The sequence below is a fragment of the Paracoccus niistensis genome (assembly GCF_042432925.1).
GTDB classification, from domain to species: Bacteria; Pseudomonadota; Alphaproteobacteria; order Rhodobacterales; family Rhodobacteraceae; genus Paracoccus; species Paracoccus niistensis.
This window is the reverse complement of sequence record NZ_JBHLWE010000017.1, coordinates 162,888-217,304: the sequence shown is the minus strand read 5'-3', so window position 1 is coordinate 217,304 and position 54,417 is coordinate 162,888. Positions and strand designations below refer to the sequence as shown.

Sequence of the window (54,417 nt, the reverse complement as noted above, 5' to 3'; positions counted from 1 at the left end):
GGTGTCGAGATGGCCGACTGGCTGCGCGAGCGTTACCCCGAGGAGATGACCATCGTCATCCAGCACTGGTTCGACAACCTGAAGGTCACGCACGAAGGCTTCTGGATCACGCTGAACTTCGGCAACTCGCCCGAGCCGCTGTATATCCCCTTCGATTCGGTCCGCACCTTCGTGGACCCCTCGGTCGAGTTCGGCCTGCGCTTTGAGACGCAGGACAACGAGGACGAGGCCGAGGACACTGGAGAGGCCCCCGTCGCCATCGAGCAGGCGCCCGCGCCCGCCGGCGGCGCCGAGGTCGTCAGCCTGGACAAGTGGCGCAAATAGGCAGGCCTCAGCCCAGGGCGTCCTCCAGCCAGCGTTGCACCATGCGGTGCGCGCGGGCCGGCTCGGGCCCGCGCTGGTCCAGCACGGCGCGCAGGTAGACCCCGTCGATCAGCGCCCCCAGCGTTTCCGCAAGCCGCGGCGCCTGGTCGCCCGCGCGAGGGCGCAAGGCATGGATCAGGTTCGACCGAAGCCTGCGGTGATAGATGGACAGAAGCCGCCCCGCCTCGGGCTCGGTCAACGCCAGGGCATAGAAGTTCAGCCAGGCAGCCACGGTGTCGCGGTCGAAATGCGTGCCGTCCAGGCTGGCCGCGATGATCGCCTCGGCCCTCTGGCCCGGCGCCGCCCCGGCCAGCGCGACCCGCACGCCGGCGCCATAGACGGCCAGGATGTGCCGCATGGCGGCCACCAGCATCTGCGACTTGGACCCGAAGTAATGATGCGCCAGCGCGGGCGACATTCCCGCCTCGCGCGCGATTCCGGCCACGGTGACATCCTGGGTACCGGACCGCCCGACAACGGCAATGGCGGCATCGACCAGCGCAGCCTTTCGGCTGGCTTCGGCCCCTGTTTTGGGCATAACTGACCCCTCGGCAGAATCACCCAAGTAGCCGCACCAATAACGCCGGTTGATTGACTCGTCAATCAAGGAAAGCCGGTCCCAAAGCAAGGAGACGCCCATGACGATCCGCACGACGCTTCTGGTGGCGGTTGCCGCCACGCTGCCTGCCCTGACCGCCGCAGCGGCCGAACCGGACGGCTGTCGCACGGTGCGCTTTTCGGACGTGGGCTGGACCGACATCTCGGCGACGACCGGCCTTGCGACCACGGTGCTGGAGGCGCTGGGATACGAGACCGAGGTCAAGGTGCTGTCCGTGCCCGTGACCTATTCGGCGCTATCCACCGACGACGTGGACGTGTTCCTGGGCTACTGGCACCCATCCATGGCCGCCGACCTGCGCCCCTATGCCGAGGCGGGGACCGTGGACACCGTCCGCACCAACCTGACGGGCGCGAAATACACGCTGGCCACCAACAAGGCGGGGGCAGAGGCAGGGATCACCGACTTCGCCTCGATCGCGACCCATCGCGACGCGCTGGACGGCAGGATCTACGGGATCGAGCCGGGTAACGACGGCAACCGCCTGCTGCTGGACATGGTGGCGCAGGACAAGTTCGGCCTTGGCACCTTCGAGATCGTGGAATCGAGCGAACAGGGGATGCTGGCCCAGGTCGCCCGCGCCGATGCCGAGGGCGAGCCCATCGTCTTCCTGGGGTGGGAACCCCATCCCATGAACGCGCGCTTCCAGATGACCTACCTGCCGGGCGGCGACGAGATCTTCGGGCCCGACCTGGGCGGGGCGGAGGTGCGCACCAATACCCGCGCGGGCTATGTCGCGGAATGCCCGAACGTGGGGCGCTTCCTGCAGAACCTCGCCTTCACGCTGGACATGGAAAACCAGATCATGTCCGCCATCCTGGATGAGGGGAAGGAACCCGGCCCCGCCGCGAAGGATTGGCTGGTGGCGAACCCCGAGGCCGCGACCCCGTGGCTGGAAGGTGTCACCACCTTCGACGGCGGCGACGCGCAGGCGGCATTGAACGAGGCGCTGGACGACTGAAATGGACTGGCTGACCGACCTGCTGACCGACACCAAGCTGCCGGTCGGCCAGACCGCGCGCCGCGCCTTCGACTGGCTCAAGGTGAACGCCGCGCCGCTGTTCGACGCCGTGGCGGTGGTGCTTGATCGCCTGATCGCGGCGATCGAGACCGTGCTTGAGCTGCCCCATCCCCTGGTCTTCACGGCGTTGGCCGTGGTGCTGGCCTGGGTCCTGCGGCGCAGCTGGCGGGTCTGCCTGTGGGTCGCGGTCGGCTTCCTGTTCATCCTGAACCAGGGTTACTGGGACGCCACCATGCAGTCGCTGACGCTGGTGCTGGCGGCGGGCGTCGTCTGCATGGCGCTGGGCGTGCCCATCGGCATCGCACTGGCGCACCGGCCGCGGCTGTACCGCTATGTCCAGCCGCTGCTGGACCTGATGCAGACGCTGCCGACCTTCGTCTACCTGATCCCGGCCATCGTCTTCTTCGGCATCGGCACGGTGCCGGGCCTGATCGCCACGGTGATCTTCGTGCTGCCCGCGCCGATCCGGCTGACGCGGCTGGGGATCGCCTCGACCCCCAAGGCGCTGGTCGAGGCTGCCCGCGCCTTCGGCGCCACCCCGCGCCAGCTTCTGTGGAAGGTGGAACTGCCCAGCGCGCTGCCGCAGATCATGGCGGGGCTGAACCAGACGATCATGCTGTCGCTGTCGATGGTGGTGATCGCGGCCCTGGTCGGCGCGGCGGGCCTTGGCGTTCCGGTCGTGCGCGCATTGAACAGCGTGAACACGGCGCTGGGCTTCGAGTCGGGCTTCGTGATCGTGGTCGTCGCCATCATCCTCGACCGGGTGCTCGCCGCCCCCCGGCGGGAGAAGGAGAAATGAGCCAGGCCCCCTGCATGGCGGTCGAGTTCGACCGCGTGTCCATCGTCTTCGGTGACAAGCCCGAACGTGCGCTGCCCCTGGCCGACGAGGGGCTGGACCGCGGCGCCATCCGCGAGGCCACGGGCCAGGTTCTGGGTGTCCACGACTGTTCGCTGAGCGTGGCCGAAGGCGAGATCCTGGTGCTGATGGGCCTGTCGGGATCGGGCAAGTCCACGCTGCTGCGGGCGGTGAACGGGCTTGCGCCGGTGGTGCGGGGCGATGTCCGCATCCGCATGGGGCAGGGCATGACCAGCGTCACGCGCGCCAGCAAGGACACCCTGCAGACGATCCGGCTGTGCCATGTCTCGATGGTCTTCCAGCAGTTCGGCCTGCTGCCCTGGCGAACCGTGCGCGAGAACGTGGGGCTCGGCCTTGAACTTGCCGGCCGGTCCCGCGCCCAGCGCCGCGCACGGGTGGACGAGGAACTGGAAACCGTGGGCCTGTCCGAATGGGCCGACCGCCGCGTGGGCGACCTGTCCGGGGGAATGCAGCAGCGCGTGGGACTGGCCCGCGCCTTCGCGACCCATGCGCCGATCCTCCTGATGGACGAGCCCTTCTCGGCGCTCGACCCGCTGATCCGCACCCGGCTGCAGGACGACCTGCTGGAGATGCAGGCCCGGACGCGGCGCACGATCATCTTCGTCAGCCACGATCTCGACGAGGCCTTCAAGCTCGGCAACCGCATCTCGCTGATGGAAGGCGGGCGCATCGTCCAGACCGGCACGGCGCGAGAGATCGTGCGCCATCCGGCCAGCCCCTATGTGGCCGAGTTCGTGGCCCACATGGACCCGCTGGCGGTCCTGACCGCTGCCGACCTGTCCGAACCCGGCGAGGCGACAGGCGTGCCGCTTCCCTCCGACCTTTCGGCACGCGAGGTGATGTCGGCGCTCGCGCTGGCCGAGGCGTTGCCGGTCATGGGCGGGGGCAGGGTGACGCGCGCGGGCGTGCTGCACCGGCTGGCCAATCCGCGGAACGGCTCGGGCTGAGGCCCGCGCCGCCGCGTGGGGCGGCGTCTCAGCCCCCGAGGATCAGCGTCGCCGCGATGGTCCACATGACCAGCGCCACGCCTGCATCCAGGATGCGCCAGGCAAGGGGGCGCACGAAAAGCGGCGCCAGCAGCCGCGCGCCGTAGCCCAGCGAGAAGAAGAACAGGAACGACCCGCTCATCGCACCAAGCGCGAAGGCCAGCCGGTCGGGCTGCAGGGCCGAAACCGAGCCGAGCAGGACGACCGTGTCCAGCCAGACATGCGGGTTCAGCCATGTCAGCGCCGCGATGGTAGCCAGCGTCGCCGCCACCGTCGGCGCAGCCGTGCCTTCCGCGCGCAAGCTTTCGCCCCCGCGCCAGGCAGCGCGGGCCGAGCGGAAGCCGTACCAGATCAGGAAGGCCGCGCCGCCCCAGCGCATCGCGGACAGGAACCAGGACGCGTTGCGCGCGATGGCGCCTGCGCCGGCCACCCCGGCCGCGATCAGCGCGGCGTCCGACGCCGCGCAGAACAGGCAGACGGCAAAGACATGCTGCCGCAGCAGCCCCTGCTTCAGGACGAAGGCGTTCTGCGCGCCGATGGCGACGATCAGCGACAGACCGATCCCGAGGCCGGAAAGGAAGGAGGCAGCTTCTGCGCCCTGAAACATCGCCGGTTGCCTTCGCATGAAAAGGGCGGCGCACCCTGCGCCGCCCTTGAAGCTTCAGTGCCGAGGCTCAGCCGAGCTGCGCCGCGACATCCTCGGTCAGGTCGAAGTTGGCCGTGACGTTCTGGACGTCGTCGTCCTCTTCCAGCGTGTCGATCAGCTTCATCAGCTTCTGGGCGTGGTCGAGGTCGGTCACCTCGGTCGGCGCCTGCGGCTTCCAGATCAGCTTGGCGGATTCGGATTCGCCCAGGGTCGTTTCCAGCGCGGCCGAGACCTCGGCCAGGTCGGTGTCCGACGTGTAGATCCAGTGGCCCTCGTCGTCGCTTTCCACGTCCGAGGCGCCCGCCTCCAGCGCGGCCATCATCACCGTGTCGGCGTCACCGGCCGAGGCGGGATACATGATCTCGCCCACCCGGTCGAACATGAAGCTGACCGAGCCCGTCTGGCCCAGGTCGCCGCCGTTCTTGGTGAAATAGGACCGGACGTTCGAGGCGGTGCGGTTGCGGTTGTCCGTCATCGCCTCGACGATGATGGCGATGCCGTTCGGGCCATAGCCCTCGTAGCGGATTTCCTCGTAGTTCTCGGCGTCACCGCCCTGCGACTTCTTGATCGCGCGGTCGATCACGTCCTTGGGGACCGAGTTCGACTTGGCTTCCTTCACGGCAAGCCGCAGGCGGGGGTTCTTGTCGGGATCGGGGTCGCCCATCTTGGCGGCGACGGTGATTTCCTTGGCCAGCTTGGAAAACAGCTTGGACCGCAGCTTGTCCTGCTTGCCCTTGCGATGCTGGATGTTGGCCCATTTGGAATGGCCTGCCATGAGATCCTCTCATTTCGCTGTGGCGCGGTTCTAGTCAGCTTCCGCAGGCCGATCAAGCCGCCCGCCCCGTGCCTCGGCCAGCAGGAACAGGCGGATCGCGGTGGCAAGGCCCACCTCGGCAGGGCGGGCATGGTCCACGGCGGCGATCAGTTGCGCCCGGCTCATCCCCCGCGCGGCGGCGGCCTCGGCGGCGGCGCGCCAGAAGGCGTCTTCCAGGCTGACGCTGGTCGCGTGCCCGTCGATGGAGAGCGACCGCTTGGCGGGCGCTGTCAGCGGTGGCAGGTCAATTGTCATCGCGACGGTGCTGGTCCAGCGTCCGGGCGGCGCGCTCGGCATCGGCCTGCTCGGCGGCCTTCTGCGCCTTGGTCCGGCCGTGCTTCGCTGCGTTCTCGTCGCCCAGGCGGCGCTTTTCGGCGCGGGCCTTGTCCTTGCGGTAACGGTTGAGGTTGGTGATCTGCGCCATGGGCCCGATCATAGCAGAGGGGCGAGGCGGAAAAAGGGGCGCGCCGTGGCACGCCCCCTCGGGGCCGGCCTCAGTCCTCGGGACCGACCATCTGCTCGGGCCGCACGATGCGGTCGAATTCCTCGGCCGTGACATAGCCGAGGCCCACGGCTTCCTCGCGCAGGGTAGTGCCGTTCTTGTGGGCGGTCTTGGCGACCTTGGTGGCGTTGTCATAGCCGATGGTCGGCGCCAGCGCCGTCACCAGCATGAGGCTTTCCTTCATCAGCTTCTCGATGCGCGGGATGTTGGCCTGCGTGCCCACGACCATGTTGTCGGTGAAGCTGACCGCCGCGTCGCCCAGAAGCTGCATCGACTGCAGCACGTTGTAGGACATCATCGGGTTGTAGACGTTCAGCTCGAAATGGCCCTGCGACCCGGCGAAGCCCACGGCGGCGTCGTTGCCCATGACATGGGCGCAAACCATGGTCAGCGCCTCGGCCTGGGTCGGGTTCACCTTGCCCGGCATGATGGACGACCCGGGCTCGTTTTCCGGCAGGATCAGCTCGCCCAGGCCCGAGCGGGGCCCCGAGCCCAGCAGCCGCAGGTCGTTGGCGATCTTGAACAGCGACCCCGCCACCGTCTTCAGCGCGCCGTGGAAGAAGACCATGGCGTCATGGGCTGCCAGCGCCTCGAACTTGTTGGGCGCGGTGACGAAGGGGAGGCCGGTGATCTTGGCGATCTCGGCCGCGATGGCGGTATCCCAGCCCTTCTTCGTGTTCAGCCCGGTGCCGACCGCCGTGCCGCCCTGCGCGAGTTCATAGATGTGGGGCAGGGCGAGCTTGACCCGCTCGATCCCCATGCGGACCTGGTGGGCATAGCCGGAAAACTCCTGCCCCAGCGTCAGGGGGGTGGCGTCCTGCGTGTGGGTGCGGCCGATCTTGATGATGTCCTTGAACTCGTCACGCTTGGCTTCCAGCGCGCGGGCGAGATGTTCCAGACCAGGCAGCAGCACGTCGCGGGCGACCATGCCGATGGCGACATGCATCGCGGTCGGGAAGGTGTCATTCGACGACTGCCCCATGTTGACGTGGTCGTTCGGGTGGACCGGCTTCTTCGAGCCCATCTCGCCGCCCAGGATCTCGATCGCGCGGTTCGAGATGACCTCGTTCGCGTTCATGTTCGACTGGGTGCCGGACCCCGTCTGCCAGACAACCAGCGGGAAGTGGTCGTCCAGCTTGCCCGCGACGACTTCCTGCGCGGCCTGCACCATGGCCTCGCCGATCTTGGGGTCGAGGTTGCCGGTCGTCATGTTGACCTGGGCGGCCGCCTGCTTGACCACGCCCAGCGCGCGGACGATGGCGACGGGCTGCTTTTCCCAACCGATCCTGAAGTTGCCCAGGGACCGCTGCGTCTGCGCGCCCCAGTAGCGGTCGGACGGAACTTCCAGCGGGCCGAAGCTGTCGGTCTCGGTGCGGGTGGTCGTCATGGGCAGATCCTCTGCGACGTGGCAATGGTTGGCGGCCTTCTAGGACCATCCCCCCGGCTCCGCAATCGGTATGCCGTCGCATACCGCCTTGGCGCTGGACGCGGCGGTCCCAAGCCCCCATCTGCAACCGGGCCGGTTTGCGCGGGCGCGGGCGGCGTGGCAGAACGGCAATCGCGGAAAAGGGGACAGCGATGAACGACGAAGGCTTCGGCAAGGGCAGCCACCTGCATCTGATCGACGGGTCGGCCTTCATCTTCCGCGCCTATCACGCGCTGCCACCCTTGACGCGCAAGTCCGACGGGCTGCCGGTCGGCGCGGTCGCGGGCTTCTGCAACATGATCTGGAAGTATATCGACGACGCCAAGGGCTCGGACGCGCCGACCCATGCCGCCGTGATCTTCGACCATTCCTCCAAGACCTTCCGCAACGAGATCTACGGCGACTACAAGGCCAACCGCCCCGAGCCGCCCGAGGAACTGCGCCCCCAGTTCCCCCTGACGCGCGAGGCGACCCGCGCCTTCAACCTCGCCTGCATCGAGATCAAGGACTTCGAGGCCGACGACATCATCGCCACGCTCGCCTGCCAGGCGCGGGAACTGGGCGGGCGCGTCACCATCATCAGCTCGGACAAGGACCTGATGCAGCTGGTGGGCGAGGGGGTCGAGATGCTGGACCCGATCAAGGGCAAGTCCATCACCCGCGACGAGGTGTTCGAGAAATTCGGCGTCTACCCCGAGCGGGTCGTCGACGTGCAGGCGCTGGCGGGGGACGCCGTGGACAACGTGCCGGGCGCGCCGGGCATCGGCATCAAGACCGCCGCGCAACTGATCAACGAATACGGCGACCTCGAGTCGCTGCTGGAACGCGCGGGCGAGATCAAGCAGCCCAAGCGCCGCCAGACCCTGATCGACCATGCCGAGCAGATCCGCATCTCGAAGCGGCTGGTGGAACTGGACTGCAAGACCCCCATCGACTTCGCCATGGCGACGCTTGAGGTGAAGGATCCCGATCCGGCCGTGCTGATGGACTTCCTCAACCAGATGGAGTTCCGCACGCTCACCAACCGCGTGGCCGAGCGCTTCAAGGCCGCGCCGCCCGAGCCGGTCGCAGCCGCGCCCGCCGAAAGCTCCGCCCCCGCCGCGCCGCAGTTTCCGCCGCTGAACTGCGACAGCTACGTCACCATCCGCGACATGGACACGCTGCGCCAATGGCTCGACGCCATTGCGCAGAAGGGCATGGTCGCGGTGGATACGGAAACCACCAGCCTCGACGAGATGCAGGCGGAACTGGTCGGCGTGTCGCTCTGCCCCGAGGTCGGCATGGCCGCCTATATCCCCTTGGGCCATGTCGAGGGCACGGCTGACCTGTTTGGCGGCGGCGCGAAGTCCGAAGGCCAGATCCCGATGGAGGAGGCGCTGGCCGCCCTGAAGCCGGTGCTGGAGGATCCCGCGATCCTCAAGATCGGGCACAATGCCAAGTACGACTGGAAGATCTTGGCCCGCCACGGCATCCGCATGAGCCCGGTCGATGACACCATGCTGCTCAGCTATGCGCTCAACGCGGCGCTGCACAACCACGGCATGGACGAACTGGCGCAGACCTACATCGGCCACCGCTGCCAGCCCATCAAGGAGCTGATCGGCACCGGCAAGAACCAGATCACCTTCGCCCAAGTGCCGATCGACAAGGCCACCCGCTATGCCGCCGAGGATGCCGAGGTCACCTGGCGCCTGTGGCAGCATTTCAAGCCGCAGCTTCCCGCAGCCCAGGTCACGACCGTCTACGAGACGCTGGAACGCCCGATGATCGAGGTGCTGGCGGGGATGGAGATGGCGGGCGTCCGGATCGATTCCGACCACCTGCGCGCCATGTCCGGCGCCTTCGCCCAGAAGATGGCGCAGCTTGAGGACGAGGCCCACACGCTGGCGGGCTGCAAGTTCAACCTCGGCTCGACCAAGCAGCTGGGGGACATCCTGTTCAACCAGATGGGTCTGGCGGGGACCAAGGCCGGCAAGTCGGGGGCGCTGTCCACCAGCGCCGACGTACTCGAGGATTTCGCGGCCGAAGGGCACGAGCTGCCCGCCCGCATCCTCGACTGGCGGGGGATTTCCAAGCTGAAATCGACCTATACCGACGCGCTGCCGACCTTCGTGAACCCGGAAACCGGGCGGGTCCATACCAGCTATTCCATCGCCGGGGCCGCGACGGGGCGGCTCGCCTCGACCGACCCGAACCTGCAGAACATCCCCGTGAGGACCGAGGAAGGCCGCCGCATCCGCGAGGCCTTCATCGCGCCGGAAGGGCGCAAGCTGGTCAGCCTCGACTACAGCCAGATCGAGCTGCGCATCCTGGCGCACATGGCCGACATCCCGGCGCTGAAGCAGGCGTTTTCCGAAGGCATCGACATCCATGCGATGACGGCCAGCCAGATGTTCGGCGTGCCGGTGGAAGGGATGGACCCGATGATCCGCCGCCGCGCCAAGGCCATCAACTTCGGCGTGATCTACGGCATCTCCTCCTTCGGGCTGTCGCGCAACCTGCGCATCCCGCGCGCCGAGGCGCAGGAGTTCATCGACACCTACTTCAAGCGCTTCCCCGAAATCCGCGCCTACATGGACCGCACCACGCGCGAGGCGAAGACCCAAGGGTTCGTCCGTACCCTGTTCGGGCGGCGCATCCACACGCCGGGGATTTCCTCGTCCGGCCCTGCCGCCGGGGGCGCGCGGCGCGCGGCGATCAACGCGCCGATCCAGGGGACGGCCGCCGACATCATCCGCCGCGCCATGATCCGGATGCCCCGCGCCATCGAACACCTGCCCGCGAAGATGCTGCTGCAGGTCCACGACGAACTTGTCTTCGAGGCTGAGGACTCCGCCGTCGAGCCCCTGGTCGCCATCGCCCGCGAGATCATGGAGAACGCCCACCTTCCTGCCGTGCACCTGTCGGTGCCGCTGGTCGTGGACGCTGGCGCGGGCCGCAGCTGGGCCGAGGCGCATTGACACGGGGACCACGTGCTCCGGCCCCCATCTTCTGTCTTCAAGTATCCCGGGGTCCGGGGCAGCGCCCCGGTCGCAACCTTACGGTAGGCGCACATGCCGCATGATCATTCCCATGCCCACCATGCAGGCCACGCCCATTCGCACGGCGAGGGCCTGGGCGACCGCGCGCTGCTGTGGGCGGTCGTCATCAACCTCTGCCTGACGGCGGCGCAGATCATCGGGGGCTTGGCAGCGGATTCTGTCGCGCTGGTGGCGGACGGGGTGCATAACCTCTCGGACGCGCTGGCACTGGTGCTGGCCTTCGGCGCGCGCAAGCTCGCCGCACGGTCGGCCAGCCCGGCGATGAGCTTCGGCTGGGGACGGGCCGAGATCATCGCCGCCTTTGTCAACTACCTCGCGCTGATCGCCGTGTCGGTCTGGCTGATGGTCGAGGCGCTGGGCCGGCTGGCCGACCCGCCGCAGGTCGCGGGCGGGCTGGTGATGGCGCTGGCGGGGCTGGCGCTGGTCGTGGACCTCGGCACGGCCTGGCTGACGGCGCGGCTGGCCCGCGAAAGCGTCAACATCCGCGCGGCCTGGCTGCACAACCTGGCCGATGCGGGCGTGTCGGTGGCGGTGCTGCTGGGTGGCGCGCTGATCCTCGCCTTCGGCTGGCGCATCGCAGACCCGATCCTGACGATCATGATTTCCGCCGTGATCCTGTGGCACATCCGGGGCGACATCGGCCCGGTCCTGCGGATGCTGATGCTGGGCGCGCCCGCCCAGGTGGACGATTCTGCCCTGCGAGAGGCCATAAGAGCGGTGCCGGGCGTCGAGGACCTGCACCACCTGCACCTGTGGCAGATCGACGAGCGGCGCCTGTCAGCCGAGATGCATCTTGTCGTGGCCGAGGGTGCCGATCCCCATGAAACGCGGCTGGCGGTCAAATCCGTGCTGCGCGAGCATGGCATCGGGCATTCGACCATCGAAACGGAAAGCCCCTCGTCAGGCTGCGCCGACGAGGTCGGGGCGCACGCGCACGCCCATCACTGAGGCGCGGCGACTGCGGCACCCTTGCAGGCGGGGCGCGGTCCCGCGCCACGGGGTATTTCAGTCAGAAAGAAGAACTGGCCCTCGGGGCAGGGGGCCCTCAGTGATCGCCGTGCGCGTGGTCGCGATCGATGATGAAGCGCTTGTCGCAATAGCCGCATTCGACCCAACCGGTGTCGGGCGAGATCGCCAGCCACACCCGGGGATGGCCGAAGCCCCGCGTCTCGTCGCCCGAGCATGCGACCTTCCAGGTCGTCACCACCTCGGTTTCCGGGGCGGGCAGCGCCTCGGCGGCCGGGTCCTGGTTGGTGGACAGGGGGGTCTCGGTCACGGGATGGCGCATCGGGGCTCTCTTGTGCTGGCGGGGTAAGGCCGGTTTAACAGGGGGCCATTCTAGCCAGCCCCCGCCCCGCCGCAAGCCGGGCTGCCCCGAGGTGCGCCATGCCCAAAGCCTTCACCCCTCCTGACGCCGCGATCCGCCTGACCGGCTTGCGCAAGACCTATGCGGCCTCGGGCGAGGCGCCCGCGAAGGAGGCGCTGAAGGGCGTGGACCTGGTGGTGCCGCGCGGGTCGATCTTTGGTCTGCTGGGCCCGAACGGGGCGGGCAAGTCCACGCTGATCAACATCCTTGCGGGGCTGGTCAACAAGACGGCGGGCCGGGTCGAGATCTGGGGCTTCGACCAGGACGTGAACCCGCGCCAGTCCCGCGCCGCCATCGGCGTCATGCCGCAGGAACTGGTGATCGACCCCTTCCTGACCCCGCGCGCGAGCCTCGAGGTGCAGGCGGGGCTTTACGCCGTCCCCAAGGCCGACCGCTGGACGGACGAGATCCTGGAACTCGTGGGCCTGTCGGATCAGGCCAACAGCTATTCACGCCACCTGTCGGGCGGCATGAAACGCCGGCTTCTGCTGGCCAAGGCGCTGGTCCACCGCCCGCGCATCCTGGTGCTGGACGAACCGACCGCGGGCGTGGACATCGGCTTGCGCGACATGCTGTGGACCAACGTCCGCAAGCTGAATGCGCAGGGCATGACCGTGATCCTGACGACCCATTACCTGCAGGAAGCCGAGGAAATGTGCGACGAGATCGCCATCATCAACTACGGCGCCAAGATCGTGCAGGAGCCGACGGGACATCTGCTGGCGCGCGCAGGGTCCAAGACGCTGCTGATCGACCCCGGCCCATGGACGGGTGGGCTGCCGCCCCTGCCGCCGGGGGTCGAGGCGCAGCGGCGCGACGGCCGCATCGCCCTGACCTGGCCCATGGGGGGGATCGAGGCGCACCAGGTCATCGACGCGCTGCGGCAGGGAGGCGTGCCGATGATCGACGTGGCGACCGAGGAACCCGACCTCGAGGACGTGTTCCTGACGCTGACGCGGGCGCCTCAGCCCGCCTGAAGCATCCGGCCCAGCGGGCGGCCGCCCAGCAGGTGCAGGTGGAAATGCGGCACCTCCTGCACGCCATGGGTGCCTGCGTTGGTGATGGCGCGGAAGCCCTGGCTGCCCTCGGCCAGCGACAGCCCCTCGGACTGCGCGACCTGCGCCACCAGCCGGTGAAAGCCCACGATCTCGGCGTCCGAGGCATTGGCCGCGAAGTCGTCGTAGCTGACATAAGGACCCTTCGGGATCACCAGCACATGGACCGGCGCCTGCGGGCGGATGTCGCGGAAGGCCAGCGCGTGTTCGTTCTCGGCCACGGTGTCGTTGGGGATCTCGCCGCGCAGGATGCGGGCGAAGATGTTGCTGGTGTCATAGCTCATGGCGGGCTCCTCAGTCGTCGAACAGATTCGGGGTGCGTGCCAGTTCTGCCGCAACTTCAGGGGTGACGCCCAGCAGCTGTTGCAGGGCGGCGGCATTCGCCCGCTCGCCCTTGTTCCGCGAGATCGTCTCGAACCCCTCGATCTCGAGGTCGCGGATGCGCTCGGCCTCGTGTTCGAGGTCGCTGCGCACGGCGGGGATCAGGCGGTTCAGGTGATCGGGCGCGCTGTGCCGGCCGGCGAGGCCCACGCGCTCGATATGGCCGCGCACATAGTCCTCGTCGAATTCCGAGTCGATCAGCAGGACGCGGGTGTCGGCCTTGTCTTCCAGGAAGTCCTGGATCAGCCCCAAGGCCGAGGTGTCAAGGCAGATGGCGATGCAGGGCTTGTCGAACAGCACGAACAGCATCTTGACCAGCGCGCGCCTGTGGCGTTCGCGCTTGGCCAGCGTCGTCTCGATCCCGCCCATGTCGGGCAGCTCGGCGTCGAGTTCGTTGAACAGGTAGTTCACCGCCGGGATGTCCGTGTGCCAGCGGATGGCGGCGGTCAGGCGCTTGGCCACGTGCCATTTCTTCGCGACGATCAGGATCAGCGTCCGGCCGCGCCCCAGCGAGCCCTCGGCCTCCCAGAAGCGCTGGCCGAAGCGGCGGCCGATCCGACCCCGCTGGGTCAGGAAGCGGTAAAGCCCCGCCGCCTCGTTCGAGATGGCGAACTGCGTGTCGTCGGCCTTCCACAGGGCGCCCAGGCGCTCGCGCAGCTCGATCGCCTCGCCGCTGATCTTGCGGGCGAACAGATAGTCCTGGCCCCGCAGCAGGTCGTAATGGTCGTTGTAGAAGGTCACCGGCATCCCGTAGTCGGTGAACATCAGGAAGGTCAGGGTGCGCGGCCGGATCTCGCGCCGGGGCACGACATGGGGGACGATGGTCTGGAAGAAGGTCTCGTCCGGGATCCAGGTCGTCTGAAAGAAGCGCACCACGTCGGGCCGCGCGTCGCAGAAGGCCAGCACCTTTTCCATCGTCTGGCGGCGCAGGCACCACCATTGCGAGCCGATCATGACCTGGATGTCGGCGGGCACCTGCCGGGTCAGGCCCAGCCGCTTCTGCAATTCGTAGCTGCCGTAGAACAGCTTCTTCTGGGTGCGCTCGTTGAACCAGTGGCGATAGATCAGCCGTTCTTCCTTGAAGCCGGTCTTGATCCAGTCGCTTTCGAAGAAGTCGAAGTTCTCGATGTAATCGAGGTCGTGGGCGTCCAAGAACTCATGCGTATAGGCAGCCGACTTGATCGGCATGCAATCGCCCGACAGCATGTAGAAATGCGTGGCCGAGGGAAACGCCCTGACCGCGGCGCGCACGGCTTCCAGCGTGGCGCCGACCAGCGACCATTCGCCCCAGCCGCATTTCAGGCGGCGGGCGGCGAAGGTCACCCCAAGGTTGTCCGCAAGTGCATGGCGGACCATGTCGAAATCGGCCGGGTTCGCGCGCGCGTCGAAGTGGATCGAGACGAAGTCTCCCGATCCCGTCAGTCGCTGGGCCTGAGCGATGATCCCCTTGGGATCCTTGTGGCACAGCAGGATGAAGGCGATGCGGGCCATGTTCCGGGTCCACTTCGTCCAGGGCGAGCACCGGCGCAGCGCATGCCTGATCGTGACAATTCAACCGTAGCGAGTTGCCTTGGGTGCATAACGATTTTATGGGCAGGAACAAGCCGCCGCTCAACTGACAGAGGATGCCCGTCATGGCCTTTCCCGGCACCTGGATGACCGAAAGCGAAAGCATGGCCTACCGGGTGGTGCCGAAATGCGCCTGCTCGACCATCGGGCAGATCATGTTCTTCTCGGACCATGGGCGCTATTTCGACGGCGACATCCACGATTCGACCTCCGGCCTGCACAAGTGGAACCAGGAGGCGAGCCAGGGGGCGATCGAGGGGGCGGTAAAGGCGCGCAAGCCCGTGTCCTTCACCTGCGTGCGCAACCCTTACGCGCGCATCCTGTCGTCCTTCTTCGACAAGATCGCGGGCATCCAGCGCAACGGCAAGCGCTATCGCGGCAACCTGATCCCGCAGATCATGCAGCGCTACGGCGTCGAGGTGGGCAGCCCCGAGGACAACTTCGACTTCGACCAGGTGACCAGCTTCCGCCGCTTCCTTCTGTTCGCGCGCGACACCATCCGCTGGCGCCGCCCGATGGAGCCGGACATCCACTGGTCGGCCATGTCGGGCCATATCGCCACCTTCATCGTGAACGGGGGCCGCTACGACCAGATCTTCTTCACCGAGAAGTTCAACGAAGGGATGCAGAAGGTCTTGGACGCCGCCGAGACCCCGGTGAAGCTGGACGTGAACGAGGTGCCGCGCTTCAACGAATCCGAGGGCCACGGCCCCAAGCGCCTGCACAAGGTCAGCGACTATTTCGACGACCTGTCGCGCCACCTGGTCTGGGAAATCTACAAGAAGGATTTCCAGCTGTTCCGCTATGACTTCGACAACCCCGACAACAAGCTGCCCAAGGGCGAGGTCGATCTGGACGAGGTTCACGCCAAGCTAGGCCGCTGATCCTTCGTCATCGCGGCAGGGGGGCTGTCTGCCCCCCCGTCGCCTGCGGCGACTCCCCCCGAGGATACTTCCACAAAGAAGAACATGCCCCAGGAGGCGGGAGTTCTTCTTTGTCCAAATATCCCGGGGGTCCGGGGGCTGGCCCCCGGTCCGGCAGGTGTCAGATGGCCGGGCTGTGGCCCTTGGCCTCCATCTCGTAGCCGTCGAACATCCGCGCGATCATGCGCGTCAGCGGGCGGCCGCGTTCGGGGATCGACAGACCGGTCTCGTCCACCGTCACCATGTCGCCGAACTGCGCCCTGACCGGTGCGAACAGGTCGGCCAGCGCCGCGGGGGTGAAGCCGTGGTTGCGGGTGAACTCCTCGGCCGAGATGCGGAAGTCGCACATCAGCGCCTCGATCATGCGGGCGCGCCAGATGTCCTCGGGGGTGAAGACATGGCCCTTGGTGGTCGAGAAGCGCCCTTCGCGGATCGCCTTGACATGGGCGCCGGTGGCGGGGGCGTTCTGCGCATAGCCTTGGGGGAAGCGCGAGATGGACGAGGCACCCATGCCGACCAGCACCTGCGCCTGGTCGTCCGTGTAGCCCTGGAAGTTCCGGCGCAGCAGCCCGGCCTTCTGGGCCACCGCCAGCCCGTCGCCGGGACGGGCGAAGTGGTCGATGCCGATCTCGTCATAGCCGTCCGCGACCAGCAGATCGCGGGCGACCTCGAAGAGCCGCAGCCGGGCCGGGGCGTCGGGCAGGGCCTCGTCGGGGATCATCACTTGCCGCTTGGCCATCCAAGGGACATGAGCATAGCCGTAAAGCGCGATCCGGTCGGGCGACAGCGCCATCAGCTTCTGGATCGAATCCGAAATCCTGTGCGGCGTCTGGTGCGGCAGGCCGTAAAGGATGTCGGTGTTGAGGCTTCGGATCCCGCGGTCGCGGATCATGCGCACGGCCTCGGCCGTCACCTCGAAGCTCTGGTCGCGGCCGATGGTCTTCTGGATCTCGGGGTCGAAGTCCTGCACCCCGATCGAGGCGCGGGTCAGTCCCGCCTCGGCCAAGGCGTCCATCCGCGCCTCGTCGATTTCGTTGGGGTCGATCTCGACCGAGAACTCGGCCCCTTCCGCCAGCGGGAAGGCGTCGAAGACCGCGCCCGCCACGCGCCGCATCATGTCAGGCGGCATCAGCGTGGGCGTGCCGCCGCCCCAGTGCAGGCGCGACAGCCTGACGCCGGGGGCGAGGTTCGCCTTCAGCAGCTCCAGTTCCGCCAGCAGGATGTCGGCATAGGCGCGCACGGGGGCGTCGGACTGGGTGCCCTGCGTCCGGCAGGCGCAGAACCAGCAGAGCCTGCGGCAGAAGGGCACATGCATATAAAGCGAGATCGATCCGCCCGCCGGGATCGCGTGGATCCAGTCGGTGAAATCGGCCGGTCCCACGGTGGGCTTGAAGTGCGGGGCGGTGGGGTAGGACGTATAGCGCGGCACGCGCGCGTCAAACAGCCCCAGCCGGGTCAGTTGCGATTCCTGTTCCATGGGCCTAGGTATTTCACTCAAAGCGGGAAAGAACATTGACGCAGGTCAAACTGAAATCGCAGGACTCCTGCCAGGGCCTGCAGGTCCCGTGCGAGGACTGCCCCATCCGGTACCGGGCCGTCTGCGCCAGCTGCGAGGCGCCCGAGCTGAGCCGGCTGGACGCCACCAAGTACTATCGCCGCTACGAGGCCGGGCAGGTCGTGGCCCTTGCAGGCGAACGGATGGAGTTCGTGGCCTCGGTCGTCCAGGGCGTCGCGGGCCTGTCCCAGACGATGGAGGACGGGCGCACCCAGATGGTCGGGCTGCTGCTGCCCTCGGACTTCCTGGGGCGGCCGGGGCGCTCGGCCTCGGCCTATACGGTCACGGCGCTGTCGGACCTGACGCTCTGCTGCTTCCGCCGCAAGCCTTTCGAGGAGTTGCTGCGGTCCAGCCCCCGTATCGCCGCCCGGCTTCTGGACATGACGCTGGACGACCTGGACGCGGCGCGGGAATGGCTGCTGCTTCTGGGCCGCAAGTCGGCGCGGGAAAAGATCGCCTCGTTCATCGCCTTTCTGGCGCGCCGCGAGGCGGGTCTGCACGAGACGCGCCCCCAGGGTCGTGTCCGCATCGACCTGCCGCTGACGCGCGAAACGATGGCCGACTACCTGGGCCTGACGCTGGAAACGGTCAGCCGCCAGATCTCGGCACTGAAGCGCGACGGGGTCATCACGCTGGAAGGCAACCGCCGCGTGATCGTGCCCGACTTCCACCGGCTGGTGCTGGAAAGCGGCGACGATTCCGACGGCGGGCTGCCCGCCTGACGCCGCACCGGCGGCGGACGCCGGCGCGCGGGTCCGTGCTCAGCGTGCCATCAGGACGGGCAGGGTGGCGCGTTCCAGCATGTGGCGCGTGGCGCCGCCCATGATCGCCTCGCGCAGGCGCGACTTGCTGTAGGCACCCATGACCAGCATGTCGGCCCCGGTTTCCGCCGCGCGGCGGTTCAGCACCTCGGTCACGGTGGGCAGGGTCTTGGCCAGCACCGCGATCTCGGCCTTGACGCCGTGGCGCGTCAGCATCTGGCAGAGCTTCCCGCCGGGGTCCGAGCCTTCGGGCGAATAGGGCGAAGGGTCCACGACCGCGATCTCGACCGCCTCGGCCGCCTTCAGGACGGGCAGGGCGCGGCGGATGGCGTGCAGCGCCTCGTCCGACTGGTTCCAGGCCACCAGGACGCGCTTGCCCAAGGTCTCGACGGCGACATTCTCGTGCGGAAGGACCAGCACCGGGGCGCCGCCCTCGAAAAGCGAGGCTTCCAGCACCGCCTCGGCATCGGGCGCGGCCTTTGGCCCATAGGGCTTTGCCAGCACGACCAGGTCGGCGAAGCGTGCGCGCATGGCGATCAGGGTCGAGACGCCGCCCATCTGGGCGACCGCGCTTTCGACCGACCAGCGGATGTCCTCGGGGGCAAGCTCGGCGCGGACCCCGGTTTCCAGCGCCTCGGCCGCAGCCATGGCGCGGTCGATCGCCTCCTGGAAGACATAGGCGGAGGCGCCCGCGTAATAGTAGCCGGTCTGGGTGTGGTCCACGCCCACGGCGAAGACCTCGAGATGGGCGTCCTCGCGCCGCGCCAGCGCCACCGCCGCCTCAAGCTGCGCGGTCTGTCCGGCCTGGGTGATGACGGTAAGGATGGTCTTGTAGCCCATTGGCTTGGCTCCTGCTGTGACGGCCCCTGCGGATCGCGGTGTGACAGTATGATGCAGGGGTGCCCCGTTTTGTTGACCCAGATCAAGGTTTGCACCACATTCCGCCCATAAAGGTCACGGCCAAGACGGCCCACCCGGATCGCCCTTCGGCGATTCGGACCTGCGCTGTTTCCAGACAAAGGACACCGAACACGATGTGGGATAGCTTCAAGCTGATCGTGCTTGGCGTGATCGCGGTCTTTGCCGCGATCGCCGCCAACTATGCGCGCGATCTGGCATATCAGGTCAACGCCCTCACAGTGATGCTGGCCGCCGGGCTGGCGTTCCTGTGGGTGCTGCGGGCCATGGACAACCCGGACCGCAAGCTGGCGCTGGCCGGCGCGCCGTCCGAATACCTCGACGGCCCGATCCGCGCCGGGGTGATCGCCACCGCCTTCTGGGGCGTGGTGGGCTTCCTCGTGGGCGTGGTGATCGCCGCGCAGCTGGCTTGGCCGTCGCTGAACTTCTCGGACGCGCTGGAGGGCTTTGCCAACTTCGGCAAGCTGCGCCCGCTGCACACCTCGGCCGTGATCTTCGCCTTCGGCGGCAACGCCCTGATCGCCACCTCGTTCTACGTGGTCCAGCGGTCCTGCGCGACGCGGCTGTGGGGCGGCAACGCCGGCTGGTTCGTCTTCTGGGGCTACAACCTGTTCATCGTCCTGGCGGCGACGGGCTATATCCTGGGCGCGACCCATTCCAAGGAATACGCCGAACCCGAGTGGTACGTGGACCTGTGGCTGACGATCGTCTGGGTCGTCTACCTGCTGATCTACCTCGGCACGATCATGAAGCGGCGCGAGCCGCACATCTACGTGGCCAACTGGTTCTACCTGGCCTTCATCGTGACCATCGCGATGCTGCACATCGTCAACAACCTGGCGATGCCCGTCAGCCTGTTCGGGTCCAAGTCGGTGCCTCTGTTCGCGGGCGTGCAGGACGCCATGACCCAGTGGTGGTACGGCCACAACGCGGTGGGCTTCTTCCTGACCGCCGGCTTCCTGGGCATGATGTACTACTTCATCCCCAAGCAGGCCGAGCGCCCGGTCTACAGCTACAAGCTGTCGATCATCCACTTCTGGGCCCTGATCTTCATGTACATATGGGCGGGCCCCCACCACCTGCACTATACCGCGCTGCCCGAATGGGCCTCGACGCTGGGCATGGTCTTCTCGATCATGCTGTGGATGCCTTCGTGGGGCGGCATGATCAACGGCCTGATGACGCTGTCGGGCGCCTGGGACAAGCTGCGGACGGACCCCATCCTGCGGATGATGGTCGTGGCCGTCGGCTTCTACGGCATGGCGACCTTCGAAGGCCCGATGATGTCGATCAAGGCCGTCAACTCGCTGTCGCACTATACCGACTGGACCATTGGCCACGTCCATTCCGGCGCGCTGGGCTGGAACGGCATGATCACCTTCGGCGCGCTCTATTACCTGACGCCGCGTCTCTGGGGCCGTGAGCGGCTGTATTCGACCGCCGCCGTCAGCTGGCACTTCTGGCTCGCGACCATCGGCCTCGTGCTCTACGCCTCGTCCATGTGGGTGTCGGGCATCATGGAAGGCCTGATGTGGCGCGAAGTGGACAGCCAGGGCTTCCTGGTCAACGCCTTCGCCGACACCGTCATCGCCAAGTATCCGATGCTGGTCGTCCGCACGCTGGGTGGCGTCTTCTACCTGGCCGGCGGGATCATCATGGCCTGGAACCTCTGGGCCACGGTCGCCAGGCAGCCGCGCATCGCGTCGAACCGCGTTGCCGTTCCGGCCGAATAAGGAAGGGGATCTTTCATGGCCATTCTCGACCACCACAAGATCCTCGAGAAGAACGCGACACTGCTTCTGGTGTTCTCGTTCCTCGTGGTGACCATCGGCGGCATCGTCCAGATCGCCCCCCTGTTCTACCTGGAAAACACCATCGAGAAGGTGGAGGGGATGCGCCCCTACACCCCGCTCGAGCTGACCGGCCGCGACATCTATGTCCGCGAGGGCTGCTATGTCTGCCACAGCCAGATGATCCGGCCCATGCGGGACGAGGTCGAGCGCTATGGCCATTACAGCCTTGCCGCGGAATCGATGTACGACCACCCCTTCCAGTGGGGGTCCAAGCGCACCGGGCCGGACCTGGCCCGTGTGGGCGGGCGCTATTCGGACGAATGGCACATCGACCATCTGAACGACCCGCGCTCGGTCGTGCCGGAATCGATCATGCCGGGCTATTCCTTCCTGCGTCACCGCCCCATCGACCCGGCCTATATCGAGGACCGGCTGGTCGCCGACCGCCGCGTGGGCGTGCCTTACAGCGACGACATGGTGACCGAGGCCCGCGCCGACTTCCTGGCGCAGGCCGACCCCGACCTCGACGCCTCGGGGCTGCAGGAACGCTATCCCGGCGCGCAGGCGCGCAACTTCGACCGCCAGGCGGGCGTGACCGAGATGGACGCGCTGATCGCCTATCTGCAGGTTCTGGGGACGATGGTCGATTTCTCGACCTTCCAGCCGGACGAGCATCGCTGAGGGTGCCGGGGGAATGGACCGCTATTCCTTCCTGCGCCAGCTTGCCGACAGCTGGGTGCTGCTGGCGCTGACCCTGGTGTTCATCGGCGTGGTCCTGTTCGTGTGGCGGCCCGGCTCGCGCCGGCTGCACCGCGACGCCGCCGAAAGCATCTTCCGCAACGAGACAAGACCCGCCCCCGAGCCCACCGAGGCCGAGACCGGGGCGAACCGCAAGGAGGTCGAGTGATGGCCGATCCGAAAGACGAGAACCCGCCCCCGACCCCGCGCGAGCGCGAGGTGGCCGAGAACATCGGCGCCGACCTGAACGACCCGCACGAGTCCCCTGCCAACCCGGAAAACCGCATCTCGGTGGACCGGCGCAAGGCCGACCGGGAAAACGCCGAGCAGATCGTCGAGAACATGCCCGAGGTGCTGACGGGCGTGAAGCCGCGGGGCGGCCGCGCCGGGCGCCGCAAGGTCACCCGCCGCCCGGGCAAGATGATCGCCGAGGTGAAGTCCACCGGCCACAGCTGGGACGGGATCGAGGAATACGACAACCCGCTGCCGCGCTGGTGGCTGTGGACCTTCTACGCCACCATTGTCTGGGCGCTGGGATACGTGATCGCCTATCCGGCGATACCGCTGATCCGGGACAACACCTCGGGCCTGCTGGGCACCACCCAGCGCGAGGTCGTCGCCCAGGAGATCCGGCAGTTCGACGAGGCGAACGCCCCGATCGAGACGCAGCTGGTCGCGGCAAACCTTTCGGACATCCCGTCCAGTCCCGATCTGCTGAACTACGCCAACAACGCGGGCGCCTCGATCTTCCGCACCTATTGCGCGCAGTGCCACGGGGCGGGCGCGGCCGGAAACCCCGGCTATCCCAACCTGCTGGACAACGACTGGCTGTGGGGCGGCACGATCGAGGATATCCACCTGACCCTGCTGCACGGCATCCGCAGCCCGGAAGACGCCGACACGCGCTATTCGGAAATGCCCAAGTTCGGCGTGGACGGCATCCTGGACGACGCGCAGATCCAGCAGGTCACCCAGCACGTTCTGGCCCTGGGGAACCTGCCCCATGACGAGGCGCAGGCCGCCGAGGGCGCGACGGTCTTCCAGGACAACTGCTCGGCCTGCCACATGGAGGACGGGACCGGCGACCGCAGCCAGGGCGCGCCGAACCTGACGGACGCCGTGTGGCTTTACAACAAGGACGGCCAGCCGGACGAGGCGACGATCCACCGGATCATCCATGACGGCCCCTTCGGCGTCATGCCCGCCTGGTCGGACCGCCTCAGCGAGGCCGAGATCCGCGCCGTGGCGACCTATGTCCACGGCCTGGGCGGCGGCGAGTAGCGCCTTCGTCCCACCGGACGCCCCTGCCGCAAGGCAGGGGCTGCCGGCCCCCCGATCCATTCGCGCGTTTCCGGGGGGCCGGTCCTTAACAGCAACGATCCCGGCGGCGACGCGGTTGCCGCCGGGGGGTGCGACAAACGGTCCCTGAAATCGGCCGGGTTCCGTCCTATATGTCGGGCTCGCGGCGCGTTGCAGGTCAACCGCCGGTCCGGCAGGGCGGCGCCTCCGTTCCCTGCCCATCAGGAGTCGAGCATGTCCACGATCGAGCAGGAACCCCCCCGCCTTTATGCGGCGCGCGAGCCGATCTTCCCACGCCGTGTCCGGGGCCAGTTCCGCAACCTCAAATGGGTGCTCATGGCGGTCACGCTGGGCATCTACTACATCACCCCCTGGATCCGCTGGGACCGGGGACCGGGGATGCCCGATCAGGCCGTCCTGGTCGATCTGGCGAACCGCCGCTTCTTCTTCTTCTGGATCGAGATCTGGCCGCACGAGTTCTATTTCGTGGCGGGCCTTCTGATCATGGCAGGGTTGGGTCTGTTCCTGTTCACCTCGGTCCTGGGCCGGGTCTGGTGCGGCTATTTCTGCCCTCAGACCGTCTGGACCGACCTCTTCATGATGGTCGAGCGCCGGATCGAGGGCGACCGCAACGCCCGCATCCGCCTGTATGAGCAGGGCTGGGATGCCCGCAAGGTCCGCCTGCGCGCGGCCAAATGGGCGGCCTGGCTGCTGATCGGCCTGCTGACCGGCGGCGCCTGGGTCTTCTACTTCGCCGACGCGCCCACGCTGCTGCGCGACCTGGTGACGCTGAACGCCCATCCGGTCGCCTACACCACCATCGCCATCATGACCGCGACGACCTTCTTCTTCGGCGGCTTCGCGCGCGAGCAGATCTGCATCTATGCCTGCCCCTGGCCGCGCATCCAGGGCGCCATGATGGACGAGAACACCCTGACCGTGGCCTATCGCGAATGGCGGGGCGAGCCGCGCGGCAAGATCGCCAAGGGGCAGCCCACCAAGTCCGACAGTCCGACCGCGCTCAAGGGCGATTGCATCGACTGCCTGGCCTGCGTGAACGTTTGCCCCATGGGCATCGACATCCGCGAAGGCCAGCAGCTGGAATGCATCACCTGCGCGCTGTGCATCGACGCCTGTGACGACGTGATGGCGAAGATCGGCAAGCCGCGCGGGCTGATCGACTACATGGCGCTCAAGGATGAAAGCGCCGAGAAGACGGGGCAGGAGGGTGAATCGCTCTGGAAGCACGTGCTGCGCCCGCGGCCGCTGCTGTATTTCACCCTCTGGGGCGCGATTGGCGTCGGGCTGATCGTGGCGCTGTTCCTGCGCTCGCCCTACGACCTGAACGTCTCGCCGGTCAGGAACCCGCTGTACGTCACCATGGCCGACGGCTCGATCCGCAACACCTACGAGCTGCGGCTGCGCAACATGCAGGGCGAGGAGAAGACCTTCTCCGTGGGCGCGGAAACCGCCGATGGCACGCCGCTGCCGGATGTCGTGGTCGCGCTGGAAGGCGACCACGAGACGGTGACGGTGCCCGCGGACGAGACCTTCGCCCAGCGCGTCTACCTGACCGCCGCGCCGGGCTCGGCGCTTGCCTCGGGCGGACAGACGCCGCTGACCATGTGGATCGAGGACCTGGATTCGGGCCGCCGCGCCGCGGTCGAGACGGTCTTCCAGGGAACGGAGCGCTAGAATGGCGCGGGAACTGACCGGCCGGCACGTGCTGGCCATCACGCTGGCGGCCTTCGGCGTCATCATCGCCGTGAACATGGTGATGGCCTTCAAGGCCGTCAGCACCTTCCCGGGGCTCGAGACGCCGAACAGCTACGTGGCCTCGCAGCGCTTCGACCGCGAGCGGGCCGCGCAAGCTGCACTGGGCTGGACCGTCACGCCCGAATACGACGGGCGCGAGCTGACGCTGGTGGTCCAGGACACGCAGGGCAACCCCGCCCGCATCAGGTCGCTGTCGGCCACAGTCGGCCGCCCCACTCATGTGCGCGAGGACCAGACCCCTCGCTTCATCTATGAGAACGGCATCTTCCGGGCGCCGTTGACCTTGGCGCCCGGCATCTGGAACATCAACGTGACGGCCGAGGCCTGGGACGGGACGGTCTTCCGCCAGCGCATCGACCATTTCTCGGGCAGCCGGGTGAAGTGATGACGGACGTTTCCACCGACTTCGAAAGCCGCCTCGGCGCATGTCCCGCCTGCGACGTGGCGCCCCTCGCGGGGCGGCTGGCGCGCACGGGGCCGGTGCGGGGCGACGTGATCCTGTCGCTGCCGACCGCCCATTGCGCGGCCTGCATCACCGACGTGGAACGGGCGCTGTCCGGCGTGCCGGGCGTGCGCGCCGCGCGGGTGAACCTGTCCCTGCGCCGCGTGGTCGTGGACGCGGAAGGGGTAACGGCCGACGACCTGATCCCGGTGCTGGACCGCATCGGCTACGAGGCGCATGAGCTTGACCCCGGCGCGCTGACGGCGACCGAGGCCGACCGGCGCGGCCGCGATCTGCTGATGCGGATCGGGGTCGCGGGCTTTGCCTCCATGAACATCATGATCCTGTCGGTCGCGGTCTGGTCGGGGGCGGATGCCGCGACCCGCGACCTGTTCCACATGATCTCGGGCGCCATCGCCCTGCCGACCGTGGCTTTCTCGGGCCAGCCCTTCGTCGCCAGCGCCTGGTGGGCGCTGCGCGCCGGGCGGCTCGGCATGGACGTGCCGATCTCTCTCGCGCTGATCCTCGCCAGCGCCATCTCGGTCTTCGAGACCTGGAACAGCGGCCCCCACGCCTATTTCGACGGCGTGGTGATGCTGTGCTTCTTCCTGCTGGTCGGCCGCTACCTCGACTATCGCACCCGCGCCGTGGCCCGCTCGGCCGCCGAAGAGCTGACCGCGCTGGAGGTTCCCCGCGCCATCCTGCTGCGCGAAGGCGCCGAGGAAACCGTGCCCGTGGCCGACCTGCGGCCGGGCGACCTGATCCTCGTGCGTCCCGGCGGCCGCGTCCCCGCGGACGGGCTGGTGACGGCGGGCGCGTCCGAGATCGACCGCTCGCTGCTGACCGGCGAATCGGTGCCCATCGCGGCCCGGCCTGGCGATGCTCTGTCGGCGGGCGAGGTGAACCTGACCGGCCCCCTGACGCTGCAGGTGACGGCCGCCGGACGGGACAGCTCGCTGTCCCGCCTGACCGCTCTGGTCGCGGCGGCGGAATCGGCACGCGGCCGCTATACCTCGATCGCCGACCGCACCAGCCGCGCCTATGCGCCGGTTGTGCATCTGCTGGCGCTGGCGAGCTTCCTCGGCTGGTTCTGGATGACACGCGACGTGCGCGTGGCCGTCAACGTGGCGGCTGCGGTGCTGATCATCACCTGCCCCTGCGCGCTGGGCCTGGCCGTGCCTGCGGTGATCACCGCCGCCTCGGGGCGGCTGTTCCGCGAAGGGCTGCTGATCAAGGACGGCACCGCGCTGGAACGCCTGGCCGAGGTCGATACCGTCGTTTTCGACAAGACCGGCACCTTGACCATGGGCACGCCCCAAGTGGCCGCGGCCGATCTTGATGCCGAAGGCCGCGCCGTGGCGCTGGCGCTTGCGGGCGGCTCGGCCCATCCGCTGTCGCGCGCCATCGTGGCCGGGATCGCGGGGCAGGCGGCCGAGGTCGAGGACCTGCGCGAGGTTCCGGGCTATGGCGTCGAGGCGCGCTGGCAGGGCCGCCCCGTGCGGCTTGGCCGCGCCGACTGGATCGGCACCGGAGACGAGGCGCCCGGCGCCGCCACCTGGCTGCGGATCGGTGAGCGCGTGCATCGCATCGACTTCACCGACAGCCTGCGCCCCGGTGCGGATCGGGCAGTCGCCCGGCTGCAAAAGGCCGGGCTGCGGGTGATGATCCTGTCGGGCGACGGCGCGGGCGCCGTGCGCGACATCGCCGCGCGCCTGGGCGTCGAGGAATGGCGGGCGACCGTCACCCCGCAGGAAAAGGCCGCAACCGTGGCCGAGCTTTCCGCGCAGGGCCGGCACGTCCTGATGGTGGGCGACGGGCTGAACGACACGGCGGCGCTGGCTTCGGCCCATGCCTCGATCTCGCCCGCCAGCGCCCTGGACGCGGCGCGGGTCGCGTCCGACATGGTGCTGGTCGGCAAGGACCTCGGCCCTGTGGCGGATGCCGTGGGGATGGCCCGGGCCTCGATCCGGCGCATCCGGGAAAACTTCGCACTGTCGATCCTCTACAACGTGGTCGCCGTGCCCTTCGCGCTTGCGGGGCTGGCCACGCCGTTGATCGCCGCGCTGGCCATGTCGCTGAGTTCCGTCAGCGTCACCCTGAACGCGCTGAGGCTGCGCTGATGGAGGTTCTGGTCTACCTGATCCCCGTCTCGCTGGGACTGGGGGGTCTGGGCCTCGCGGCCTTCGTCTGGGCGCTGCGCAACCGCCAGTACGAGGACCCCAAGGGCGACGCCCAGCGCATCCTCAGCGACGAATGGGACGACCGCCCCAAGCCGTGAGGCCATCGGAACGAAGGGCAGGGTGAGCCGGTCGCACGTGGAAATCCGCAGGCGGCGGACGCCCCTCTCCTGGGCCGTCCCGGCTACTTTGTCAGGTGCGGAGGAACGTTTCCCCTCCGGGCCTCTGGGGCAGGGCATGAAACTGGCGCGAGTGTCGCCGCGCTTCAGGCGGCTGATCCATGGCCTTTGCTGCCGCAACTATCAAGGCTACCGGCCGCCTTCAGGGTCAGGATCCAGGCTCGTCCAGGTCTGAAACGCGCGAACCCCCGGCAAAGCTGCCTTCCGTTGAGAGCTGAGGCTGGCCTGCGCCCGTCTTGGCGCCCCGGATGCCCGCACTCCGGCCGCAGGCCGTTCCGTCGTGAACGCATCGCTTGCCCCAGCCCGCGCGCACTGCAAGCGCCCCTGCATCGCCTTGGCACCGGAAAGAAAAAAGCCCGGCCGAAGCCGGGCTTTTCTTGTCGCAGGTCAGAGCCGCCTCAGTTCCCCAGCACCGTGCAGCGCTGCGAGCGGGCGGCGAGCTTGTCGCAGGCCAGTTGCGCCGCGTCGCGGGTCAGGCCCGAGAAGTTCGCCTCCCATCCCTTGGGGGTGTTGCCGACGCGGCGGGTGGCGTTGTTCAGAACGGCGCTTTCCTGAAGGGCGATGCGCAGCAGAAGCTGCTCGGCCTCGGCCTTGGTCTTGAAGCGTCCCAGCGTGATGCCGTGGTTGCCCCGGCCCTTGGTCGAGGGGCGCGAAACGATCTGCACCGCCTCGGGCTCGGACCGGTCGCCTTCTTCCTCCATCGCGGCAAGGATCACCGCGTCGGACTTGCGCACGGGTTTCGAAGCCGCCAGCAGCTTGGTGCTGACGCGCGGGACCGCGATGCCAGCGGGCTCGGCCTCTTTCGGCTCGGCCGCCGCGAAGGTGGAACCCAGCGTGCGCGGCGCCTTGGCCTGCGCGGCGGGGCCGGGACGCGGGGCCGGAGGCGGAGCCGCGTTGGCGGTGGCGAGCTTGACCGCCGCCTCGATCGCGGCGGGCTCGGCCGAGGCCACCTTGACGGACGCCGGGGCGCCTGCGGGCTTGCGCGCGGGGCGGGCCGAGCCGACGCTGGCCTGCGCCAGGACAGGCGCTGCCGCGGGCTGCACGGGCGCCTCGGCCTGACGGCGGGCGGGCTCGACCGGGACGGTCGATCCCTTCACCGGCCGGGCCGCGGCCACCGGCGGGCGCGCCTGCGGCTCGGCGCGGGCCACCTGCACGCTGCGCTTGCGTTCCACGATATAGGCGGGCGCCTCGGGGCGGATCTCCTTCACGCGCGTCGGCGCCTTGCCGAAGCCGGTATCCAGAAGCTGCGCCATGACCGCGTTGCGCTGGGCCGTGGACTGACCGCCCAGCACCGTGGCTATGATCCGCTTGGAGCCGCGCTGGGCCGAGGCGGTCAGGTTGAAGCCCGCCGCCCGCGTGTAGCCCGTCTTGATCCCGTCCGCGCCCTGGTAGCTGTCCAGGAAACGCTTGTTGGTGCTGGACACGGTGGCGATGCCCGCGTCCGCCGAGCGGCGTGAGAAGATCGAGTAATACTGCGGGAAATCGTAGAACAACCGGCGCCCCAGAACCGACATGTCGCGGGCCGAGGAATAATGCCCTTCCTGCGTCAGTCCGTTGGCGTTGCGGAAGTTGCTGTTCTTCATGCCCAGCGCGCGGGCCATGGCGGTCATCTGCTGGCCGAACTTCGCCTCGGACCCCGCGAGCCCCTCGCCGATGGCGGTGGCCGCGTCGTTGGCGGATTTGACCGCAGCGGCGCGGATGAGATAGCGCAGCTCGATCTTCTGGCCCGCCCGCAGCCCGAGGCGCGAAGGCGGCTGGCCCGCCGCGTGGGGCGTCACCGTGAACCTGGAATCCAGCCGGACCTGCCCCCGCTCGATAGCCGTGAAGGCCATGTAGAGCGTCATCATCTTTGTCAGGGACGCGGGATGCAGCCGGGCATCCGCATTCTGGGAATAGATCTCCTTGCCCGTGCGCCCGTCCATGACATGGGCGGCGAAGGGCGCGGCGGACGCGGTCAGCGGCACAAGGGCGCCAACCAGGGCAATCCACCCCGCGATCAGGGTTCGATGAAGAATTTGCACTGTCCCGGTCTCTCTGCCTGCGGGCGCGTTCTTGATTGCACGCCCTTCCTTAACAAGCCGAGAATAACACGCCACACGCGCTGCGGGAACCGCGTATTTGCCATGACGTCAGCGTTTCGGGTCCGCAGGGTTCGTCAGCCTTTCCCTTGCGCCGCGCCGGCCCTATATTCGCAGGCAACCCGCCCATTCAGGACTTGCCGCTCGTGACGCAGACGACCGATTCCCCGCGCATGATCGACCCTCCCTCGAAAGGCAGGGAAGACGTCGATCTCGCCACAAAGACCAAGCCCAAGACCCAGCGCCCGCCGCTTTACAAGGTGCTGTTGCTGAATGACGATTTCACGCCGATGGAGTTCGTGGTCCATATTCTCGAACGGCTGTTCGGCATGACCCATGCCCAGGCGATCGAGATCATGCTGACCGTCCACCGCAAGGGCGTGGCGGTTGTCGGCGTGTTTTCCCACGAGATCGCCGAAACCAAGGTCGCGCAGGTGATGGAGCTTGCGCGCCGCCAGCAGCATCCGCTGCAATGCACGATGGAAAAGGAATAAGTGGCGGGCTCTCGTCTTGAATTGATCGACCCGATCGAGGGTGCGGTGCTGCTTGTCGGGGCAGGGCCGGGGGACCTCGCGGAGTTCGACCCGGCTCGCACCACGGTTGTGCAGGGGTTCCGGCCCGCGCATGATTCGGCGCTTGCGCAGGGCTTTCGCGTGCAGACGGCGGTGAACGGCCGGGCGGACGCCGCCGTGGTCTTCCTGCCCCGCGCGCGGGCCGAGGCGCGCGCGCGCGTGGCCGCCGCCGCCGCCGCCCTGGAGGAGGGTGCGGCGCTGTGGATCGACGGGCAGAAGACAAACGGCGTCGATGCCATGCTGCGCGAGTTGCGGGGGCTGGCGCCGGTCGATCAGGTGCAGTCCCGCGCACATGGAAAGATCTTCCGCGTGACCGTGCCCGGCGGCGACTGGCTGCCCCCCGACTGGAAGGGGGCCGAGCGGACGGTGGACGGCGGCTTCGTCACCGCGCCGGGCGTCTTCTCGGCGGACGGGCCGGACCCGGCCTCGGTCGCGCTGGCGGCCTGCCTGCCCGACCGGCTGCCCACGCGCATGGTCGATCTGGGCGCGGGTTGGGGCTGGCTTTCGGCGCAGGTTCTCAAGCACCCCGGCGTCGAGGTGCTGCACCTTGTCGAGGCCGACCATGCGGCGCTGGACTGCGCGAAGGCCAACGTGACCGACCCGCGCGCGCAGTTCCACTGGGCCGACGCCACCACCTTTCGCCTGCCCGAGCCGGTGAACGGCGTCGTCATGAACCCGCCCTTTCACGAGGGCCGCGCTGCCGACCCGCATCTGGGCGCGCGCTTCATCCGCGCGGCGGCGGGGCTGCTGACAGGGGCCGGGCGGCTCTGGATGGTTGCGAACCGGCACCTGCCCTACGAGGCCGCGCTGTCCGAGCTGTTCGCGGACGTGCAGGAGATCGGCGGCGACAACCGCTTCAAGGTCATCACCGCGACCGGCGCGGGGCGGCCCAAGCGGCGCTAGCCTTCCTCGGGATAGGCTGCGCGGCAGGCCTGCACGGCGCGTTCGGCGTTCGGGCGCAGCGCGGCCAGCCGCCCGCGCAGGTTCTCGGCCTTGCGCTGTTCCACCACAGGGTCGATCGGCACGCGGAAGCGTTCCGTATCGGCCACGTCGCGCCAGCAGCTGCGCTGCACCAGCACGCGGTCGCCATCCTTGTTGCGCAGGATCGCGGGGCAGAAGTCGAGCTCGGTTCGCGTGACCACCCGCTCGTCCCAGGCATAGCCGCGGGCGAGGTTCCCCTCGACCTGGGCCAGCAGGCGCGAGACGGTGCGGTATTCGTCGGTGTTCCGGCTGATGCATTGTTCCTGCGGCGTCCCGCAGGCCGCAAGCGTCAGACAGGCCAGCGAGGTCAGGGTCAGGTTGCGGCTCATCGGCGGCGCCTCTAATCAGGTTGGGGAATGCTAGCGCGGCCCACCGGGTGCCGCAATTCACGAAAGGGGCCGCTCCATGGACATGAGTGACGAGCGCCGCGCGGCGGCCGAATGGTTCCGCAGCCTGCGTGACACCATCGTGGCCGCCTTCGAGGGGCTTGAGGAGGAAGCGATTTCCGACAGCCCCCCCGGCCGCTTCACGGTGACCCCGACTGAACGGGCCGAGGACGGCGGCGGCGGGATCATGTCGGTCATGCGGGGTGGCCGCGTCTTCGAGAAGGTCGGCGTGAACTGGTCCGAGGTGCACGGCACGCTTGCCCCCCGCGCGCAATCCGCCATGGCCGCGCGCGGCGTGCCGGGGATCGCGGATGACCCGCGCTTCTGGGCCAGCGGCATCAGCCTGGTGGCCCACATGCAGAACCCGCACGTGCCAGCCGTCCACATGAACACCCGCATGTTCTGGACCCCCTCGGCCTGGTGGTTCGGGGGCGGGGCGGACCTGAACCCCTGCCTCGAATACCCCGAGGACACGGCCCATTTCCACGGCACCCTGCGCGCGGCCTGCACCCCCCACGGGACCGACTATTACGACCGTTTCAAGGCTTGGGCGGACGAGTATTTCTTCATTCCCCATCGCGGACGCGCCCGGGGCGTGGGCGGCATCTTCTACGACGACCTGAACAGCGGCGACTGGCAGGCCGACTTCGCCTTCACCCGCGCGGTGGGCGAGGCCTTCCTGCCCGCATTCGTCCCGCTGGTCCGCCGCCGCATGGTGCAGGAATGGGAGCCCGAGCACCGCGACGCCCAGCTGATCCACCGGGGCCTCTATGCCGAATACAATCTGGTTTATGACCGGGGGACCAAGTTCGGGCTGGAAACCGGCCACAACGCCGATGCCGTGCTGATGAGCCTGCCGCCCTTGGCAAAGTGGGTCTGAGCGCTCAGCGCGCCGTCCACAGAAGCCACCCCACGCCCGCCACGATCAGCGCCATGCCGGCAAGCTGGCGCGGGCCCATCGCCTCGCGCCGGTGACGCGAGACGGCGGCGGCGAAGACCACCTCGACCAGGGCCAGCGTCCGCACATTGGCCGCCGGTGCCAGCGCAAAGGCCAGGAACCAGAACTGCGAGGCGAGCGCGCCGAGGAAGCCCGCGCCGAGCGACTCGCGCCACGCGCCCCACATCCCGCGCAAGGCGGGGCGGTCCCGCAGGGCGAGCCAGACGCCCACCAGTGCCGTCTGCAAGGTCAGGGACAGCGCAAGGATCGTGGTCGCCCGGATCAGCTCGCCGCCCTGGGGCAGCGACAGGATGCCGCCGCGAAAGCCGATGGCCGACAGTCCGAACAAGCCGCCCGCCAGCACGGCCAGCGCGGCCGGGCCGGCGCCCGCCCGCCGCCAGCCACTGCCCGACATCGCCAGCACCCCGGCGGTCGCCACCGCGATGGCGCCGAGGCGCACGGGCGTCAGCGGCTCGGCCAGCAGCGCCGCCCCCAAGATGGCGAGCGTCACCGGCTCGGTCTTGATCAGCGCGGTCGCCACGGCAAAGCCGCGCCGCTGCATGGCCGTCAGCATCAGGGCGGTCGCCGCCACCTGCGACACCGCGCCCATCGCGGCATAGCCGAGGGCGGTCATGTTCGGCATGGGGATCGGTTCGACCAGCGCCACGAGGCTCAGGAACAGAAGGGCAAAGGGCAGGCCGAAGAGGAACCGGACGCCTGTCGCGCCCATGGTCCCGATGCGGGCGGTCAGCCCGGCCTGCGCCGCGTTGCGCCCCGTCTGCGCCAGCGCGGCGATCAGGGTCGCGGCGACCCACATCGGCTCAGGCGCCCTCGCGCACCGTGCGGATCATCAGCGCCACGTTCTCGGGGTCCGCGTCCGGCGTGATCCCGTGGCCGAGGTTGAAGATATGCGGGCCATTCGAGAAGGCCCGCACGATGGCCCGCGTCGCGTCCACCAGCGCCTGCCCGCCCGTGACCATGTGCCCCGGCGCGAGGTTCCCCTGCACGCAGCCATCGACCTGCACGTTCCGTGCCGCCCATTCGGCGGACACCGAGTTGTCCAGCGCCACGCAATCCGCCCCCGTGGCCTTTGCGAAGCCGACATAGCGGTCGCCTGCCTCGCGCGGGAAGGCGATGACGGGAACATCCGGGTGACGCTCCTTCAGCGCGGCGATGATGCGCCGCGCGGGCGCGGCCGCGAAATCGTCGAAGTCCTGCCCGCGCAGGCTGCCCGCCCAGCTGTCGAACAGCTTGACGACCTCGGCCCCCGCCTCGATCTGGGCCGACAGGTAGAGGATCGTGGCCTCGGTTACGCGGTCGATGAGGCCCTGGAAGGTGGCGCGATCGGCGTCCTTCAGTGCGTGCGCCGGTCCCTGGTCGCGGGTGCCGCGCCCGGCGATCATGTAGGTCGCCACCGTCCAGGGCGCGCCGGCAAAGCCGATCAGCGTCGTCTCGCGCGGCAGTTCCCGCGACAGGATGCGGACGGTTTCATAAACGGGCGACAGCGTCTCGTGGATCGCCTCCGCCGGTTTCAGCGCGGCCAGTTCGTCGGGCGTGGTGATTGTGGACAGGCGCGGGCCTTCCCCGGTCACGAACCAAAGGTCCAGCCCCAGCGCCTGCGGGATCAGCAGGATGTCTGCGAACAGGATCGCCGCGTCGAAGCCGAAGCGGCGGATGGGCTGCAGCGTGACCTCGGCCGCAAGGTCCGGCGTGTAGCAGAGCGACAGGAAATCACCCGCCTGCGCCCGGGTGGCGCGGTATTCGGGCAGGTAGCGCCCGGCCTGCCGCATCATCCAGATCGGCGGCACCGGCTGGCGCTCGCCGGCGAGGGCGCGCAGGATGGTCTTGGCGGGGCTTTTCTGCGGTTCGGGGCGAGGATCCTGTGTCATGCGGCCTTGTCGCAAGACCCCGCACGGCTTGCAAGCTTGGCGGATCGCGGGCGCCAACCTGCGCCCTTCTGCCGCAACGCGGTTGTCAACGCGGCGGGGCAGGGATAACCCGTCGCGCATGGACGCTTTACCCACCCCTGACCGCCCGCTTCGGATCGGCACGCGCGGCTCGGCGCTGGCGCTGGCGCAGGCGCACGAGACGCGCGACCGCCTGGCCGCCGCGCATGACCTGCCCACTGACGCCTTCGAGATCGTGGTTATCAAGACCACCGGCGACCGCGTGCTCGACCGACCCCTGCGCGAGATCGGCGGCAAGGGCCTGTTCACCCGCGAGATCGAGGACGCGCTGCTGGATAGCCGCATCGACATCGCCGTCCATTCGATGAAGGACATGCCGGTCCTGCAGCCGGAAGGCCTCATCATTGACTGCTACCTGCCGCGCGAGGACGTGCGCGACGCCTTTGTCAGCCGCCGCTGGGGTTCCATCGCCGAGCTTCCGGCGGGGACGCTGATCGGCTCCTCCAGCCTGCGCCGCCGGGCGCAGCTGACCTACTACCGCCCCGACCTGAAGCTGGTCGAGTTCCGGGGCAACGTGCAGACGCGGATGCGCAAGCTCGATGAGGGCGTGGCCGAGGCGACCTTCCTCGCCATGGCGGGGCTCACGCGGCTGGGGATGCTGGACGTGGTCCGCAGCGCGATCGCGCCCGACGAGATGCTGCCCGCCGTGGCCCAAGGGGCCATCGGGGTGGAACGGCGCAAGGACGACGTGATCGCGGCAGCGATGCTGGCCGCCATCTCGGACCTGCCGACGACGTTGCGGGTGACGGCCGAACGCGCCTTCCTGCGCCGCCTCGACGGGTCCTGCGAGACGCCGCTGGCGGGCTTGGCGGAACTGGACGGCGAGACCCTGTGGCTGCGCGGCGAGATCCTGCTGCCCGACGGCTCGCTGTCGGTCAGAGGCGAGCGGCGCGGGCTGGTCAGCGACGGTATCGAGATGGGTCGCGACCTCGCCGAGGAACTGCTGGGCCGCGCCCCGCCCGAGTTCCGCGAACTCGCGGGCATCAACCCGGAACGGACCTCGCCGCCCGTCTAGGCGCCCGCGGCCTCGGCCGCAGCCTCCCAGGCGAGCAGGATCGAGGCGTGGCGGTTCGGGAAATCCCGCGCCGGTGTCAGCGCCTCGGCGGCCGCGAAGGGTTCCGCCGGCGCAGGCGCGCCCTCGGTCAGCATGGCCCGCAGCGCATCGCGCCCCGCCGCAAGTTCCGCCGGGGTCCGCCCGATCACGGCGCCGCCCAGCACGGCGGCCGAGGCCTGCCCTAGGGCGCAGGCCCGCACCTCCTGCGCGAAGTCGGTCACGACCCCATCCCTGACGACCACATGCGCCGTCACCGTGGACCCGCATTGGGGCGAGCGGCGCGTGGCCGATCCGGTCGGCGCGGGCAGGCGGCCCAAGTGCGGGATGTCCGCCGCCAGCGCCAGCAGCCTGCGCGAATACAGCGCCATCAGATCGTCGTCGGCCATCGCTTTTCCCCAATCCGTCCGCCCGCTAGATAGGCATCCGAGCATGAAAGGAAAACCGATGTTCGACCCCGCGACCCTGCGTTTCGACGCAAACGGCCTGATCCCGGCCATCGCGCAGGACCATGCCTCGGGCGAGGTGCTGATGCTCGCCTGGATGAACGCCGAGGCCGTGGCGCGCACGCTGGACACGGGCCGCGTCACCTACTGGTCGCGCTCGCGGGCATCCTTCTGGGTCAAGGGCGAAAGCTCAGGCCATGTGCAGCGGCTGGTGGAAATGCGGCTCGACTGCGACCGCGACTGCCTGCTGGTACTGGTGGACCAGAGCGGCCCCGCCTGCCACACCAACCGCCGCACCTGCTTCTACACCGCCATCCGCGATCGCGCCGAGGTCGAGATCATGGCGCCGGAAGGGACGGCATCAACCGTTTCTTAAGAGCCTGCTGCTAATCCCGCCTTGTCCGAACGGAGTTCTTGAGATGCGGGATTTCTTCATGGACTGGGCCGAGCGGCTGCTTGTCCTCTTCGCCGTGCTGACCTTGCTGGCCGTGGTGGTCGCCGGTGTCGGGGCAGCGGGTCATCCTTATTATGGCTCATTCTGGCGAGGTGCGGCCATCATTCTGGGCGGCGGGCTTTATGTCGTGGTCACGGCGGGGCTGATGTTCGTCGTCTTCGGGATCTATCGCAACACGCAGGAAACGAACTGCCTGCTTTCGCGGCAATCGCGGCAATAGCCTCTAAAGGCCCACCAGCCCGCAAACTTCTGCGGGCGTCAGACCGGCTTCGCGATAGCTGCGGATCGCGCGGGCGTCGTCGCGCTTGGCGAGCCGCTTGCCCGCCGCGTCCCGGATCAACCGGTGATGGTGATAAAGCGGCTGCGGCAGGTCCAGCAGCGCTTGCAACAGCGCATGGATATAGGTCGAGTCGAACAGGTCCTTGCCGCGCGTGACCAGCGTGATCCCCTGCGCCGCGTCGTCCACGATGACGGACAGGTGATAGCTGGTCCCCATGCCGCGCCGCGCCAGAACCACGTCTCCGACGCCGGCGATGAAGTCCTCGGCGGTCAGGTCATGGCGCTGGCCGGGCAGCACAGCTTCGTCGTGAAAGCCGATCCGGTCGAACCCCAGCCGCTCGAAGGCGCGGCGCACGTCCAAGCGGATCGCATCGTCCGGGCCTGCGTCCTCCATCGCCCGGCCGCGGCAGGTGCCGGGATAGATCGGGCCGTCGGGGCCGATCATGCCCTCCTGCGGAGCCGACAGGGCTGCCGCGATGTCTGCGCGACGGCAGCGGCAGGGATAAAGCAGGCCCATGCCGGCCAGCCGGTCCAGCGCCGCGCGGTAGGCGGGCAGCCGGTCGGACTGGCGCATGACCGGCTGCGGCCAGTCAAGGCCGAGCCAGCGCAGGTCCTCGTGGATGGCGGCCTCCCATTCCGGGCGGCAGCGGGACCGGTCGATGTCCTCGATCCGCAGCAGGAACTCACCCGGATCGGCCAGCCGCGCGGCGGTCAGGGCGGCGAAGGCGTGCCCGAGGTGCAGCGGCCCGGTAGGCGAGGGGGCAAAGCGCGTCCGCCTTACTGCGCCGAAAGCCACGCGGTGAAATCCTGCTTGGCGCGGTCGGTATAGGCCGGATAGCGATCCTTGCGGCCGCGGCGGCCCGACCTGGCCTCGACCGGGGGAAAGAGGCCGAAGTTCACGTTCATCGGCTGGAAGGTCTTCGCCTCGGCCCCGCCGGTGATGTGATGGACCAGCGCGCCCATTGCCGTCGTGCCGGGCGGAGGAGGAAGGTCGTGTCCCAGTGCCTGCGCGGCGGCCATGCGGCCCGCCAGCAGCCCCATCGCGGCGCTTTCGACATAACCTTCGACCCCCGTCACCTGCCCGGCGAAGCGGACATGGAGGCGGGACCGCAGGCGCATCCGGTCGTCCAGCAGCGTGGGCGAGTTCAGGAAGGTGTTGCGGTGGATGCCGCCGAGGCGCGCGAAGCTTGCGTCCTGAAGGCCGGGGATCATGCGGAAGACCTGGGTCTGCGCGCCGTATTTCATCTTCGTCTGGAAGCCGACGATGTTGTACAGCGTTCCCAGCGCGTTGTCGCGCCGAAGCTGGACGACGGCATAAGGCTTTTCCTGCGGCATGTGGGCGTTGGTCAGCCCGACCGGCTTCATCGGCCCGTGGCGCAGGGTGTCGCGGCCACGCTCGGCCATGACCTCGATGGGCAGGCAGCCGTCGAAGTAGCCGGCAGTCTCGCCCTCGCGGAACTCGGTCTTCTCGGCGGCCAGAAGGGCGTCGATGAAGGCGTCGTATTCCGCCCGCGTCATGGGGCAGTTGATATAGGCGGTCCGCTCTTCCTCGGTCTCACCCTTGTCATAGCGGGACTGCCGCCAGGCCACACTCATGTCGATGGTATCGGCATGGACGATGGGGGCGATGGCGTCGAAGAAGGCGAGCGCATCCGCCCCCGTTTCCGCCGCGATCGCCTGCCCCAAGGCCGCCGAAGTCAGCGGCCCGGTGGCGATGATCCAGTTGCCGCTATCGGGCAGGGCGGTGATCTCGCCATCCTCGATGGTCACCAGCGGATGGGCGCGCAGGGCGGCGGTCACGTCGGCCGAAAAGGCGTCGCGGTCCACGGCCAGGGCGCCGCCCGCCGGCAGCTTGTGGCGGTCGGCGGCGGTCATGATGAGGCCGCCGGCCGCGCGCATTTCCCAATGCAGCTGGCCCACGGCATTGTTCACGTCGTCATCCGAGCGGAAGCTGTTGGAACAGACCATCTCGGCGCAGTCGCCGGTGCGATGGGCGAAGGTGCCCACGGCGGGGCGCATCTCGTGCAGGATCACCGGAACTCCGGCCTGCGCGGCCTGCCACGCGGCTTCGGAGCCCGCCATGCCGGCGCCGACGATATGAATGGGTTGGGTCATGCGGGGGGATGTAGCAACGAAGGGGCGGCGGTGAAAGATGGGACCGCCGACCGGGGCTCTGCCCCGGACCCCGGGATATTTGAACGAAGAAGAAAGCTCGAAGTGGTGCGGCAGAATACGCGCCTTGCGGAGCGGCCGCAGGTGCGTGCTTTCCACGCACTTCGGGCATGAGACAGGACGTGCAGTCAGCGGAGCAATTGAAAAGGGCGGCGCCGCGGCACCTCCCTTCAGGGTCATTCGTCCGTGGCGATCAGGCCTCGGCGGGGGCTTCCTCGGCCTCGTCGTCGCTGGCAGCCAGGCCCGAGGGCGCGGTGATGTTGGCGATGACGAAGTTGCGGTCGATCGTGGGCTTCGCGCCGGCGGGCAGCTCCACGTCGTCGATGTGGATCACGTCGCCGATCTTGCGGCCCTTCAGGTCCACGACGATCTGCTCGGGGATGTCACCGGCGGTGACGACCAGCTCGACCTCGGGGCGCACCACGACCAGGGTGCCGCCGCGCTTGAGGCCGGGGCTGTCCTCGTGGTTGATGAACTCGACATGCACGAACAGGTTCACGCGCGAGTTGCGGTGCGTGCGCATGAAGTCGATGTGCGTCGGCAGGTCCTTGACCACGTCGCGCTGGACGCCGCGGCAGATGACGCGGACGTCGTCCTGGCCCTCGACCTTCAGGTTCCACAGCGTGGACATGAAGCGGCCGGCGCGCAGCTTGGTCAGAAGGGGGTTGAAGTCCATCTGGATCGCCAGAGGCTCCTTGCCGTCACCGTAGACAATACCGGGCACCTTGCCGTTGCGGCGAGCTTGGCGGGCGGCCCCCTTGCCTGTCCCCGCGCGTGCCTCGGCCACCAGATCCTGGATCTCTTTGGCCATGTTCGTTCCTTTCAGGTTGCAGCCGGCCAGCCTCCAAGGGTGCCTGACCGGAAGCCGGCCCTATACACGGGTGCCGGGGAATTGGAAAGCGCGAAGATCGGCCGGCTGCGGGGGCACTTACGGCGTCAGGACGTGCCAGACCCCGCCCTTGCCGTCGCCTGTCACGTCACCGGGATTCTGGTCGCCGATGTAGTAATAGACCGGCTTGCCCTTGTAGGCCATCTGCATGGTCCCGTCGTTGCGCGGAACCAGCGACCAGTTCGGACCCATCTCGCTGCCCTCCTGTCCCAGGACGGGCGGCCAGTTGACGGCGCACTGGTCGTAGCAGGACGAGGTCCCGCCGCTGTCCTGGTCGAAGGTGTAAAGCGTCCTGCCGCTGGCGTCCGTGGCGACGGTCTGCGCTTGCGCCGCGCCGAAGGCCAGCAGGACGATGCCTGCCGCCGCGAAGCCTGAATGAATCCCCATGGTGGTCCCTCCCGGGAGCATGCCGCATCGCGAACCCGGCCGGCCAGCCGCGACGCCCCGCCTGCTCCCTCATGCGGGGACGATGGGACTGCCGGCCGGGGCAGGATACGCCTTTCGGCCGTGCGCGTCATGCCTGTTGTGGGTGGCTCAGACGTAGTCGCGGCTCCATTCCGCGGGGACGAGGACGTTGTGGCGGCCGACGTTGCGGATGTCGCGCTCGCCGCACAGGGCCATGGTGATGTCCAGCTCCTTGCGGATCACCTCCAGCGCGGCGGTCACGCCTTCCTGGCCCAGCGCGCCGAGGCCGTGGACCCAGGCCCGCCCGATCCAGGTCGCGTGCGCCCCCAGCGCCAGCGCCTTCAGCACGTCCTGGCCCGAGCGGATGCCGGAATCCATGTGGATCTCGACCCGGTCGCCCACGGCGGCCACGATCTCGGGCAGCATCCGGATGGAACTGAGTGCCCCGTCGAGCTGCCGCCCCCCATGGTTCGAAACCACGATGGCGTCGGCCCCGAAATCGGCGGCAATGCGGGCGTCCTCGGCGTCCAGGATGCCCTTCAGGATCAGCTTGCCGCCCCACAGGTCGCGGATGCGGGCGATCTTGGTCCAGTCGAGCTGCGGGTCGAACTGCTCGGCGGTCCAGCTGGCAAGGTTCGCCGTATCGGTCACGCCCTTGGCATGGCCCACGATGTTGCCGAAGAAGCGCCGCTTCGTCTGCAGCATCTCGATCCCCCAGCGCCAGCGGGTGGCGAGGTCGGCGATGGAGGATGCCGTCAGCTTCGGCGGCGCCGACAGTCCGTTCTTGAGGTCCTTGTGCCGCTGGCCCAGGATCTGGAGGTCCAGCGTCAGCACCAGCGCCGAGCAGTTCGCCGCCTTGGCGCGGGCGATGATCCCTTCCAGGAACTCCTGGTCCTTCATCACGTAAAGCTGGAACATGAAGGGCTGGGTGGTGTGCAGCGCCACGTCCTCGATCGAGCAGATCGACATGGTGGACAGGCAGAAGGGCACGCCAAAGGCCTCGGCGGCGCGCGCCGCCTTGATCTCTCCGTCGGCCCGCTGCATCCCCGTCATCCCCACGGGCGCGAGGCCCACCGGCATGGACACCGGCAGCCCCACCATGTCCGAGGCGAGGCTGCGACCCGTCATGTCCACGGCCACCTTCTGGCGCAGGCGGATCTTGGAAAAGTCGGTCGTGTTCTCGCGGAAGGTCTGCTCGGTGTAGCTGCCCGATTCCGCATAGTCGTAGAACATGCGCGGAGTGCGCGCCTTGTGCAGGCGCTTGAGGTCGTCGATGCAGGTGATGACGGGCATGGGTATCCTCTGGGGGTGAACGGCCGCTTCAGCGGGGCAGGCAGCCGGCGGCGGTGGGATCGGCCGTGCCGGGCGGGCAGGGCGGCAGCTCGGCAGGGGGCGCGCCGCCGTCCAGCATGCGGCGCGCGCGCTCGCGCAGAGCTTGCGCACGGGCAGCGGTTTCCGGGTCGGTGTCGGAGGGGGAGGGCGCGGCACTGACCGAAACGCCCGCCGTGCCCGGATCGCGGCGGGACAGTTCCTCGGCGCGATCCCGCAGCGCGGCGGCGCGGCGGGTCAGGGCGGCGGTGTCCGCAGAACCCTCTTGCGCGGCGGCAGCACGGGCGGCCGCTTCGGCGCGGCGGGCGCGCAGGGCTTCGCCCACGGCCTCGGGATCGGCGGCCGCCTCGGCGGCATGGGCGGGGATCGTGGGCGGGGCGTTCAGTTCGGACAGCGGCACAAGCCGGGGATAGGCCTCATCCGCGCCGCCGCAAGCTGCCGGCAGCACGGCAAGCGCGGCAAGGCGGCAGAAGCGGGAAAGGGTGGCGCGGACGAGCATCGGGCGCAGGATAGAAAGCCCGGAGGATGGCGGCAAGGCGGACGAGCGCCCTTGAGGCGCAGGAGGTCGGAAAGCATCCTTTCCTTGCGCCTGTGCGCTCTGAGTCGGGGCTTGCCGGAGAATCTTCTTCGGGTTTTTTCCAGAAGGCAGCCGCGACCTGCGCTACGCTTCCCGGACCCAACGGTGGAACACGTCGCCGCCCAGCGCCCGGGTCTCGGCCAGTCGGAAGCGCGGCGCATCGGCCAAGGCAGCCAGTTCCATCGGCGCGACGGCCGCGCGGCCGTCGCCGCCCAGAACCACGCCGGCGGTATGGCCGACCAGTTCGTCCACCAGCCCCTCGGCCAGCAGCGCGGCAGCAAGCTGCCCGCCGCCTTCGCAGAAGACCCGAGTGATCCCGCGGCGGCCAAGCTCGGCCAGGGCCTCGGCGGGTGGGCCGGGCAGCACCCAAAGGGGACCGTGGCCGGCATCCTCAGGGGGCAGGGGCGGAAGGGGACTGTTCGCCAGCACTACCCTCACAGGCTGGCGGACGGAGCCGAAGCCGCGCACGTTCAGCGCCGGGCGGTCTGTCCGCGCCGTGCCCGCGCCGACCATGACGGCGTCATGCGTCAGGCGCAGCAGGTGGACATGGCGGCGCGCGGCCTCGCCCGTGATCCAGCGGCTTTCACCCGCAGCGGTGGCGATCCGCCCGTCGAAGCTGGTGGCGAGCTTCAGCGTTACCAACGGGCGGCCAAGGGTCACGCGGCTCAGGAAGCCGCGCTGCAGGGCGGCGGCTGCATCGGCCCGCAGCCCCTCGGTGACTTCGATCCCGGCTGCGCGCAGCATGGCATGGCCGCGGCCGGCAACGCGGGGGTCGGGGTCGGTCAGCGCCGTGACGACCCGCGCCACGCCCGCATGGATCAGGCTTTCGGCGCAGGGCGGGGTGCGGCCGTGATGCGCACAGGGTTCAAGGGTGACATAGGCCGTGGCGCTGCGGGCGGCCTGGCCGGCCATGTCCAGCGCCATCCGCTCGGCATGGGGACGCCCGCCGGGCTGGGTCCAGCCGCGACCCACGATCCTGCCCCCGGCCACCAGGACGCAGCCCACGGCAGGGTTCGGCCAGACATTGCCCAGGCCCCGCCGCGCCAGCCGCAGCGCGTGGTCCATGTGGCACAGATCGGGAGTCACTCGGAGGCCGGGCGCAGTTCCGACACAAAGCGGTCGAAATCGTCCGCCGCCTGGAAGTTCTTGTAGACGCTGGCAAAGCGCACATAGGCGACCGTGTCGATGCGCGCCAGCGTGTCCATCACGATCTCGCCGATGACCTTAGACGGGATGTCCGTATCACCCATGCTTTCCAGCCGGCGGACGATGCCCGAGATCACCTGGTCGATGCGCTCGGATTCGATCGGGCGCTTCTGCATGGCGATGCGGATGGACCGGGCCAGCTTGTCGCGGTCGAAATCCTCGCGTCGGCCATTGGACTTGAGGACCACCAGGTCGCGCAGCTGCACCCGTTCATAGGTCGTGAAGCGCCCCCCGCAGGAGGGACAGAAACGGCGGCGGCGGATGGCGACATTGTCCTCGGCCGGGCGCGAGTCCTTGACCTGGGTGTCGGCGTTTCCGCAGAAGGGGCAGCGCATCGGTTCGTCCCCATGCATCCATGACTGTCCTCTAGAATAGGGACTGTCGCAGGATTTGCATAGGGGATGCAGCGAATCACTACATCTGGAGGGACCTACGACATAGGTGCAGTGTGCCCCTGCTCCCCCGCTTCCAGCAGCCGCACGGGGGGCGAGGCTTCGGCGTCGTGATCGACCGAGATCCGCTTCTGCGCCCGCGCACCCAGAGCGCGCAGCTTCTCGACCTGTCCGATCACGTTGCCCCCGCCGCGGGTCAGCCGGTCCATGGCCTGCCCATGCGCCCGCACCGCCCCGTCCAGCGACTTGCCCACGTCCTCCATCGCGTCCACGAACAGCGCGAGCTTGTCGTAAAGGTGGCCCGCGCGCTGGGCGATCTCCATCGCGTTGGTTTCGCGCCGCTCGACGGCCCAGATGTGATCGACGGTCCGCAGCATGGGCATCAGGGTCATGGGCGTCGCCAGCACGACCCGCTGGTTCAGCGCCGAAAGCCCGAGGTCGGGATCGACGCGCAGGGCTTCCGACAGGGCCCCCTCGATGGGGATGAACATCACCACGTAATCGACCGAGGCATCGTCGATCCGCTGGTATCCCTTGTCCGACAGCGTCGTCACATGGGTGCGGATCGCCGCGACATGACGTCTCAGCGCGGCGTTGCGGTCCCCCGGCGCCTCGGCGTTCACGGCCGTCTCGTAGTCGTTCAGCGAGACCTTGCTGTCGATCACCAGCACCTTGCGGCGCGGCAGGTGCACGACCACGTCGGGGCGCCACAGCTTGCCGTCCTCGGCCCGCCAGCTTTCCTGCGTGACGTAATGCGTTCCCCGTTCCAGCCCCGAGCCTTCCAGCACGCGTTCCAGGATCATCTCGCCCCAGGCGCCCTGCCGCTGCTTCTCGCCCTTCAGCGCGCGGGTCAGCGCCACCGCGTCGCGGCCGATCTCCTCGGACCGGCGGTGCAGCCCCTCGATCTGCTCGCGCAGCATGGCGCGCTCCTCGTCGGCGGCCTTGTTGCGGGCCTGAAGTTCGGTCTGGAAGCCCTGCACCTGCTCGCGGAAGGGGGTCAGCAGCGCGGCCAGCCGCTCGCTGTGGGTCTTTTCCAGGTCGGCGCCCTGTCGGCGCAGGGATTCATCCGCCATCAGGCGGAACTGGCCAGTCATCTCCTCGCGCAGCTCGCGCAGAAGGGCCAGGTTCTGCTCGGCCGTCTCGCGGTCCTTGGTGGCGGCAAGGCGCACCTCGGCCAATTCGCGCTCCTGCCGAGCCAGTTGCGCCTGCATCTCGTCCAGCGCGCGGCGCAACTGGACGCGCTCACCTTCCAGTTCGGCTGCGCGGGTGGACGCGGACTCGAGCCGGGTCGCCGTTCCCGCAAGCTCGCGCTCAAGCAGGGCAAGGCGTTCGCGGCTGGCATGCAGGGCGTCGCGCAATTCGTCCCGTTCGTCGCCGAGATCCTCAATCCGCCGGGTCAGCCCGTCCAGCCGGGCCGTGGCCTCGGCCGCGCGCAGGCCCGCCGCCTGTGTCTCGGCCTTTGCGTCCGATGTCGCCGCCTGGGCCGCCGCAAGCGCGCCGGCCTGCCGCCGCAGGATCACCAGCAGGACCGCCGCCGTGACGGCCAGGACCAAAGCCAGCACGCGCATCGCCTGAAGATCGCCCACCCACGCCATCGCCGGTTCCCCTGTCACGGACTCGTGGTGTTGCCAATCCGTTCGGGAACATCAACAAGCTTTCGCACGTGTCCCTAACAGATGCTGAAGATCAGGAGAGCTGCCATGTCCCGCACCGTTGCCGTCCTTGTCGGGTCGCTGCGTTCGCAGTCGATCAACCATACCGTTGCCAAGGCGCTGGCGAAGGTCGCAGAGGGCAGGCTGGCCTTCGACTTCGTCGAGATCGGCGACCTGCCGCTTTACAACGACGACCTGTGGCACGAAGGCCGTGGCCCCGAGGCGGTCGAGCGGATGCGCGCGCAGATCGCGGCGGCCGACGGCGTGCTGCTGGTGACGCCGGAATACAACCGCACGGTGCCCGGCGTTCTGGTCAACGCGCTGGACTGGGGCAGCCGTCCCTGGGGCCAGTCAGTCTGGGTGAACAAGCCCGCGGGCTGCTGCGGGGCTGCGACCGGCGCCATCGGCACGGCGGCGGCGCAACTGGCGCTGAAGGCGCAGATGGTGACACTGGGCATGGTCGTGATGGGCCACCCCGAGTTCTACCTGAAGTTCGAGCCCGAGAAGTTCGCCGAGGACGGCACCGTCACTGACGAAAGCCTGCGGGGCTTCCTGAAGACCTACACCGACGCCCTGGCCGCCCATATCGAGCGGCTCTGCTGAGGCTCAGTTCAGCAGGGCCTCGCGTTCGCGCAGGAAGGCCAGCATCCCCGCCGCGTATTCCTTGCGTTCGCGGATCACGACGGGATGATCGGCCAGCCAGCGAAGGACCGAGGCCTCGCTGCGCGTGGAATAGCCCATCCGCCAACGGGCAAACTGGCGCTCGGCCTGCGTGCCGCGCGCCAGATAGGTCAGGTTCCGGTGCCGGGGGTCGCGCTCGATCCGCTCCATGATGGCGGCCAGGTTGTCGGGCTGGCCCTCGAGCCACTGGAAGAAGAAGCCGTCCTCGTGGTGCAGGAAACCGGTCAGGTCGAAGCGCTCGTTCCAGCGGCGCGCCTTGTCCATCAGCACCCGCGCCGTCTCGCTGCCGGGACGGATGTCGGTCTCGCTGCGGTAGAGGATGAAGGAAATCGCAGCCATTATGCCCTCCGGCGCCATGAACCAGATCAAGAGCTTGAGCTGGATCATGGGGTCGCCCGGAGGTTGACGATACCGCGAATGCGCCCGTTAATCTTTTATTAACTCAGGCGCCCCGCGTCACTGGTCGAGGAAGGACCGCAGCTTGCGCGAGCGCGACGGATGCTTGAGCTTGCGCAGCGCCTTGGCCTCGATCTGGCGGATGCGTTCGCGGGTCACGCTGAACTGCTGGCCCACCTCTTCCAAGGTGTGGTCGGTGTTCATGCCGATGCCGAAGCGCATCCGCAGCACCCGCTCCTCGCGCGGGGTGAGGCTGGCCAGAACCCGCGTCGTCGTTTCCTTCAGGTTCTCCTGAATGGCCGAGTCGAGCGGCAGGACGGCGTTCTTGTCCTCGATGAAATCGCCAAGCTGGCTGTCCTCCTCGTCCCCGATCGGGGTTTCGAGGGAGATCGGCTCCTTGGCGATCTTCATCACCTTGCGGACCTTTTCCAGCGGCATCTGCAGCTTTTCGGCCAGTTCTTCCGGGGTCGGTTCCCGGCCGATCTCGTGCAGCATCTGCCGGCCGGTACGGACCAGCTTGTTGATCGTCTCGATCATGTGGACCGGGATGCGGATGGTCCGCGCCTGGTCCGCGATGGACCGGGTGATCGCCTGCCGGATCCACCAGGTCGCATAGGTCGAGAACTTGTAGCCGCGGCGGTATTCGAACTTGTCCACGGCCTTCATCAGGCCGATGTTGCCTTCCTGGATCAGGTCCAGGAACTGCAGCCCGCGGTTCGTGTATTTCTTGGCGATCGAGATCACGAGGCGCAGGTTCGCCTCAACCATTTCCTTCTTGGCCTGGCGGGCTTCCTTTTCGCCGCGCTGGACCTGGTTCACGATCCGGCGGAATTCCTCGATGTCCACGCCGACATGCTGGCCGACCATGGCCATCTCGCCGCGGAGGTTTTCCACCTGCGCGCGCGAACGCTCGAACAGCGCCTGCCAGCCGCGGCCCTTGTTCTGGATCATCCGGTCGATCCAGGTGGGGTCCAGCTCGGACCCGCGGTAGGCATCGATGAATTCGCGCCGGTTGATGCGGGCGGCGTCGGCCAGCTTCACCATCCCTGAGTCGATGGTCACGATGCGGCGGTTGATGCCGTAGATCTGGTCAACCAGCGCCTCGATGCGGTTGTTGTGCAGGTGAAGTTCGTTCACCAGCCCGACGATGCGGGTGCGAAGCTGCTGATAGGCAGCCTCGTCGGCGGCGGAAAAGGTGCCGTCCTCGTTCAGCGTGGCCGACATCCGGTTGTCCTGCATATGCGCAAGATCTTCGTAGTCGTCGGCGATGGCTTCCAGCGTTTCCAGGACGCGCGGCTTGAGGCTCGCCTCCATCGCGGCCAGCGACAGGTTCTGGCCGTCGTCATCCTCGTCCTCGTCGGAATCGCGGCGCAGCGGGTTGCCGTCGGCGTCCAGCTCCTCGCCCCAGGACTTGGTGCGTTCGGCGGGCGCGGCCTCGGCCAGCGGCAGGTCCACCGGCAGGTCGTCCTCGTCCTCGTCGGCCATGGACCGGCCGAAGGTGGTTTCGAGGTCGATCACGTCGCGCAGCAGGATCTCCTCGTTCAGAAGCTCCTGCCGCCACATGGTGATGGCCTTGAAGGTCAACGGGCTTTCGCACAGGCCCGCGATCATGGTGTTGCGCCCGGCCTCGATCCGCTTGGCGATGGCGATCTCGCCTTCGCGCGACAGCAGCTCGACCGAGCCCATCTCGCGCAGGTACATCCGCACCGGGTCGTCCGTGCGGTCAAGCTTCTCGGTCTCGGGCGCGGCTACCGCGATCTCGCGGCTGGTCGAGGCGGGGACAACGGCGCCGCCGGTCTCGGCTTCCTCGGTCTCTTCGTCCTCGATGACGTTGATGCCCATCTCGGACAGCATCGACATGACATCCTCGATCTGTTCCGAGGACACCTGTTCCGGGGGCAGGACCGCGTTCAGCTGGTCATAGGTGATATAGCCGCGTTCGCGCGCGTCGGCGATCATGCGCTTGACGGCCGCCTGGCTCATGTCCAGCGAATGATCGTCATCCTTGGCTTCCGGCTTGTCGTCGTCGTCCTTGGCCATGGGGCGGTTCCTTTCAAGCTGATTCGCGAATCATGCGAATCGGATGCCGGGATTCCGGCGGTTCTAATCGAAAGACGCCGCCCGGCAAAGCGGACGACGCCTGATTCGGTTCCCTGATTCGCCGCAATCAGCGACGTTTTCGCCAGATTTCATCGGTCAAGGCCCGGCGAAGCCGCGCCGCGAGCTCGTCGCGGTCCTCGCCAAGGTCGTCCCCGCCGCCCATGGACGGCTGGTCGGCCTGCAGCCGGGCCCGCGCCGATTGGGTGACCCGCCAGGTCAGGCCCTCGTCGGCCAGACCCTGGATCTCGGCCTCGGCACGCGCGATTTCCTCGCGGGCGGCACGATGGGCCTCGATCCGGTCCAGCGCATTGAGAAGCAGCGGCTCTGCGGTTTCCGTGGCGCCCGCGGGATGGGAAATCGCCGGGGCGCAGCGGACATGGGGATCGGCCATGATGGCGTCAAGGGCGGCCCGCCCGGCAGCACTGGAGGACCCGGCCAGCAGGTCGTGGACCAGCGCGGCGCGGCCCGGGTCCGTGGGCTCCAGCCGCTCCAGCCGCGATTCGACGCGGGCGACCAGGTCGGGATGGGCGGCGCAGAGCGCAAGGATCATGGCCTCGATCAGCGCCTCACCGGGGTCGGTCGCCACCAGCGCCGAGGCGCGGGTCTGCGGCACCGGCGGCTGGGGCGCGTCGCGGCGGGTGAACCGGCCCTTCGCGGCACGGGGCGGCGCGAACAGCGCCCAGCGCTTGCGCTTGAGTTCCTGCGCATAATGTTCCCGCGTGGCCTGGTCGGGGATGCGCGCCACGGCGTCGTCCAGCGCCTTGTCCAGCGCCGCGCGCCGTTCGGGGCTGTCGAAGACGCGCCCCTCGGTTTCCCGGCGCCAGAGCAGGTCCACCAGCGGCTGCGCCCCTTCCAGCACGGCGCGGATCGCGCCCACCCCGCCCGCGCGGATCAGGTCGTCCGGGTCCTGGCCCGAGGGCAGCAGGGCAAAGCGCAGCGCCTGTCCGGGCCCGGCCAGAGGCAGCGCCATGTCGATCAGCCGCATGGCGGCGCGCAGGCCCGCGGCGTCGCCGTCCAGCGCGATCACTGGCTCGGGCGCCACGCGCCACATCAGGCGCAGCTGGTCCTCGGTGATCGCCGTGCCCAGGGGGGCAACCGCGCCCTCGACGCCTGCGCGGACCAGCGCGATCACGTCCATGTAGCCTTCGGCCACCACCAGCGGCTGGCCCCTGGCGACCGCCGCCCGCGCAGGCCCGAGGTTGTAAAGGTTGCGTCCCTTGTCGAACAGCGCCGTTTCCGGGCCGTTGAGGTATTTGGCCCGCGCGTTCGGGTCCATCGCGCGGCCCCCGAACGAGATGCAGCGCCCCCGTCCGTCGCGGATCGGGAAGATGATCCGCCCCCGGAAGCGGTCATAGGCCGCGCCGCCGTCCTCGGGCTTGGCCGCCAGCCCCGTCTCGATCACCAGCGCCTCGGGGACGCCCGCGTCCAGCAGGTGCCGCAGAAGGCCCTGCCGCAGGTCGGGGGCAAACCCGATCTCGAAGCGGTCCAGCGCCGCCCCGTCCAGCCCCCGCCGCGCCAGGTAGTCGCGCGCGGCCCCGCCCGCCCCGCTTTGCAGTTGCAGGCGGAACCAGCGGACGGCGCGGTCCATGACCTCGACCAGTTGCGTGCGCCGGTCGGTCTGCGCCTGCTCGCGCGGGCTGCGTTCCGGCATGGGCACACCGGCTTCCGAGGCCATGACGGCCACGGCCTCCATGAAGCCCAGGCCCTCGGCCTCGCGCAGGAAGGCAAGGGCGTCGCCCTTGGCGTGGCAGCCGAAGCAGTAATAGAAGCCCTTCTGGTCATCGACGTGGAAGGACGCCGTCTTTTCCCCGTGGAAGGGGCAGGGCGCCCACCAGTCGCCCTTGGCCTGGTTGGACCGTCGCAGGTCCCACGTCACCTTCCGTCCCACGATCCGGCTGATCGGGACGCGGTTGCGCAGGTCGTCAAGGAATCCGGGCGGCAGACTCATGCCCCGATCATCCCGCGCCCACCGCCCCGCGGACAAGTCCCCAGTAATGGTCGGCGACCGCGCGGCGGTCGAGCCGCCCGCCCTCGCGATACCAGTTGGTGACGCCGGTCAGCATGGCGATCAGGGCCATGGCGGTCAGCCGGGGATCGGCCAGCCGCATCGCCCCGGCCTCGGCCCCCGCCCGCAGGATGGCGGTCAGCGACTCCTCGTAGCGGCCGCGCAGTGCGGCGACGGCGGCGAAGTTGTCCGGCGAAAGGTTGCGCAGTTCCATGTAGCTGAGAAAGACCGCGTCGGTGTGGTCCAGCGAATAGGCGATGTGGAAGCGCACAAAGGCCTCCAGCCGTTCAAGCGGCGGCGCGTCGGGGCCGTCGTTCCAGGCGGCCAGCAGGTCTTCCATGTGGTCGGTCAGCAGGTTCGCCAGCAGCGCCTGCTTGTCGGAGGTATAGGCGTAAAGCGCGCCCGCCTGCACGCCCACCGCTGCCGCGATCTGGCGCATGGACACGGCCGCAAAGCCGTGGCGCGCGAACAGCCGCAGGGCTGCGTCGCGGACAAGCGGGCCGGTGATCTCGGCGCGGGAACCTGTGGTGCGGGCCATGGCCGGGGGTGTAGGCCGAAGCGGTCGCGGGGGAAAGGCCGTGCGATCGCAGGGTCAGCGCCGCCAGATCCAGCTGTGCCCGGCCAGCGCTCCCTGCGCCTTGGCAAGCCAGCGCAGGCCGGGGCCGCCCAGCTTCAGGTCGGCGTCCGACAGGCGATCCACCGCGACCTCGACCGGGCAGGGCAGGCCCGACACCGGGTCGCGGTAGCGGGGATAGGCGATCAGTGCCGCATGGACCAGCGTTTCAAGGTCGATCCGCGCCTGCCTGCGTGGCGGGATGGGCCCCAGATCGCGCGTCAGGCCCCAGCCCGCGTAGAAGGGCGCGCCCAGCACCGTCACCGCGCGGCCTCGAATCAGGGCCTCGAAGCCCAGAGTCGAGGTGAGGGTCCAGATCTCGTCCACCGCGTCGATCAGCGCGGCGGCGGGGGCTTTCGCGGCGGTCACGTCGGCAAGGCCCGCCAGTTCCCCTTCGGGGATCGCGCCGGGGCGCAGGCCGGCCTCGACATCGGGATGGGGTTTCCAGACGATCAGCGCGCCGGGATTCTCGGCCCGCACGCGCCGGAGCAGGGCGAGGTTCGTGCGCTCGGCCCCCGCACCCAGGCGGATCGAGGCGTCGTCCTCGACCTGCCCCGGCACAAGGATCACGCGGCGGCCGTCGCGGGGGATCGGGGGCGGCTCGCCCGAAAGATTGTATTTCGTCAGCGCGGCGTCCCGCAGCCGGGCGATCAGGGCCTGCGCGCGGGCGCGGCCTCCGGGCGGCAGGGGGGCGGCGATCAGGTGTTCAAGGTCGCTCTCGCGGGTCGGGTCATAGTAGATGCCGCGCCCGTCCGCGACCAGGGACAGGGGCGGGACCAGTTCGGCCCCGAGGCCGCGCGAGCGCAGGAAGCCGTCCTCGACCCGCAGCGCCTGCGGCACCTCGGCGACCCGGTTCGCCCAGGCCAGCGTCACGGCGGGCGAGGGGTGGCGCTCAAAACGGACGCCGCGCCCGTTGCCGAAGAACTGCGCGATGGTGCCGCGCTTCCACAGGCGGATGCCATGGGCGAGATGCCCGTCGCGATCCTGCCGGAAGGCGCGCGCCTCGGCCTCGATCTGGCGGATCGCCCCTTCCAGGTCGGTCAGCCGGTCCCGGCAGGGATCGTACCAGGCGGGCGCCATCAGGTGGGTTGCGGCGAACAGCGCAGGCAGGGTGGTCCGCCCCATGCGGCGCGGCACCGGCACCTCGTCGACGCTGAGGCCCCAGCCCGCGTAGAAGGGCTGCCCGAACAGGCGCGGCCGGTGGCCCGCCAGCATCGCCTCGTATCCAAGCTGCGAACTGACCGCATATACGGCGGCGGCATCCCCGACCAGCCGCCAGGGCGAGACCGGCCCGTCGCAGAGGATTTCTCCCGCCTGCAGGTCGGCATGGCCGAGATGTCCCCGGCGCAGCCCGGCGGCGGTTTCGGGATGGGTCCGCAGGACGATGCGCGCGCCGGGGTTCTCGTCGCGGGCGGCATGAAGCATCCGCAGGAAGGTCTCGCGGCCCGCCCCCCGCAGCGAGGCGTCGCCGCGCGTCTGGTCGATCACCAGCACATAGCCGGGCTCGGCCGCGCGCAGGTTCGGCAAATGAGCGTTGTATTTGGACAGGTCCGCCGCGCGCAGCCGCGCGAGCGCGGCCATCGCCTCGTCCCCCCGCGCCGCCGCCTCGGGCGAGGCGGCGAGCGTCTCGACAAGCGAGGGGACAGAGGGGTCGAAATGGAGGCCCTCGGGATCGATCAGCAGGCCGATGGGCCCGCGCCGCCCGACCGGGCTGCGGTCGCGCCCGGGCAGGACGGACCGCAGGAAGGCATCCTCGACCGTGACCACCGGCGCGCCGGTGCGCCCGGCCAGCGCCCGGCCCCGCCAGGCGGTCGGGCTTGCGCCCCAGATGCCCACGCAGTCGCCGGGACCGGGCCGCCCCACGGCCAGTCGCCAGCCCGCCAGGGCCAGGATGCGGCGCAGGCGGGCCTTGGCGAAGAACCCGCCGTTCAGGACGAACAGCCGCCGCTGGCCCGTGGCGCCGGGCGGCTGTTCCGTCATCCTCAGTTGCCGAGGCTGCTCAGCGAGTTGGCGGTGCTGGCGCTGCCGGTGATGGCGCTGAGCGTCTTCTGCCACTGCACGTAAGGCGCCTCGGTCACATAGACCGTGTCGCCGTCGCGGATCAGGAAGTCGCGCGCCAGGAACAGCCCGTTCGGCCGCGTCAGGTCCAGAACATAGGCCATGCGCTGGTCGCCGTAGACGTCGCGGCCCAGCACGTTGCGGGCGACCGACTGCGGCTCGTTGCGCAGCACGAAGACACCGGTCGGATCGGCGAGGTTCGAGCTGAGGCCGCCCACCATGGCGATGGCCTCGATGGCGTTGATCTCCTCGGAGCCCAGCGGCACCTTGGTCTGCCCGCCCAGCGCGCCCAGCGCGGTGAAGCTGCGCTGGTCTTCCTCGACCAGGATCACGTCGCCGGGGCGCAGCGCCACGTCGTTGCGCGGGTTGGCGTAAAGGTCGCGCAGCCAGACGCGGCCCGTGTTGTTGCCGCGCTTTACGGTGACCACCGCGATCTCGGGGTCGATGGCGACGCCGCCGGCCTGCGCCAGCATCGCCGACAGGGTGCGGGTCGGCCGCTCAATCGGGTAGACGCCCTGGCCGCCGACCTTGCCCATGACGGACACGGTTGCGCCATTGCCGGCCACGCGCGTCACCGTCACCTGCGGGTCGGGGGTCTGGGTTTCCAGCTGGCGCGTGATGATCTGGCGCAGCTCGTCGGGCGTGTTGCCCGCCGCGCGCACCCGGCCCGCGTAGGGCACGAAGATATAGCCGCCGCTGTCCACCTGCAGTTCCTGCAGCGGCGTGTTCGACTGGCCCATCGAGGCCAGAAGCCCGTCGTCCACGTTTTCCCAGATCGTCAGGCCCAGCACGTCGCCCGGCCGGATCTCGTCGGCGCCGACCGTGCCCGCGCCGAGGAAGTCCGACCCGAAACCGTAGGAGGGCGTGTAGGAGGACGCCCGCGCCACATGGTCGTTGACGAACAGCACATGGGTGTTGCCGCCCCGGTCCACCGACCCCTTGTAGATCTCGTTCTTGTTGGGGCCCGAGCGGGGCAGGGCGCAGGCGGCAAGAAGGGTCATCGAGGAAAGCGCCGCGATCCGAAGCGCGACCCGCATGGCGCCGCCCCGTGCGGCGGGGGTGAGGGGAAGGTCAGCCAAGTCCAGATCTCCTGTCCACCGGGCGACTCTGCGTCGCGCCATCTTGTTCTCTTGTGAACGTCTTTACTCCCTGCGCCGGGGCACATCCAGAAAAAGCATGGTTTACCGGTCGCGCGCGTCCATCTGTTGCCGGTAGCGCGCATCTCCGCATTCCAGCGCGGCATAGGGATCCTGCGGGTCCAGCATCATGTCCACGACCAGCCGCAGGGCATGGGCGCGCGACCGCGCCGCGTAGAATCCGCCCGGCACCTGGCAGGTATCCAGCAGGTAGTTGCGGTAGTCGCGGTAGCGCGCCTGGTCGGGCGGCGCGGGGCGACGCAGGAAATCCTCGAGGCTCTGGTCCGAGACAAGGCCCGGCTTGGCATAGACCGACCGCCCCATCGCCTTGACCGGCAGCCCCCGCCACAGGGCCTGCTGTGCCGCGGTCGAGTTGATCGTCACCGCCGAGCGCGCCTGCGACAGAAGCCCCGCCAGCTTGCCGCCCT

At 68.8% G+C, this 54,417-nt stretch carries 56 protein-coding genes (2 of these 56 running past the window's edge); 24 read left to right on the top strand and 32 right to left on the bottom strand.

Going from position 1 to position 54,417, the window contains the following annotated elements; translation table 11 throughout:
- On the top strand, window positions 1–324 hold the 3' portion of the coding sequence (locus ACFFII_RS05375) for an SspB family protein (protein ID WP_377697860.1). 138 nt of this gene lie to the left of the window's left edge; 324 of the gene's 462 nt are visible here — the last part of the coding sequence; its start codon lies off the left edge, out of view; the stop codon is at window positions 322–324.
- Window positions 325–331: 7 nt separating this feature from the next.
- Here the strand turns inward: ACFFII_RS05375 and betI are convergent, their stop codons facing one another.
- On the bottom strand, window positions 332–901 hold the full coding sequence (gene betI, locus ACFFII_RS05370) for a transcriptional regulator BetI (RefSeq protein ID WP_377697859.1): 570 nt from the start codon (window positions 899–901) through the stop codon (window positions 332–334).
- 100 nt (window positions 902–1,001) lie between these two features.
- Between betI and choX the strand changes: the two genes are divergently transcribed.
- From choX to choV, 3 genes are read left to right on the top strand one after another with little or no spacing between them, the layout of a single operon-like run.
- On the top strand, window positions 1,002–1,943 hold the full coding sequence (gene choX / locus ACFFII_RS05365) for a choline ABC transporter substrate-binding protein (protein WP_377697858.1): 942 nt from the start codon (window positions 1,002–1,004) through the stop codon (window positions 1,941–1,943).
- A gap of 1 nt (window position 1,944) precedes the next feature.
- Complete coding sequence (choW, locus tag ACFFII_RS05360; RefSeq protein WP_377697856.1) at window positions 1,945–2,802, top strand: choline ABC transporter permease subunit; 858 nt, start codon at window positions 1,945–1,947, stop codon at window positions 2,800–2,802.
- Entirely contained in the window at window positions 2,799–3,827 is a 1,029-nt protein-coding gene (gene choV / locus ACFFII_RS05355; RefSeq protein WP_377697855.1) for a choline ABC transporter ATP-binding protein, read from the top strand. Before choW ends, choV begins: the two co-directional genes overlap by 4 nt.
- 28 nt (window positions 3,828–3,855) lie before the next feature.
- On the opposite strand, the gene ACFFII_RS05350 is transcribed toward choV, so the two are convergent.
- The 5 genes from ACFFII_RS05350 to fumC form a co-directional block, all read right to left on the bottom strand.
- Window positions 3,856–4,473: a LysE/ArgO family amino acid transporter gene (locus ACFFII_RS05350; RefSeq protein ID WP_377697854.1), complete on the bottom strand. Its 618-nt coding sequence runs from the start codon at window positions 4,471–4,473 to the stop codon at window positions 3,856–3,858.
- Between the two features lie 67 nt (window positions 4,474–4,540).
- Window positions 4,541–5,287 (bottom strand): YebC/PmpR family DNA-binding transcriptional regulator, encoded by a 747-nt coding sequence (locus ACFFII_RS05345; RefSeq protein ID WP_377697853.1) that lies wholly within the window; start codon window positions 5,285–5,287, stop codon window positions 4,541–4,543.
- Window positions 5,288–5,317: 30 nt separating this feature from the next.
- Window positions 5,318–5,581 carry a ribbon-helix-helix domain-containing protein gene (locus ACFFII_RS05340; protein WP_377697852.1) on the bottom strand — a complete coding sequence of 88 codons (264 nt, stop codon included), beginning with the start codon at window positions 5,579–5,581 and terminating at the stop codon, window positions 5,318–5,320.
- Window positions 5,571–5,750 carry a DUF4169 family protein gene (locus ACFFII_RS05335; RefSeq protein WP_377697851.1) on the bottom strand — a complete coding sequence of 60 codons (180 nt, stop codon included), beginning with the start codon at window positions 5,748–5,750 and terminating at the stop codon, window positions 5,571–5,573. Before ACFFII_RS05335 ends, ACFFII_RS05340 begins: the two co-directional genes overlap by 11 nt.
- Window positions 5,751–5,820: 70 nt before the next feature.
- Window positions 5,821–7,215: a class II fumarate hydratase gene (gene fumC, locus ACFFII_RS05330; RefSeq protein ID WP_377697850.1), complete on the bottom strand. Its 1,395-nt coding sequence runs from the start codon at window positions 7,213–7,215 to the stop codon at window positions 5,821–5,823.
- Window positions 7,216–7,406: 191 nt separating this feature from the next.
- On the opposite strand from fumC, the gene polA reads away from it, so the two are divergent.
- The gene (polA, locus tag ACFFII_RS05325) at window positions 7,407–10,214 is read left to right on the top strand and encodes a DNA polymerase I (RefSeq protein WP_377697849.1); all 2,808 of its coding nucleotides are present in this window, start codon (window positions 7,407–7,409) and stop codon (window positions 10,212–10,214) included.
- Window positions 10,215–10,307: 93 nt separating this feature from the next.
- Window positions 10,308–11,243, top strand: a complete 936-nt coding sequence (locus tag ACFFII_RS05320) for a cation diffusion facilitator family transporter (RefSeq protein ID WP_377697848.1) — start codon at window positions 10,308–10,310, stop codon at window positions 11,241–11,243.
- Between the two features lie 97 nt (window positions 11,244–11,340).
- Here the strand turns inward: ACFFII_RS05320 and ACFFII_RS05315 are convergent, their stop codons facing one another.
- Window positions 11,341–11,571 carry a zinc-finger domain-containing protein gene (locus ACFFII_RS05315; RefSeq protein ID WP_377697847.1) on the bottom strand — a complete coding sequence of 77 codons (231 nt, stop codon included), beginning with the start codon at window positions 11,569–11,571 and terminating at the stop codon, window positions 11,341–11,343.
- A 110-nt stretch (window positions 11,572–11,681) separates the two neighbouring features.
- Between ACFFII_RS05315 and ACFFII_RS05310 the strand changes: the two genes are divergently transcribed.
- Entirely contained in the window at window positions 11,682–12,638 is a 957-nt protein-coding gene (locus tag ACFFII_RS05310) for an ABC transporter ATP-binding protein (RefSeq protein WP_377697846.1), read from the top strand.
- On the opposite strand, the gene ACFFII_RS05305 is transcribed toward ACFFII_RS05310, so the two are convergent.
- Window positions 12,626–13,000: an HIT domain-containing protein gene (locus ACFFII_RS05305; protein ID WP_377697845.1), complete on the bottom strand. Its 375-nt coding sequence runs from the start codon at window positions 12,998–13,000 to the stop codon at window positions 12,626–12,628. The two genes, ACFFII_RS05310 and ACFFII_RS05305, sit on opposite strands and share 13 nt — an antisense overlap.
- A 10-nt stretch (window positions 13,001–13,010) precedes the next feature.
- The gene (locus ACFFII_RS05300) at window positions 13,011–14,588 is read right to left on the bottom strand and encodes a DUF5928 domain-containing protein (protein WP_377697844.1); all 1,578 of its coding nucleotides are present in this window, start codon (window positions 14,586–14,588) and stop codon (window positions 13,011–13,013) included.
- A 143-nt stretch (window positions 14,589–14,731) separates the two neighbouring features.
- Here ACFFII_RS05300 and ACFFII_RS05295 point away from each other — a divergent pair, with 143 nt between their 5' ends.
- Window positions 14,732–15,550, top strand: coding sequence for a sulfotransferase family protein (locus ACFFII_RS05295; RefSeq protein ID WP_377697843.1), 819 nt, complete (start codon window positions 14,732–14,734; stop codon window positions 15,548–15,550).
- A gap of 160 nt (window positions 15,551–15,710) precedes the next feature.
- Here the strand turns inward: ACFFII_RS05295 and hemN are convergent, their stop codons facing one another.
- The gene (gene hemN, locus ACFFII_RS05290) at window positions 15,711–17,066 is read right to left on the bottom strand and encodes an oxygen-independent coproporphyrinogen III oxidase (protein ID WP_377697842.1); all 1,356 of its coding nucleotides are present in this window, start codon (window positions 17,064–17,066) and stop codon (window positions 15,711–15,713) included.
- Window positions 17,067–17,143: 77 nt separating this feature from the next.
- On the opposite strand from hemN, the gene fnrL reads away from it, so the two are divergent.
- Window positions 17,144–17,866, top strand: coding sequence for a transcriptional regulator FnrL (gene fnrL, locus ACFFII_RS05285; RefSeq protein WP_377698178.1), 723 nt, complete (start codon window positions 17,144–17,146; stop codon window positions 17,864–17,866).
- Window positions 17,867–17,905: 39 nt separating this feature from the next.
- Here fnrL and ACFFII_RS05280 read toward each other — a convergent pair whose 3' ends face one another.
- Window positions 17,906–18,745, bottom strand: a complete 840-nt coding sequence (locus ACFFII_RS05280; RefSeq protein WP_377697841.1) for a universal stress protein — start codon at window positions 18,743–18,745, stop codon at window positions 17,906–17,908.
- Between the two features lie 194 nt (window positions 18,746–18,939).
- Here ACFFII_RS05280 and ccoN point away from each other — a divergent pair, with 194 nt between their 5' ends.
- From ccoN to ccoS, 8 genes are all read left to right on the top strand, one after another.
- Complete coding sequence (gene ccoN / locus ACFFII_RS05275) at window positions 18,940–20,556, top strand: cytochrome-c oxidase, cbb3-type subunit I (protein WP_377697840.1); 1,617 nt, start codon at window positions 18,940–18,942, stop codon at window positions 20,554–20,556.
- Between the two features lie 15 nt (window positions 20,557–20,571).
- Window positions 20,572–21,297, top strand: a complete 726-nt coding sequence (gene ccoO / locus ACFFII_RS05270) for a cytochrome-c oxidase, cbb3-type subunit II (protein WP_377697839.1) — start codon at window positions 20,572–20,574, stop codon at window positions 21,295–21,297.
- Between the two features lie 13 nt (window positions 21,298–21,310).
- Window positions 21,311–21,523: a cbb3-type cytochrome c oxidase subunit 3 gene (locus tag ACFFII_RS05265; RefSeq protein ID WP_090754396.1), complete on the top strand. Its 213-nt coding sequence runs from the start codon at window positions 21,311–21,313 to the stop codon at window positions 21,521–21,523.
- Between the two features lie 251 nt (window positions 21,524–21,774).
- Window positions 21,775–22,635 (top strand): cytochrome-c oxidase, cbb3-type subunit III, encoded by an 861-nt coding sequence (gene ccoP / locus ACFFII_RS05260; RefSeq protein ID WP_377698177.1) that lies wholly within the window; start codon window positions 21,775–21,777, stop codon window positions 22,633–22,635.
- A 252-nt stretch (window positions 22,636–22,887) separates the two neighbouring features.
- Entirely contained in the window at window positions 22,888–24,348 is a 1,461-nt protein-coding gene (gene ccoG, locus ACFFII_RS05255; RefSeq protein WP_377697838.1) for a cytochrome c oxidase accessory protein CcoG, read from the top strand.
- A 1-nt stretch (window position 24,349) separates the two neighbouring features.
- The gene (locus ACFFII_RS05250) at window positions 24,350–24,814 is read left to right on the top strand and encodes a FixH family protein (protein ID WP_377697837.1); all 465 of its coding nucleotides are present in this window, start codon (window positions 24,350–24,352) and stop codon (window positions 24,812–24,814) included.
- Entirely contained in the window at window positions 24,814–26,991 is a 2,178-nt protein-coding gene (locus ACFFII_RS05245) for a heavy metal translocating P-type ATPase (protein ID WP_377697836.1), read from the top strand. The genes ACFFII_RS05250 and ACFFII_RS05245 overlap by 1 nt, the downstream gene beginning before the upstream one ends.
- Window positions 26,991–27,149, top strand: coding sequence for a cbb3-type cytochrome oxidase assembly protein CcoS (gene ccoS / locus ACFFII_RS05240; protein ID WP_377697835.1), 159 nt, complete (start codon window positions 26,991–26,993; stop codon window positions 27,147–27,149). The genes ACFFII_RS05245 and ccoS overlap by 1 nt, the downstream gene beginning before the upstream one ends.
- A gap of 476 nt (window positions 27,150–27,625) precedes the next feature.
- Here ccoS and ACFFII_RS05235 read toward each other — a convergent pair whose 3' ends face one another.
- On the bottom strand, window positions 27,626–29,248 hold the full coding sequence (locus tag ACFFII_RS05235) for a serine hydrolase (RefSeq protein ID WP_377697834.1): 1,623 nt from the start codon (window positions 29,246–29,248) through the stop codon (window positions 27,626–27,628).
- A gap of 230 nt (window positions 29,249–29,478) precedes the next feature.
- On the opposite strand from ACFFII_RS05235, the gene clpS reads away from it, so the two are divergent.
- The gene (gene clpS / locus ACFFII_RS05230; RefSeq protein ID WP_090754489.1) at window positions 29,479–29,799 is read left to right on the top strand and encodes an ATP-dependent Clp protease adapter ClpS; all 321 of its coding nucleotides are present in this window, start codon (window positions 29,479–29,481) and stop codon (window positions 29,797–29,799) included.
- Between the two features lie 21 nt (window positions 29,800–29,820).
- Window positions 29,821–30,780 carry a class I SAM-dependent methyltransferase gene (locus ACFFII_RS05225; protein WP_377697833.1) on the top strand — a complete coding sequence of 320 codons (960 nt, stop codon included), beginning with the start codon at window positions 29,821–29,823 and terminating at the stop codon, window positions 30,778–30,780.
- Here ACFFII_RS05225 and ACFFII_RS05220 read toward each other — a convergent pair.
- Window positions 30,777–31,187: a hypothetical protein gene (locus ACFFII_RS05220; RefSeq protein WP_377697832.1), complete on the bottom strand. Its 411-nt coding sequence runs from the start codon at window positions 31,185–31,187 to the stop codon at window positions 30,777–30,779. The genes ACFFII_RS05225 and ACFFII_RS05220 overlap by 4 nt on opposite strands.
- Window positions 31,188–31,263: 76 nt before the next feature.
- Between ACFFII_RS05220 and hemF the strand changes: the two genes are divergently transcribed.
- Window positions 31,264–32,124: an oxygen-dependent coproporphyrinogen oxidase gene (hemF, locus tag ACFFII_RS05215; RefSeq protein ID WP_377697831.1), complete on the top strand. Its 861-nt coding sequence runs from the start codon at window positions 31,264–31,266 to the stop codon at window positions 32,122–32,124.
- Window positions 32,125–32,128: 4 nt separating this feature from the next.
- On the opposite strand, the gene ACFFII_RS05210 is transcribed toward hemF, so the two are convergent.
- Together ACFFII_RS05210 and hemE are read right to left on the bottom strand one after the other, a co-directional pair.
- Entirely contained in the window at window positions 32,129–32,998 is an 870-nt protein-coding gene (locus ACFFII_RS05210) for an EamA family transporter (protein ID WP_377697830.1), read from the bottom strand.
- Between the two features lie 4 nt (window positions 32,999–33,002).
- Window positions 33,003–34,070, bottom strand: coding sequence for a uroporphyrinogen decarboxylase (hemE, locus tag ACFFII_RS05205; protein WP_377697828.1), 1,068 nt, complete (start codon window positions 34,068–34,070; stop codon window positions 33,003–33,005).
- A gap of 118 nt (window positions 34,071–34,188) precedes the next feature.
- On the opposite strand from hemE, the gene hemC reads away from it, so the two are divergent.
- Entirely contained in the window at window positions 34,189–35,163 is a 975-nt protein-coding gene (gene hemC, locus ACFFII_RS05200) for a hydroxymethylbilane synthase (RefSeq protein ID WP_377697826.1), read from the top strand.
- On the opposite strand, the gene ACFFII_RS05195 is transcribed toward hemC, so the two are convergent.
- A complete protein-coding gene (locus ACFFII_RS05195) occupies window positions 35,160–35,588 on the bottom strand; it encodes an iron-sulfur cluster assembly scaffold protein (protein WP_377697825.1) in 429 nt (142 codons plus the stop codon). The two genes, hemC and ACFFII_RS05195, sit on opposite strands and share 4 nt — an antisense overlap.
- A gap of 58 nt (window positions 35,589–35,646) precedes the next feature.
- Here ACFFII_RS05195 and hisI point away from each other — a divergent pair, with 58 nt between their 5' ends.
- Window positions 35,647–36,021, top strand: coding sequence for a phosphoribosyl-AMP cyclohydrolase (gene hisI, locus ACFFII_RS05190; RefSeq protein WP_377697824.1), 375 nt, complete (start codon window positions 35,647–35,649; stop codon window positions 36,019–36,021).
- A 43-nt stretch (window positions 36,022–36,064) separates the two neighbouring features.
- Window positions 36,065–36,319: a hypothetical protein gene (locus tag ACFFII_RS05185; protein ID WP_377697823.1), complete on the top strand. Its 255-nt coding sequence runs from the start codon at window positions 36,065–36,067 to the stop codon at window positions 36,317–36,319.
- Between the two features lie 3 nt (window positions 36,320–36,322).
- Here ACFFII_RS05185 and gluQRS read toward each other — a convergent pair whose 3' ends face one another.
- The 9 genes from gluQRS to ACFFII_RS05140 all read right to left on the bottom strand — a co-directional run bounded on the left by gluQRS (window position 36,323) and on the right by ACFFII_RS05140 (window position 44,961).
- Window positions 36,323–37,174, bottom strand: coding sequence for a tRNA glutamyl-Q(34) synthetase GluQRS (gene gluQRS, locus ACFFII_RS05180; protein ID WP_377697821.1), 852 nt, complete (start codon window positions 37,172–37,174; stop codon window positions 36,323–36,325).
- On the bottom strand, window positions 37,156–38,493 hold the full coding sequence (gene trmFO / locus ACFFII_RS05175; RefSeq protein WP_377697820.1) for a methylenetetrahydrofolate--tRNA-(uracil(54)-C(5))-methyltransferase (FADH(2)-oxidizing) TrmFO: 1,338 nt from the start codon (window positions 38,491–38,493) through the stop codon (window positions 37,156–37,158). Before trmFO ends, gluQRS begins: the two co-directional genes overlap by 19 nt.
- A gap of 250 nt (window positions 38,494–38,743) precedes the next feature.
- Window positions 38,744–39,361 carry a 50S ribosomal protein L25/general stress protein Ctc gene (locus ACFFII_RS05170; RefSeq protein ID WP_090754367.1) on the bottom strand — a complete coding sequence of 206 codons (618 nt, stop codon included), beginning with the start codon at window positions 39,359–39,361 and terminating at the stop codon, window positions 38,744–38,746.
- Between the two features lie 117 nt (window positions 39,362–39,478).
- Window positions 39,479–39,826 (bottom strand): COG4315 family predicted lipoprotein, encoded by a 348-nt coding sequence (locus ACFFII_RS05165; RefSeq protein WP_377697819.1) that lies wholly within the window; start codon window positions 39,824–39,826, stop codon window positions 39,479–39,481.
- A gap of 147 nt (window positions 39,827–39,973) precedes the next feature.
- The gene (locus ACFFII_RS05160; RefSeq protein WP_377697818.1) at window positions 39,974–41,137 is read right to left on the bottom strand and encodes an alpha-hydroxy acid oxidase; all 1,164 of its coding nucleotides are present in this window, start codon (window positions 41,135–41,137) and stop codon (window positions 39,974–39,976) included.
- Window positions 41,138–41,165: 28 nt separating this feature from the next.
- On the bottom strand, window positions 41,166–41,672 hold the full coding sequence (locus tag ACFFII_RS05155; RefSeq protein WP_377697817.1) for a hypothetical protein: 507 nt from the start codon (window positions 41,670–41,672) through the stop codon (window positions 41,166–41,168).
- 162 nt (window positions 41,673–41,834) lie between these two features.
- A complete protein-coding gene (ribD, locus tag ACFFII_RS05150; RefSeq protein WP_377698176.1) occupies window positions 41,835–42,815 on the bottom strand; it encodes a bifunctional diaminohydroxyphosphoribosylaminopyrimidine deaminase/5-amino-6-(5-phosphoribosylamino)uracil reductase RibD in 981 nt (326 codons plus the stop codon).
- 17 nt (window positions 42,816–42,832) lie between these two features.
- Window positions 42,833–43,291, bottom strand: coding sequence for a transcriptional regulator NrdR (gene nrdR / locus ACFFII_RS05145; protein ID WP_090754485.1), 459 nt, complete (start codon window positions 43,289–43,291; stop codon window positions 42,833–42,835).
- 95 nt (window positions 43,292–43,386) lie between these two features.
- Window positions 43,387–44,961, bottom strand: a complete 1,575-nt coding sequence (locus ACFFII_RS05140) for a DNA recombination protein RmuC (RefSeq protein ID WP_377697816.1) — start codon at window positions 44,959–44,961, stop codon at window positions 43,387–43,389.
- 87 nt (window positions 44,962–45,048) lie between these two features.
- Here ACFFII_RS05140 and ACFFII_RS05135 point away from each other — a divergent pair, with 87 nt between their 5' ends.
- Entirely contained in the window at window positions 45,049–45,603 is a 555-nt protein-coding gene (locus tag ACFFII_RS05135; protein WP_377697815.1) for an NADPH-dependent FMN reductase, read from the top strand.
- A 3-nt stretch (window positions 45,604–45,606) separates the two neighbouring features.
- On the opposite strand, the gene ACFFII_RS05130 is transcribed toward ACFFII_RS05135, so the two are convergent.
- The 7 genes from ACFFII_RS05130 to ACFFII_RS05100 form a co-directional block, all read right to left on the bottom strand.
- Window positions 45,607–46,068, bottom strand: a complete 462-nt coding sequence (locus ACFFII_RS05130; RefSeq protein WP_377697814.1) for a BLUF domain-containing protein — start codon at window positions 46,066–46,068, stop codon at window positions 45,607–45,609.
- 69 nt (window positions 46,069–46,137) lie between these two features.
- The gene (gene rpoD / locus ACFFII_RS05125; protein ID WP_377697813.1) at window positions 46,138–48,117 is read right to left on the bottom strand and encodes an RNA polymerase sigma factor RpoD; all 1,980 of its coding nucleotides are present in this window, start codon (window positions 48,115–48,117) and stop codon (window positions 46,138–46,140) included.
- Between the two features lie 127 nt (window positions 48,118–48,244).
- Window positions 48,245–50,125 carry a DNA primase gene (gene dnaG / locus ACFFII_RS05120; RefSeq protein ID WP_377697812.1) on the bottom strand — a complete coding sequence of 627 codons (1,881 nt, stop codon included), beginning with the start codon at window positions 50,123–50,125 and terminating at the stop codon, window positions 48,245–48,247.
- A gap of 7 nt (window positions 50,126–50,132) precedes the next feature.
- Window positions 50,133–50,720, bottom strand: coding sequence for a TetR/AcrR family transcriptional regulator (locus tag ACFFII_RS05115; RefSeq protein WP_377697811.1), 588 nt, complete (start codon window positions 50,718–50,720; stop codon window positions 50,133–50,135).
- A 54-nt stretch (window positions 50,721–50,774) separates the two neighbouring features.
- On the bottom strand, window positions 50,775–52,775 hold the full coding sequence (locus ACFFII_RS05110) for a capsule polysaccharide biogenesis protein (protein ID WP_377697810.1): 2,001 nt from the start codon (window positions 52,773–52,775) through the stop codon (window positions 50,775–50,777).
- Window positions 52,776–52,777: 2 nt separating this feature from the next.
- A complete protein-coding gene (locus ACFFII_RS05105; protein WP_512700625.1) occupies window positions 52,778–53,890 on the bottom strand; it encodes a polysaccharide biosynthesis/export family protein in 1,113 nt (370 codons plus the stop codon).
- A gap of 144 nt (window positions 53,891–54,034) precedes the next feature.
- Window positions 54,035–54,417 carry the 3' end of a capsule polysaccharide biogenesis protein gene (locus tag ACFFII_RS05100; protein ID WP_377697809.1) on the bottom strand. The gene runs 955 nt beyond the window's last position, so the window shows 383 of its 1,338 coding nt (coding positions 956–1,338); its start codon lies beyond the right edge, outside the window; it ends in the stop codon at window positions 54,035–54,037.

Bases quoted from the DNA above. Each gene is read 5' to 3' on its own strand.
- ACFFII_RS05350 (WP_377697854.1), bottom strand. From the start codon at position 4,473: ATGTTTCAGGGCGCAGAAGCTGCCTCCTTCCTTTCCGGCCTCGGGATC.
- ACFFII_RS05345 (WP_377697853.1), bottom strand. From the start codon at position 5,287: ATGGCAGGCCATTCCAAATGGGCCAACATCCAGCATCGCAAGGGCAAG.
- ACFFII_RS05195 (WP_377697825.1), bottom strand. From the start codon at position 35,588: ATGGCCGACGACGATCTGATGGCGCTGTATTCGCGCAGGCTGCTGGCG.
- betI (WP_377697859.1), bottom strand. From the start codon at position 901: ATGCCCAAAACAGGGGCCGAAGCCAGCCGAAAGGCTGCGCTGGTCGAT.
- ACFFII_RS05185 (WP_377697823.1), top strand. From the start codon at position 36,065: ATGCGGGATTTCTTCATGGACTGGGCCGAGCGGCTGCTTGTCCTCTTC.
- ACFFII_RS05320 (WP_377697848.1), top strand. From the start codon at position 10,308: ATGCCGCATGATCATTCCCATGCCCACCATGCAGGCCACGCCCATTCG.
- dnaG (WP_377697812.1), bottom strand. From the start codon at position 50,125: ATGAGTCTGCCGCCCGGATTCCTTGACGACCTGCGCAACCGCGTCCCG.
- ACFFII_RS05300 (WP_377697844.1), bottom strand. From the start codon at position 14,588: ATGGCCCGCATCGCCTTCATCCTGCTGTGCCACAAGGATCCCAAGGGG.
- ccoO (WP_377697839.1), top strand. From the start codon at position 20,572: ATGGCCATTCTCGACCACCACAAGATCCTCGAGAAGAACGCGACACTG.
- ccoN (WP_377697840.1), top strand. From the start codon at position 18,940: ATGTGGGATAGCTTCAAGCTGATCGTGCTTGGCGTGATCGCGGTCTTT.
- ACFFII_RS05210 (WP_377697830.1), bottom strand. From the start codon at position 32,998: ATGTGGGTCGCCGCGACCCTGATCGCCGCGCTGGCGCAGACGGGGCGC.
- ACFFII_RS05130 (WP_377697814.1), bottom strand. From the start codon at position 46,068: ATGATCCAGCTCAAGCTCTTGATCTGGTTCATGGCGCCGGAGGGCATA.
- choV (WP_377697855.1), top strand. From the start codon at position 2,799: ATGAGCCAGGCCCCCTGCATGGCGGTCGAGTTCGACCGCGTGTCCATC.
- nrdR (WP_090754485.1), bottom strand. From the start codon at position 43,291: ATGCGCTGCCCCTTCTGCGGAAACGCCGACACCCAGGTCAAGGACTCG.
- ACFFII_RS05280 (WP_377697841.1), bottom strand. From the start codon at position 18,745: ATGGGCTACAAGACCATCCTTACCGTCATCACCCAGGCCGGACAGACC.
- ACFFII_RS05170 (WP_090754367.1), bottom strand. From the start codon at position 39,361: ATGGCCAAAGAGATCCAGGATCTGGTGGCCGAGGCACGCGCGGGGACA.
- ACFFII_RS05135 (WP_377697815.1), top strand. From the start codon at position 45,049: ATGTCCCGCACCGTTGCCGTCCTTGTCGGGTCGCTGCGTTCGCAGTCG.
- ACFFII_RS05340 (WP_377697852.1), bottom strand. From the start codon at position 5,581: ATGACAATTGACCTGCCACCGCTGACAGCGCCCGCCAAGCGGTCGCTC.
- ACFFII_RS05105 (WP_512700625.1), bottom strand. From the start codon at position 53,890: ATGCGGGTCGCGCTTCGGATCGCGGCGCTTTCCTCGATGACCCTTCTT.
- hisI (WP_377697824.1), top strand. From the start codon at position 35,647: ATGTTCGACCCCGCGACCCTGCGTTTCGACGCAAACGGCCTGATCCCG.
- ACFFII_RS05305 (WP_377697845.1), bottom strand. From the start codon at position 13,000: ATGAGCTATGACACCAGCAACATCTTCGCCCGCATCCTGCGCGGCGAG.
- hemE (WP_377697828.1), bottom strand. From the start codon at position 34,070: ATGACACAGGATCCTCGCCCCGAACCGCAGAAAAGCCCCGCCAAGACC.
- ACFFII_RS05250 (WP_377697837.1), top strand. From the start codon at position 24,350: ATGGCGCGGGAACTGACCGGCCGGCACGTGCTGGCCATCACGCTGGCG.
- ccoP (WP_377698177.1), top strand. From the start codon at position 21,775: ATGATCGCCGAGGTGAAGTCCACCGGCCACAGCTGGGACGGGATCGAG.
- ACFFII_RS05295 (WP_377697843.1), top strand. From the start codon at position 14,732: ATGGCCTTTCCCGGCACCTGGATGACCGAAAGCGAAAGCATGGCCTAC.
- hemF (WP_377697831.1), top strand. From the start codon at position 31,264: ATGGACATGAGTGACGAGCGCCGCGCGGCGGCCGAATGGTTCCGCAGC.
- rpoD (WP_377697813.1), bottom strand. From the start codon at position 48,117: ATGGCCAAGGACGACGACGACAAGCCGGAAGCCAAGGATGACGATCAT.
- ACFFII_RS05165 (WP_377697819.1), bottom strand. From the start codon at position 39,826: ATGGGGATTCATTCAGGCTTCGCGGCGGCAGGCATCGTCCTGCTGGCC.
- ACFFII_RS05155 (WP_377697817.1), bottom strand. From the start codon at position 41,672: ATGCTCGTCCGCGCCACCCTTTCCCGCTTCTGCCGCCTTGCCGCGCTT.
- ACFFII_RS05220 (WP_377697832.1), bottom strand. From the start codon at position 31,187: ATGAGCCGCAACCTGACCCTGACCTCGCTGGCCTGTCTGACGCTTGCG.
- ACFFII_RS05310 (WP_377697846.1), top strand. From the start codon at position 11,682: ATGCCCAAAGCCTTCACCCCTCCTGACGCCGCGATCCGCCTGACCGGC.
- trmFO (WP_377697820.1), bottom strand. From the start codon at position 38,493: ATGACCCAACCCATTCATATCGTCGGCGCCGGCATGGCGGGCTCCGAA.
- hemC (WP_377697826.1), top strand. From the start codon at position 34,189: ATGGACGCTTTACCCACCCCTGACCGCCCGCTTCGGATCGGCACGCGC.
- hemN (WP_377697842.1), bottom strand. From the start codon at position 17,066: ATGGAACAGGAATCGCAACTGACCCGGCTGGGGCTGTTTGACGCGCGC.
- ACFFII_RS05335 (WP_377697851.1), bottom strand. From the start codon at position 5,750: ATGGCGCAGATCACCAACCTCAACCGTTACCGCAAGGACAAGGCCCGC.
- ccoG (WP_377697838.1), top strand. From the start codon at position 22,888: ATGTCCACGATCGAGCAGGAACCCCCCCGCCTTTATGCGGCGCGCGAG.
- ACFFII_RS05110 (WP_377697810.1), bottom strand. From the start codon at position 52,775: ATGACGGAACAGCCGCCCGGCGCCACGGGCCAGCGGCGGCTGTTCGTC.
- ribD (WP_377698176.1), bottom strand. From the start codon at position 42,815: ATGGACCACGCGCTGCGGCTGGCGCGGCGGGGCCTGGGCAATGTCTGG.
- ACFFII_RS05265 (WP_090754396.1), top strand. From the start codon at position 21,311: ATGGACCGCTATTCCTTCCTGCGCCAGCTTGCCGACAGCTGGGTGCTG.
- polA (WP_377697849.1), top strand. From the start codon at position 7,407: ATGAACGACGAAGGCTTCGGCAAGGGCAGCCACCTGCATCTGATCGAC.
- ACFFII_RS05160 (WP_377697818.1), bottom strand. From the start codon at position 41,137: ATGCCCGTCATCACCTGCATCGACGACCTCAAGCGCCTGCACAAGGCG.
- clpS (WP_090754489.1), top strand. From the start codon at position 29,479: ATGATCGACCCTCCCTCGAAAGGCAGGGAAGACGTCGATCTCGCCACA.
- ACFFII_RS05245 (WP_377697836.1), top strand. From the start codon at position 24,814: ATGACGGACGTTTCCACCGACTTCGAAAGCCGCCTCGGCGCATGTCCC.
- fumC (WP_377697850.1), bottom strand. From the start codon at position 7,215: ATGACGACCACCCGCACCGAGACCGACAGCTTCGGCCCGCTGGAAGTT.
- choW (WP_377697856.1), top strand. From the start codon at position 1,945: ATGGACTGGCTGACCGACCTGCTGACCGACACCAAGCTGCCGGTCGGC.
- ACFFII_RS05115 (WP_377697811.1), bottom strand. From the start codon at position 50,720: ATGGCCCGCACCACAGGTTCCCGCGCCGAGATCACCGGCCCGCTTGTC.
- choX (WP_377697858.1), top strand. From the start codon at position 1,002: ATGACGATCCGCACGACGCTTCTGGTGGCGGTTGCCGCCACGCTGCCT.
- ccoS (WP_377697835.1), top strand. From the start codon at position 26,991: ATGGAGGTTCTGGTCTACCTGATCCCCGTCTCGCTGGGACTGGGGGGT.